Origin of the sequence: Bartonella sp. AA81SXKL (genome assembly GCF_042196945.1) — a bacterium.
GTDB lineage: Bacteria > Pseudomonadota > Alphaproteobacteria > Rhizobiales > Rhizobiaceae > Bartonella.
This window is the reverse complement of sequence record NZ_JBHIRH010000016.1, coordinates 1-41529: the sequence shown is the minus strand read 5'-3', so window position 1 is coordinate 41529 and position 41529 is coordinate 1. Positions and strand designations below refer to the sequence as shown.

Sequence of the window (41529 nt, the reverse complement as noted above, 5' to 3'; positions counted from 1 at the left end):
GCTTCAAAAAGATGAGGGATAGAGGCAAAAAAACTCAATAGAATCAAGATTCACCTATTCCCTTATATTAGACATAAATATTTTATTTTACTTGCTTTTTATTTGCCTAATGAATACACTAACAACTTCATAACATTGGTAAAATTATCCGGCGGGCTATTATTAAAAGAATCAGAAAGTTTTTTGTAAAATTCTTTCCACAAACATTTATTTTCAATAAAGCCACCTAATTCATCAGCCTTAACTTTAGCAAAGATATAACCAAAGTCTTCTAAAGCTTTAATGCAATAAAGAGTGAGATTATAAAATACATGCGTTTCATTTATTAAAGCAAATTCTTTTCTTTAAAAAGGTTATAGCCTTCTATCTAACAGCGTTTTTGCTGTAAAATTCAAATTATCAATCTGCTCAACTAAAGAACTTTCATTGTTTAGCTTTTGTGCTTTTTTCAAAGAGATGTGGGCTTTCAAGAATAAGCTTTTCTCGTGCTTTTTGTAACTGTTTAATGACTTCATCAATCTTTGATGGAGAACAAAAAGATTCTTGGCTATTCAACAAATGCAGCCTCTCCTTTCCCTCATACAAACATTGCATCTGAGACTGAAGTATTCTAACTTCTTGAAAAAAAAGACGTCCTGTTTCCTTAAAACCATTATTAAGTGCAAAAAGTTGATCGGAAATGGATAGCAGAATTTGTTTTAAAAAACGCTCATTTTCTTGGCGTTTACGATATTCTAAAATAAGAGCATGGCTTATCTCATCTAACTGTTTTTTTGTAGAATCAATTTGACGCAATAAATTTGGTTTTTCCCCCATATCACCTTTTCTCACCTTCACAAGCATAGCATGAATGTCTAATAACTTAATTGCGGAATGAGATAAATAATCAACAACTGTAGGCGTATTAACATAGCGTTTCCGTGCAATCATCACAAACTCACCTAATGACTGTTTTTTACATTCATCCCGCCATTTATTTTTCATTTTACAAGACCATTCTAAAGAAAGTGCTAAAAAATATTACCTCCAATACATTATTCGATGGAGCCTCTTCTCTCTTTTCACGATCAACGTGGAATCCGTGGAGAGAGAAAACGTACAGGTGTATAAAGGATAAGATGTGTTGTTTTTTCCAACACACTACTACCATCAGCAAGAAGGGCTTGACTAGGTGACAATTCTGTACCTTGCATAATTGTGGAAGCCAAAGAACCTTCTCGAGAAAGAGCCATCAATGTTGGCGAAGATGCAAAGACATTGTGTGCCCCCCCATCCACATGAGAGAAATCAAGAACAGCTATTCCATTTTTACGCAACATTTCAATATCTGAGCCATCGCCCACACGATGATGTCCACCCGTAAGACGTCCTGAAACCGCAAGAGCTTTATCCGCTCTGGATACTAAAATAGCGGTTGGCTGCGGGAGTTTTTTTATATCATTAAGTTGGCGCTCAAATACATCAACATCAATATCTGGTGCAGCCATTAATAAACTTGTAATACGACGAATAGGCCTATATTTTCCCTGTAACGCTAACGTTCTAAATGCTTCCATTATAACAAAATTGCCCATAGAATGTGCAATAACCGAAATTTGATCAGCATTGGTTTCACTAATAAGTGTTAAAAGCTCTATCAATCCGTCACGGGCAAAATTAGCACTGTCACGATCATAAATATAAAGAGGAACTGATCCGGCCGAAGGCCAAGAATAATGCACAGCGACAACATTTAAAGAATAATCGTGTGTAAACTGTGCTGTACGAAATGTACCATCTGCAAAATTATTATTATACCCATGGATAAAAAGAAAAATTTCTCTTTTTCCTTTTGGCTTTTTTGCTAAAGCAGCATTTAATCGCTGTTTAAACTGTTCTTTATTATCGTATTTTTGCAATGCTACTGCTGCAAAATACTTATCATGCGTAGGTTTATAGGCATTTATTTCAACAACTCCCTTTACATGTTGCTGAGGAATTCCTACGTCAACACGATTATAATGAACTTTATTTGATCGCTCTGCACCATAAGGTTGAGCGTAATTATTTTGCATCATACGACTCGTTGCAACATACACTGGAACGATGGCTTTTGGAGAAACTGGTTTCCCTTCAACTTCCCTTTCTACGGCAGTCATAGAAGGTGTTGCATGCACCCCATGCCAAAGTACAGCACGTGAATCACTACACGCTGATAATAAAGAAATACAAATAAGAAGTGTTAAATATCTCAGAATCATTATACTTCTCACTGCAACTTCACCCCACCTTATAAAAATATAACATTTCAAATGCATAGATAAAGTAATAAAAACGAAACATTATTGGCAACACACCAACAAATAACATACAAAAAAGATTTTTCTATAATGCCTATAAATCCCCTCTCTCTAACATAACTTCATCTCATTATGGAGAGACTCACTGCTAACTGGTGCGGTCGAGAAGACTCGAACTTCCACGGGTTGCCCCACAGCGACCTCAACGCTGCGCGTCTACCAATTCCGCCACGACCGCACGTGGAAAGAAAAAATCTTGGTTTTTAGCCTTTAACAAATCATAAAGAAAGGTACAAGCCAATTTTCTTTTTCTCATAATTTATTTTATCCGGATGCTTTATAACTTAATAAAGATTACGAGAAATATGGGCTTTACTATGACCTTTGAACCATCATCATAAAATGTGCTTGTGCCGCTTGATCTTTTTCATAATAACCATGAAAGTTTTTTGTAATTGTTGTAGAGCCCTGTTTTTGGATTCCTCTCATAGCCATACACATGTGCTCAGCCTCAATCAATACTGCTACACCATGAGGCTTCAGATACGTTTTTAACGCGTGAGCCACTTGCGCTGTCATAGCTTCTTGAGTTTGTAAACGACGAGAAAAAATATCTACAACACGTACAATTTTTGAAAGACCAACAATTTTTGCATTAGGAAGATATGCTATATGTGCTTTCCCAATAATTGGGATCATGTGATGCTCACAGTGTGAATAAAAAGGTATATTCTTTACGATTACGGCTTCATTGTATCCTGAAACCTCTTCAAAAACTGTACCTAAGGTTTCTTTAATCGATTGACTATAACCATTAAAAAGCTCGCGATATGCCTTGGCTATACGTTTTGGAGTATCTAAAAGCCCTTCTCTATTTGGATTTTCCCCTATCCATAAGAGTAATGTACGAATCGCCTCTTCCACCTCTTCAATACTCGGACGCTTTTCTTCAGATAAATTTGTGTCTTCTTTAACAACATTACGCATTCAAAAACTCCAAGCTTACTCTATACAAAGCATTTGCTCCATACCTATCTCATTTTGTATAATCTCTATATAAGCGAATTAAAAGTTTAAACAATCACGACTCTCAAAATTTCAGGCAATAGCGCATGATTGATAATATCTATAATGATAAAATACTTAAATATGCTGCACATATAGGCAAAATTGGGCGTCTTAATAATCCTGATGCAACATCAAGAAAACATGCACACCTTTGTGGTTCGACAATCACTGTAGATTTAAAAGTGGAAAATGGTATTATTACCGATTTTGCTCACGAAATACATGCATGTGTGCTAGGGCAAGCTTCAGCTTCACTTTTAGCATCTCATATCATCGGACAAACAACTCAAGATCTTAAAATATTGCGTGAAGTTATCTACCAAATGCTAACGCAAAATGGTCCTTCTCCTCAAGCTCCATTTGAGGATTTTTCTTGCTTACAGCCCATTAAAGACTATAAAGTGCGCCATGCAGCAACACTACTACCCTTTGATGCAACGATAGACTGCATTCAAAAAATTGAAGAAAAATAAATGTTCAAATCACAATCTAGACAAAAAAAGTTGACTCGGAATTACACAGGCACTTGGCAAAAAACACCCGGACGATTATTGGGTGTTTTCTTAATACGTTTCTATCAAATAACACTTTCGAGCCTTATAGGTAATCAGTGCCGCCATGCCCCGACTTGTTCAGAATATACATATGAAGCGATTGCACGCCATGGGCTTTGGGCTGGTGCATGGATGGGACTCTTTCGTATCATGCGTTGTGGACCCTTTGGAACAGATGGCTTTGATCCAGTCCCTCCATCGCTTGGAAATTCTTGCTGTTTTTATAAACCTTGGTGTTACTGGAAAATTTCTGACAAACACAACAAATAATCCTTTTCTTTTTTCACATGTATTGATAAAAAAATTAGTCTATAAGCTTTTTACTCAATTTTCACGAAACCATCCGCAATCGTTAGCGGAATTGGATTAAAAGGGTGTTTTTATGTCTTGCTCTATTTCTCTTTTTTTTCCCGATGGTTCAAAACGTAATTACCCCGCCGAAATGACAGGCTTGGAATTAGCAGAATCTATTTCTAAATCACTTGCAAAAAAAGCAGTCGCCTATAGTCTTGATGGTATCACGCGAGACTTATCGGATCCATTGGGACAATCTGGTCAAGTAGAGATTATTACCCGAGAAGATTCACGCGCTCTTGAGCTCATAAGGCATGATTGCGCCCATGTCCTTGCTGAAGCAGTGCAAGAGCTCTTTCCTGAAACGCAAGTAACAATAGGTCCTGTCATTGAGAATGGATTCTATTATGATTTTGCACGCCAACAACCTTTTACATTAGATGATCTCACCGTCATTGAACAGAAAATGCGTGAAATTATCCAACGCAATAAACCTTTTAGAAAAGAAATTTGGTCTCGTGAAAAAGCAAGAAAAGTTTTTTCTGAGAAAAAAGAATTTTATAAAGTTGAACTTATTGATAGCATTCCTGAAAATCAAGATTTAAAAATCTATTATCAAGGGGAGTGGTTTGATCTTTGTCGCGGACCGCACATGCAATCTACAGGGCAAATTGGGAATGCTTTCAAATTAATGAAAGTTGCAGGAGCTTATTGGCGTGGCGATGCCAATAATCCAATGCTCACGAGAATTTATGGAACAGCATTTGCAAATGAAAATGACTTAAAAGCCTACCTCCATATGCTAGAAGAAGCTGAAAAACGTGATCATCGCCGCTTGGGACGTGAAATGGACTTATTTCACTTTCAAGAAGAAGGGCCAGGAATGATTTTTTGGCACAAAAAAGGTTGGAAAATGTTCCAAAATTTGATCAGCTATATGCGTAGACGCCTTGATGATCATCAATATGCTGAAGTTAATGCACCACAAGTTCTCGATAGGTCACTCTGGGAAATATCTGGCCATTGGGGTTGGTATAAGGAGAATATGTTCAAAGTAATTTCAGCAGCAGAAGATTCAGATCATGGGAATGTTTATGCCCTTAAACCAATGAATTGCCCTGGTCATGTGCAAATTTTTAAACATGGTTTAAAATCTTATCGTGATTTGCCTATTAGACTTGCTGAATTTGGACTTGTTCATCGTTATGAGCCTTCAGGCTCTTTACATGGTCTTATGCGTGTGCGTGGTTTTACACAAGATGATGCGCATATTTTTTGTACTGATGAACAATTAGCCGATGAATGTCTCAGTATTAATGATCTTATTTTATCAACTTATGCTGATTTTGGTTTTAAAGAAATTAGTCTTAAGCTTTCAACACGTCCAGAAAAACGAGTTGGATCTGATGCATTATGGGATCATGCAGAAAGTATCATGGAATCTGTCCTTAAAACGATTGAAACAAAATTTGCAGGACAAATCAAAACAAGCATCCTTCCAGGTGAAGGAGCATTTTATGGTCCAAAATTTGAATATACATTAAAGGATGCTATCGGTCGTGAATGGCAATGTGGAACAACACAAATAGACTTTAATCTCCCTGAACGTTTTGGTGCATTCTATATTGATAAAGATTCAGAAAAACGTCAACCTGTTATGATCCACCGTGCTATTTTGGGATCAATGGAGCGTTTTCTTGGTATATTAATCGAAAATTTTGCTGGACATATGCCACTTTGGCTTGCTCCTGAACAAATTGTTGTTGTAACAATTACATCCGAAGCAAATGAATATGCCCAAAAAATAACAGCAAAACTTAAAGCTGTTGGGCTTTCCGCAACAATAGATCTCCGCAATGAAAAAATTAACTATAAAATACGAGAACATTCTTTACAAAAAGTCCCCGTAATTTTGGTATGTGGCAAACGTGAAGCTGAAACAAACAGCGTAAATATACGCCGCTTAGGAAGTACAAATCAAACCCTTTTATCTGTAGAAGATGTGATTAAACAACTCTCAAATGAAGCAACACCTCCAGATTTGCAACGTGTCATAAATGCATAATATCACAGAAGATGGTAATACGTTAATTTTTTACTATAAATCTTCAGTTTTTGTACAAAATGAAATAATTTGATATTGTAGTGTGTTTTTGTTTCATGCACAATGACCTATCATCAGAAAGAGTAACGTGCTCTCTCTCTACAAGGTGGATTGGTGAAAAAGTTGAATGTAAGCTATGAGCTGTTTAAATGCAAAAATCATAGACAATTGAATATTAATAATAACATTAATCTTTTACCTTTATAATGAAAAGATTCTGCTACTATCATGGATAGATCATTACAATAATTATAGAAACATCAAGCAAGAAAACTGAAAACAAGATTATATTTATTAATAAAAAATATGTAAAATTAGCTGAACAATGATATTTCTTATTCGTAAGATAAGCCCTTATAAAAAAGGACAAGATATTGATTTATAATGATAATATATCGTTATTCATATTAAATAAGGTTTCGAATATCATAGGCTTCTCTTATTTTTAATATGTTTATGTTGAATCTATCAAAATCATTTGCTTGCACGAAACAAGCGGAATGAGTGTATGGATAAAAATTATTGAGAAAGGACTTTTAAAATGCCTACAATGAACCGCCTAAAGTGCTAAGAATTGTTGCAGTCATTGAGAACAGGCTATAACTATAATGATGATGCCGACTTGAACCTTCATAAGTATAAAAATAGCGGTACTCAACGAGTTTACCATTAATCATTCACGAGGCATTATGATAAAATAAGATTAAGAAGCCTTAAGAAACATCTCTTTAAAACAAGCACATGAATTGGTAAGCTAATGGCATTCTACATCCCGCAATCTACACTGATGAGATATTGCCTTAATTTTTATAAAGCCAAATCAAAAAAAATGGCAAAACTCAGCGTTTATTCTTTCTCTTCTTCATGTTTTACCAAATGAAAAACTCTTATAAAAAACTCGTTAAATATACACATACGATATATGACTACTCGCTGAACGTATAAAATTCTGGGCACATCCATAAAACATCTAAATATCTACAAAACACATATAAAATAAAAAAATATTATTATCGTGCTCTATCAAGAACACGCTTACATTCAATGAGTTCAAACAGAATTTCTTGTAACAATGCTTTATCAGTTTTATCTTTGTAAAGATTCACAGAACCGACAGATGTTTCTCCCTCATTTCTCATGAAACTCAAAAGCCCAAAAGAAGATTTCTTAGGCTTATTGCTAGCATTTTCAGAAGTTTGTCCTGCATGTTTCTTCTCTATGACCACATTCATAGCATCAAGATCACCATTACCCAATGCAGTCACAAAAGCAACACCATTTTCTTTCAAAAGGCGTTGCACACCTTTTATCGTATAACCCTGATCATATAGTAACTGCTTAATACCATTGAGCAAATCAACATCGACCGGACGATAATAGCGCCTTCCTCCCCCACGTTTCATTGGTTTAATCTGCCTAAAACGTGTTTCCCAAAATCTTAAGACATGCTGCGGAAGCTCCAATAACTCCGCTACTTCGCTAATTGTGCGAAAAGCATCAGAGCTTTTATCCATTTTGTAACACCTTATTTAAAACAAAATAAATTACTTCACAATGACTCATTCTGTCTCAATTTCTCAACAAGATTAGTCAAAAATAAGACCATCATTGATACCTTACTCACCAGTCTTTTTCTAAAAAATAAAGACCCTTATTTTATACATTTCTTTAACAAATACCAAACATACCATGGCATTTATTTATGAGATATCATTTTTTCTGTTTTGCACGATGCGAATCTAAAATTCTCTGTTTAAGGACATTGGCAGCCTTAAACGTCACAACACGTCGCGGCGGAATCGGTGCTTCAACACCTGTTTTTGGATTGCGTCCAACACGTTCATTTTTACTGCGAACCTGAAAAGTTGCAAAAGAAGATAATTTAACCGCTTCACCTCTTATAAGTGAGTTGCAAATCTCATCCAAAACCAATTCGACTAAAGCTGCTGATTCAGTATGTGACAAGCCCACTCTTTTACAAACTACGCTCGCTAAATCTGCACGCGTTACTGTCTTACTTGTCATTATAACCACCTATTAAAATATTAAAAATTACAAAATGACTTATACGTTTTCTTGAAATATGGTCAAGTAGCCATAATTTACCAACGAATAAGAATTGCTCCCCATGTAAATCCACCTCCCATGGCTTCTAACATGATAAGATCTCCTTCTTTTATTTTTCCATCGCAAACAGCTGTTGTTAAAGCCAACGGAACTGATGCAGCAGACGTATTACCATGTTGATCAACGGTAATCACAACTTTATCTAGTGAAATTCCCAGCTTTTTAGCAGATGCTTCAATAATGCGCTTATTAGCCTGATGAGGTACAAACCAATCTAGTTGTGAAGAATCCATACCTGCAGCTGCAAAACAATCATCAACCACATCCGTTATCATACCAACAGCATATTTAAAAACTTCTCGTCCTTCCATACGCAAATAGCCTGTCGTTTGTGTTGTTGAAGGTCCACCATCAACATATAGCTTATCTATATAAGCACCATTAGAACGCAATTTCGCAGACAATATACCACGCTCAAAAGCAATACCCCCCTCAGTTTCTAGTGCTTCCAAAATAACAGCACCAGCACCATCACCAAACAATACACATGTCGTACGATCTTCCCAATCTAAAATTCGAGAAAATGTATCGGATCCAATAACTAAAATTCTTTTAGCTCCCCCACACCGTAAATAAGAATCTCCTGTTGTTAAAGCAAAAATAAAACCAGAGCAAACAGCTTGAATATCAAAAGCAAATCCATGGCTCATTCCCAAAGCATGCTGAATTTCAACAGCAGAAGCAGGAAAAGTACGATTCGGGGTGGACGTTGCTAAAATAATACAATCGATGTCTTTTATTGTTAAACCAGCATTTGTAAGTGCTGCTTGCGCAGCCTCAACTCCTAAAGAAACAGTTGTTTCATTTTCACTGGCAATATAACGTTGGCGTATTCCTGTACGCTGAACAATCCATGAATCTGACGTTTCAACAAACTTTGCAATCTCTTCATTTGATAAACTTCTTTTCGGCAAAGCACTTCCTACACCACGTATAATTGACCGAATCATTCAGCTCTTACCTTTTCTTCAAATTTTTCATTTCTATTATAAGAGCTTATCATAAGGACTCTCCATTCATCACTGCTTCATCTTCTTGGTCAAAAAGTGTTTCTTTATTTTCATGAAATCGCCGTAAATCAGCCGTTATTTTTTGTAAAAGTCCGTTATTAACCATCTCATAACCAACGCGGATAGCAGAAGCAAAGCCATTAGCATTAGCACTGCCATGACTTTTTATAACAACACCATTCAAACCTAAAAGCACTCCTCCATTCACCCTATCAGGATCCATTTTATGTTTCAGTATACGAAAAGCACCCCGCGATAAAAAATAACCAAGAGATGTTAAAAAAGAACTGCGCATTGCAGAGTTTAAAATCTCTCCTATCTGTCGCGCGGTTCCTTCTGCGGTTTTTAAAGCAATATTACCAGAAAACCCCTCTGTTACAACAACATCGACTGTTCCTTTTCCAATGTCATTGCCCTCAACAAATCCTTTATATTCCAATCCTTCTAATTGCACTTCACGCAATATCATTCCTGCTTTTTTTATTTCATAAAGTCCTTTAACCTCTTCTACCCCCACATTTAAAAGCCCAACACTTGGTCTTTCAGTGTGATATAAAGCGCGAAACATACCTGCTCCCATAACCGCCAAATCAACCAACTGACTAGCAGAGGCACCAATTGTTGCTCCAATATCTAAAACAATACTCTCACTGCGCAGTGTTGGCCAGATACCCGCAATACCAGGACGTTCAGCCTCTGCAAGCATTTTCAAACAAAAATAAGACATGGCCATGAGTGCACCCGTATTACCAGCAGAAATGCAAGCATCAGCTTCACCATTTTTTACCGCTTCAATGGCGTACCACATTGATGATTTACCACGTCCATTACGAAGTGCTTGGCTTGGCTTTTCATCCATGCGTGTATAACTTTCTGTAGGGCAAAAGCGCGATACAGAATCCAAACAGGGATATTTTTTTAAAACCGGACGAACAGCCTCCTCTACTCCATAAAATAGAAAATAAATATTTGATAAATATTTTTGTACAATTGCTGCTCCTGCAATAGCTGCTTCTGGACCGTAATCACCGCCCATGACATCCACAGAAATTCTAATCACGCTTGCATATCCCACATCTTTTCATTTACATCTTTAAATACATATTATGATTTTTGGCTCCTGAATACTCACACAGCACATCTTGCGAAAATCGCTCCGCAGAAAATACCGTTTAGCATACAATAGATATTTTTTGTATGTTTCTACAATCACTTCCAATTTTTCAAAACAGAAAATGGAGAGAATTTTCGCTCTGCTTCTTCTAAATTTTCATCCATATTCATCTTTATCCCTTCTTTACGTGGATAATGATTAATAGACAACTCAAAAAACTCTTCCATGATTGCGCCAATATCAATTTTATCATCATAAAACACTTCAGGAGTATCAAGCCCCCCCACATCTAAAAACAATTCCCCTGTATCCTCTGATATTTGGGGCTTCATCAAATTTGAATCTTCAGGAACAAAAACAACCTCAATATTTTCACAAAGGATATTTTCTAATGGTTCCAATGTAACAACACATAACTGTAGTATACGCGCTTGCAACAGACCTTTTATACGCACTCCGCGTTTTTTCCACGGGAAAATATGGAATTTTCCCTCACAAGATTTTACTTCAATTAAATCATGGTTCTGGGCTAAATGTGTACATTCTTTTTTGTTTGCACAAAAATGAACCCTTATACCTTTAGCAGGTAGAGAACGTACAGATACTGGATAAGCCAAAGCAAATGTCATTTGAGGAACATTTTGAACATTCATTGACAACTCCCAAACATAAAAACGCGTAAAGCACTATGTTTTTATTTATCTCAAGTATTTATGCATTTTTTTCTTTTCTAAAGAAATTCTATATGGCATAATTTGCTTTATAACAGGGAAACTCAGTGTAAGCTACGGTAGATTAAGTTAAAATTAGAAAAAACTTGAGGTTGCCTTCTTGTCCTACATCTCAGTATAAAAAGGAGATACCATTGTTTCAAATGCCTCACATAATAGCCTTAATCAAACGTAAATTATTGATTGGTCTATCAACAGCAAGCATAGGAATGCTTGCTGGGTGTAGCCTTCTTGATTCTTCAGGTTCGAGCCAAATTTATAGAGAGGGCTATGTTCTTGATAAAAATGCTCTAAGTTCTATCTCTATTGGCTCAAGTCAAGAGCAAGTTCTTTTAACTTTAGGAACCCCTTCATTAAAAACAAAATATGATAATGAAGTTTTTTATTACATCTCACAGACACGTTATCGTGGGATGCAGTTTATGAAAACAAAGATTATTGATCGCAAAGTTTTAGCCATTTACTTCAGTAAAAATAATCAGGTTACAAAAGTTGCAAATTACGGATTACAAGACGGTCAAGTATTTGATTTTATTACACAAACAACGCCAACTGTAACGAAAGAACATCCTTTCTTAATTCAAATTATAAAAGGCCCTGCGAATTTGCCACCCCATAACTAAATTATATAGTCTGCATACCGTTTCAATATTATAGGTCTGATAATATCAGATCTATAATAGGGGGGGGGTGTAACTCTTAGAGGCGAACTTTTTTTGCCATACTGTCAAGAACTGCATTAACAAGTTTTGGCTCATCACCTTCAAAAAACGCCTTTGCTATGTCAACATACTCATTCATGACAACCGCAACGGGAACATCTTTACGGTTGATCAACTCCCATAAACCTGCTCGTAAAATTGCTCGCAATATAGAATCAAGACGTGAAAGAGACCACTCTGCAGAAAGCTGTTGATGAAGCAGCGGATCAAGCTGCTTTTGATCTTTTACAACACCCGTTATAATAGCCAAAAACCACTGAAAATCAGCTTCAAGATATTGATCTCCATCAATATCTTTTCCCAAACGATAAGCCTCATACTCAGCTGCCGTTTCCATCACCCCCGAACCCACGATATCCATTTGATAGAGTGCTTGAACTGCAGCGAGTCTTGCTGCTCCACGTTTATTGGCTGAACGCGGAAAATGTCTGCTTTTTATATCAGCCATATTTAACGATTATCTCCAAATCTCTTTTTTAGAGCGATCATACATAAAGCAGCTTCAGCCGCAAAACCACCTTTATTTTTGTCATCTAATTTTGCACGCACCCATGCTTGTTCTTCGTTTTCAACAGTCAAAATACCATTTCCAATAGCCAAGTGCTGATGAACAGTTAAATCCATCAATGCACGACAAGAATCATTAGCAACAATTTCAAAGTGATATGTTTCACCTCGAATAACACAACCAAGAGCAACATAACCATCATACGATATCTTGTTTTGTTCAGCAAAAGCTATTGCACTTGGTATTTCTAATGCTCCAGGAACCGTTACAACATCATAACTTGCTTCAGCTTTTTGCAAAGTATTCACTGCACCTCTCAAAAGTGCATCAGAAATCCCCTCATAAAAACGTGCCTCAACAATCAATACGTGAGGCTTTTTACCTATCTCTTTCATCATAATGGAATTCCACAAAAAACGAATCAAAAAAATCAAAGTTATAAAGCATAAAATTCTGAAAACGATCAATAGAGTGTTGGCTTATTCATCTTCTCTTTTTAAAGCAAAAAGTTTTGCAGCATAACGAGCAAGTTGATCAATTTCCAAATTGACCCGATCTCCAATTTTAGCTTGTCCCCACGTTGTCATTTCAAGTGTATGGCGAATAATAAGAACATCAAAAACACAATCCTCAACACCATTAACAGTCAAAGATGTCCCATTAAGTGCAATAGATCCCTTATTAACAATGAAAGGCATAAATTGTCTTGAAACTTTTAAATAAAAACGAATTGCATCCCCTTCATTTTTTTGATCAATGATTTCAGCCAAACCATCAATATGACCAGAAACTAAATGTCCTCCCATTTCATCACCCAATCGAAGCGAACGTTCCAAATTAACAAAAGTTCCTTTTATCCATTGTGCAAGATTCGTTAAACGTAATGTTTCTTCCCACGCCTCAACAACAAACCAATTGGTATCTTCTTGCTTTAATCCTCGCTCTACAATTGTCAGACAAATTCCTGAACAAGCAATTGACGCGCCAATTGCTAAGCTTTCTATAGCATAGCGGGTAGAAATCTTTAAACGCATCCCCTGCTTTAAAGGTTGAACATCTTCAACACAACCAATATCCGTTATAATTCCTGTGAACATAATGTCTTACGTCTCCACTTATAAAAACGGTCATTTCCAAACATTCTTGTCTCAATCTCATGAAACTGCGAGAGATAATTTCCAAAATGAGGGGCTTCAATACGATTTTTGCCTAAAACAATAGGGGTATGAAAACATATCAAATGATCAACACAACCAGCATTCAAAAATTTTTCCCCTGTCTTGACGCCCCCTTCCAATAAAACACTATTAATCCCATGTTTATAAAGCATCTGTAAAAGAGCAAAGGGTTCTACACAACCATTGTTCATCTCGACCGAATAAACAGACACACCATATTGCTCCAATGCATTTTTTTTGCTTTTCTTTGAAAGATCCACATCACAAATAACCCATGTAGGAATTTTTATGGCTGTTTGGACAACTTTTGCATCAAGGGGGATAGATAAATCTGCATCCAAAATAATACGAATTGGTGAGCGCATTTCCATCCCTGGCAAGCGGCAATTGAGTTGTGGATCATCTGCTAATATAGTACCAATACCAACGAGGATAGCATTATTTTGAGCACGTAGAATATGCGTATGAGCATGAGAAAGTGTTCCACTAATTTTTACGCTGCCCTTCTCTCTTTTTCCAACACCATTATCGGCAGAAATTGCCATTTTAAAAGTGACCGCACAGCGTTGTATCTTCCTTATGCACCAATGCGTCCATAAGGATTCAAAAGCCTCTTCAGCTAAAATGCCCTCAACCACTTCAATACCCGCTGCTCGCAAAAGAGCAATACCATGACCATCAACACGCTTGTCACAATCAGTCAGCGCAACAACAACTCGAGAAACACCTGAATCAATAAGCGCATTCACACACGGCGAAGTTTTTCCATAATGCGCACAAGGTTCTAAAGTAACATAAGCAGTCGCTCCTTGAGCCAAAGAACCTGCCATGTGTAAAGCTTGCACTTCCGCATGAGGACTCCCATGAATAGCTGTTACGCCATAGCCAACAATAAAAGCCCCCACAGCACCATTATCGTTTCGCACAATTAACGTACCAACGGAAGGATTCTCACCTGTAAGACCGACATGACGTTCTGCTAAACGAATAGCTGCAGCCATAAACCGTTCATCTTGCACTTTTTTATTCATCAAAACGAGATTCTGTATCCGCGATACCCTTTGACAATTCATCTATAACATCGTGAAAATCGCTTGCATTACGAAAATCTCGATACACAGAAGCAAAACGAATATAAGCAATATCATCAATTCTTTTCAATGCTTCCATCACAAGATGCCCAATTTTTTCTGAAGCAATCTCTGGTTCTCCCAAACTTTCAAGCTGGCGTACAATGCCAGAAATTGCTCGTTCAATATGATCAGAATCAATATTGCGCTTACGTACAGCCACATCAACTGATCGCATTAACTTATCACGATCGAAGAGTTCACATCGTCCACTTTTTTTAGCAACCAAGAGCTCACGCAACTGAACACGTTCAAAAGTTGTAAAACGACCACCACAAACGGAACACACACGGCGGCGGCGAATCACTGCCCCCTCTTCTGCTGGACGTGAGTCTTTGACCTGTGTATCCTCATATTGGCAGTAAGGACAGCGCATCCTTTGTATCCTTAACGAGTGGTAAGATAAGAGTAAAGAGGAAATTGATTCGTTATATCTTTTACCTTTTTCTCAACAGCCATTTCAACGACATGATTATCTTCATCACTTTTTGCACTCCGAAGACCATCAAGAACTTCTGAAATCAGATGACCAACTTGAATAAACTCTTTTTCTAAAAAACCACGCGTCGTGGCAGCAGGTGATCCCAAACGAATTCCTGATGTTATAGATGGCGTTTCAGAATCAAAAGGAATGCCATTTTTATTGCAGGTAATATGAGCGCGTCCCAAAGCCAATTCAGCACGTTTACCTGTTAGATTTTTGGAACGTAAATCAACCAACAACAAATGATTATCTGTACCACCAGAAACAATATTAAAACCATTACCCTGTAATGTTTTTGCTAAAGTTTTCGCATTAGCGACAACATTAGCACTATAACTCTTGAAAGAGGGACGCAAAGCCTCCTCAAACGCAACAGCCTTTGCGGCAATCACATGCATTAAAGGACCACCTTGAAGACCAGGAAAAATTGCAGAATTAATTTTTCTGGATAAAGCCTCATCATTTGTCAATATTAAACCACCACGTGGACCTCGAAGCGATTTATGTGTTGTTGTTGTTACAATATGCGCATGTGGAACAGGTGAAGGATGCACGCCACCAGCAACAAGACCAGCAATATGAGACATATCAACGAGTAAATGAGCACCGATTTCATCTGCAATTTCACGGAATCTTTCCCAATCCCATAGCCGTGGATAAGATGAGCCCCCTGCTATAATAAGTTTTGGCTTACGTTCTTTTGCAAGCTGCTCAACCTCATCCATATCAATAATCTGATCTTCTTGACGCACACCATAGGAAACAACATCAAACCATTTTCCTGACATATTAACAGGTGAACCATGCGTAAGGTGACCACCAGCATTTAAATCCAACCCCATAAATGTATCACCAGGCTGAAGTAAAGCTAAAAAGACAGCTTGATTCATTTGGCTACCAGAATTAGGCTGTACATTCGCAAACGCAGCACCGAAAAGCTGTTTTGCCCTTTCAATAGCTAAATCTTCAACGACATCAACAAATTGACACCCACCATAGTAGCGCTTTCTTGGATAACCTTCTGCATACTTATTGGTTAAAACAGACCCCTGCGCTTCAAGGACCGCTCTTGAAACAATATTCTCTGAAGCAATCAGCTCAATTTCATGTTGTTGACGCTCAAACTCCCCTCTAATTGCGTCAAAAATTGCACCATCAACAGTTTGTAAATTATCATTAAAAAAGCGCTTTTGTGCGTCATTTTCTTGCTGAGTCATAAAACACATTCCTAACATAAAAAAATAAAGTCAAGGAACGATAACACAGCAAACCATGCAAACCAAACATTTTAAACTACTTACACTCAAAAATAATGAGGTAAATATTTATCTTAGTTCTTTGTTATAAAAACAACGAAAAACTTCCCTCTCGAGAATGGTAAAAAATGAGATTACATTTCTTTTTTTACACTCTTATTTGTTTACACCTTTTACAAAAGGTATCTATAATCTAAAGAAATTCAATAATTTAATGATTAAAAATAATTTATAATGTGAAAAGCTGAATATAATAGGCAAAGTTAATACGAAGGCAAATAAGAATGCTAACCAAAGTTTTTATTGATGGTGAACATGGCACAACCGGACTACAAATACAAAAACGCTTAGAAAGGCGTACAGATTTAAAACTACTCTCTCTTGCTCATAAAGATCGCCATAATGTTCATCTGCGACAAGACTATCTTAATCAAGCCGATATTGCTATTTTGTGTCTTCCAGATGATACTGCACGCGAAACAGTTCATTGGCTTAAAAAAAATAAAAACATTAGGATTATTGATAGCTCGACAGCCCACCGTGTTGCACCAGACTGGGTTTACGGTTTTCCTGAAATGACAGCAGGACAAAGAAAGCGCATCCAAGCAGCACATTATATAACCAATCCCGGATGCTATCCTACCGGTGCCATTAGTTTGATTCGCCCACTCCGTGAAGCAGGACTGCTAGACGCCGATTATCCCATCTCGATTAATGCAATCTCCGGCTATACCGGTGGTGGAAAACAGTTGATTTTACAAATGGAAAATCAATCTCAACAAAATATTCAGGACAATTATTTTATCTATGGTCTTAATCTTGAACACAAACATGTGCCAGAAATTAAAATCTATGGACAAATCAATCAAACCCCAGTTTTTATACCAAGTGTGAGTCGTTTTCCCCAAGGAATGATTGTGAATCTTCCTCTGCATCGCCATTTATTCACAAAATCAGCAAACTGTTCTGATTTGCGCGAAATTCTCGCAAACCATTACGAAGGACAAAATACCATTTTAGTCGCATCACAAGAAGAAACTGTTTCACTTGAAAGACTTAATCCAGAGTATTTAGCCAATAAAGATGGTATGAAACTGTTCGTATTTGGAAATGATCGTGAAGGTATTTTCAATCTCAGCGCCCTATTCGATAATTTAGGAAAAGGCGCATCAGCTGCAGCTATCCAAAACCTCGATTTAATGCTTTCAGGCAACTAAACCTCCCTACTCACAAACTTTTATTCAACAACGGGATAAGCCCCTTTTGTTGCTCGCCAATGCGCAACAACAAAACACAACACGACTAATGCCATACTTTGATGAATGAGCCCCAAACTTATCGGAACCTCATGTAACAGTGTCAAAATACCTAAAAGTGCTTGGATAATAATCATACCACAGATAAGAAATGCACGACGAGAGTGGGTTGAACGGGGAACATTTTTTTGTACATAGAAAGCATGAATAGCCGAGGCAATCAATAAAAAATAAGCAAAAAATCTATGAATAAACTGAACCGTTAAGGGATTTTCGAATAAATTGAGCCAAACAGGACGATGCTGTAACAATCCATCAGGAATAATCTGACCATCCATAAGGGGCCATGTATTATAGACTTTTCCTGCATGAAGCCCTGCAACCAAAGCACCCCAATAAATCTCTATCAAGACGAGAATAACAAGCCAAGCCGCAAAATATTGCACCTTTTGATTTGCTGGCTTTTCTGAATATTCTGCAAGCCCTCGAGATAAATAAGTAACAAAAACAATAACAAAACATGCCGTTATAAGATGAAATGCCAAACGATATTGGCTCACACTTGTTAAACTACTTTGCCCAATCCCTGAAGCAACCATCCACCAACCAATAAAGCCTTGAAAGGCGATAAGAATAGGTACAACAATAAGCGGGAGTAAGATATTTTTTTCAACACGCTTAGTCGCCCAAAACCAAATGAGCCCCAATAAAGCGACAAGACCAACAAGACGCCCAAGAACACGATGCGCCCATTCCCACCAAAAAATGACCTTAAAAGCACTTAAGGTCATATCAGGATTAAGCAGCTTATATTGTGCTATCTGTTGATATTTTAAAAATTCCTCTTGCCATTGATCCACACCAATCGGTGGAATAACGCCGTGTATTGGCTTCCATTCCGTTATAGATAATCCTGATCCCGTCAAACGAGTAGCGCCACCCACTAAGACAATTGCCAAACACAGCAATAAAATAGAGTAAAGCCACACCTGTATATGTTTTCTATTTTCCTTTTGCACAGGCGTTAAAATGCTATTGTTTAATCTCTTTACTACCATCTCTGATTGCCCCACGCTTCTCTCCAACTAAAATGCATTTTAAAATTTAAACATTAACTCTTTGTCTATTTTAGTATGTACTACAACTTTAGCAAAAAACAAGCGTACCACTATAACATGCGATACATATTTCTTTTTTACTTTACGAAGCTTATGATGCTACAATGCGATAAACAGTCTTTGGAAAGCTGTCTACCATCCGCATCATCCATTCTTGTTCATTAAGAACAGTATTACAAATATAATAGTCTGTTAGCTCTGCAAATTGCTCAAACCCATATTTTGGTTCGCTTGCCATCTCTAGGATGATAAAATCATATTCTTTTTTAAATTCTTGTAATATATGAAAAATATCATTTGAAAAATCTTGTGCTGAAATGGCACTTGTTACCCCCTGAGGAAGAATATCAACCCCCGTATCATAATCACGGTAAATAACATCATGCAACTTGGCATTGCCCGTTAAAATATCACTCAGTCCGCGATGTGGACCAATGACTTTCTCTATTTGTTGACCAGAAATATCGACCAACAAAATTGTTTTGTTCTCTTTTGTGAGATGAAGTGAAAGCTTTGCCGCTGTCCGTGCAGCCTCTGGTCCAATGATTGAAATAATGGTTGAAGCACGCCATTTCAAAACATCAGATAATCCCTCTATCGTAATAAAAGCTTCAAAATTTTTCATTTCTTGAGAGACTAAAATATTCTCATTCTTCTTAAGAGAATTTTCTTTTGATCTCAAATCCTCTTCTGAGATTTGGTCTTTTTTCCTTTTAAAGCACGGATAGAATAACAAGATTCCTAGCAAAAGAGTAAGGAAGCTGGCCAATGCACTCACAAGAATATTTTTTCCATAAAGAGCCATAAAAGAAATTGGTGCTAACGTTATTGGCATAACCACGTGGATATTTGTATTTTGTAAGAGAAGAGGATTATCACTCAATCCCCAATATGAACCAATGACTTTTTCTCTTCGTTGAACAGACTTGCTCATCGCTTTATTTTGGACATCGATCGCTGCTTTTATTTTATTTTCAAATTCATTAAATATTTCATTCAAAGATTGGGATTGATCTCTTATAAAAAAACTCACCCTTTTTTGAAGCTGTTTTTCCAATTCCGTTGCAATAACCTCATCTGAATGAACTTGATAAACAATCTGTAAAATTTTATTTTTTAATTGATGAGAAACTGTCTCTAATTCTGCAGTCATCGCTTTAATTTGAGGATGTGTCCACCCTAATTGTGCAGCCATATGTGCTCTTTGCGTTTCCAAGAGATCACGTTTAGATTCCAGAGAAACAATTGCTGAATTGCCTGCAATAAACGATAAAGACAGTAAAGACTGCCCATTTTCACGCATCATGTTAATCGTTGAATTCAAACTTGTTAAATGAATACGCTTTAAAGTTGCTTGCGTTAATTGCATCGAAAGATTATGAAGTTCTGTTTGTTTTACACCACGCTGAATAAAAGAATCAATAGATTTACGAAATTCCTGCACGATATTAAGGATTGCAATATTATCATATTGTTTGTCTTCTAATTTATCATTTAACAAGAATTGTTTCTGTTTTATGATTGCTTGTGAAAATGCGGAAAACCAAGTTTCCAACCCACGTTGAGCTGCTTCAAGTGTCTCGGCTTCAAAAATAAGATCGATAAAATCACCATGACGCGATAAACGGATATTTTCATGATTTTTTTTCTTATAAGAAGCACTTAAAGAAAAATTCGAATCATTGAAGAACATAGGCTGTGAAAACAAAAAAGCGATAACATTGTCTTGCTTTTTAATTGGTAATGGCTTTCCTACAGAATCAGATAATGAAAATGTTAAAGTTGCTTGGTAACCACGGGGCTGGACAAAATAATACAACCAAATCAAAGATACACATAGAATTTGTAATAGCAAAACAATCAAAATGCTTCGCCATACGGTACGTACGAATAGTCTTTTATTACATGTAAGACTCATCTTTATTTTAACCAGCAAAATACTTCTTCATATTGTTTTATTAAGAGAAAGTAGTAACTATCCTCTTAACTTGCTGTCATATTATTTTGAGATAATAAAAATATAAAATTTAAGCACAAATGTTCAAAAATATTTTTAAAGAACTTAATTCATATTTTTTTGAGGCTCTCTAGTTGTTTTTTTGCTTCAGAAGTAACAACCGCTCTAATGGTAATAGACCCATCATCATGCCCTTCTTGCACTATTTCCGCAGAGTTTTCATAAAACCAATCAATAAGCGACATTTCATGAGGTTGTAAAAGATATTCAATGCTTTGCACCTCTCCAAAAATTAGCTTTTCAATGGCTCTTAATAATTGATCGAGTCCATCCCCTTTAAGTGCTGATACCATGAGAGCAGGATTTAATCGCGTCTTTGCGCTTGTTTGTAAAACATTCAATGCTTGCTCATCTAACATATCAATCTTATTCCAAACTTCTATGATGTGCTCCATATCATCAATATCGATATCAAGACTTGAAAGCACTTCTAAAACATCTTGGGCATGTGCTCGATGATCAAGATCTGACATATCTCTTACATGAAGAATGAGATCCGCTTCAACCACTTCTTCAAGGGTTGCTCTAAAAGCTGCAATCAAATTCGTTGGCAAGTTAGAAATAAACCCTACAGTATCAGACAAAAGAACAGTTTTTCCATGGGGAAGAACAACTTTGCGCAAAGTCGGATCAAGCGTTGCAAATAACATATTCTTTGCTAAAACATCTGCACCGCTTAAACGGTTAAAGAGAGTTGACTTTCCTGTATTCGTATATCCTACCAGTGCCACAACAGGATAAGATGTTTTTTTCCTTTTTGCTCTATGAAGTGCACGCGTTTTAATAACCGTTTGCAATTCGCGGCGAATACGAATAATTTTTTCTTGTAAAAGACGCCTATCTGCTTCAATTTGCGTCTCACCAGGTCCACCTAGGAAGCCACGCCCCCCCCGTTGCCTTTCCAAGTGCGTCCAACTCCGCACAAGCCTCCCTTTTTGATAGGACAAACGCGCTAACTCTACTTGCAAAACTCCTTCTTTTGTTCGTGCACGGTCCCCAAAAATTTCAAGAATCAAAGCCGTTCTATCGATAACTTTGCAATTCCACAATTTTTCTAAATTACGCTGCTGTACTGGCGTTAAAAAGTGATCTACAATCACAAGCTCAATAGAATATTCATCTATATAACAGGTTAACGCATCTACTTTACCTTTTCCAAAGAGAGTCGCAGAGCGCGGCGTTGCAATATTTATCGTTTCATAATTAACAACTTCTAACCTTATAGCACGTGCTAACCCCAATGATTCTTTAACACGAGAAGATATAGAACACTCTCTCAAAGAGCTTTCACTTCTATTTTCTTGAAAAATCGGTATCAAAACAAGTGCGCGCACCTGTCCTGTATTCTGCGAAAATACCCCTCCTAATCTCTCATTTTCATTTATCATAGCAATCTAAGTACTTTTAAATGGGATAAGAGGTCTATCTTAAAATGATATGTTTACTCAGGACTTTCACCCTCAAACATCTGTACAGGCTGTCCAGGCATAATCGTAGAAATAGCATGCTTATAAACTAATTGCGCGTGTCCATCTCGGCGCAAAAGAACACAAAAATTATCAAATGAAGTTACAATACCCGTGAGTTTAACGCCATTGACAAGAAAAATTGTAAGGGAAATTTTTTGCTTACGCACCGTATTTAAAAACACATCTTGCAGGTGTTGTGATCGCTCTGCCATTATTCTTACACCTTTATCTAGATTGCATAAAATATTCGTGCATGCATATCGACTGAAAAATATCCAATTGTCAACGTAGAAGCTTAAAAATTCAGCAACAAACAACTGAAATTAGAGAAAAAACGGCTCTTTAAGACAATAATAAAGTACAACTTACGAAAAGCTATATTAAATTAAAAATTTTTCCACGTTTACTTTTTTATGAGCTTACAATTCAAAGGCATACTTTTATACATCCTAAGCTATTACAGACTATATGTGATGATGAATCTGCTTCGTTTAGAATCAATAAAAGTAAGCGGACAACAACATTTATTAACGATTATCGATATTAAAGAGAGGCATTTGCACCTTACTGTATATATAACCGCTATTAAAGTCCTTATTTCAAAGACTGCCGGCTTATAAAGCTTTCTATAAACACAAGTTGTAAACAGTATTTTTGTTTTAGTTAGATTTAAATAATAAATTGTTTTCACTATATTTTATAACATTTTTAAACAGGGTATAAGAAACCGCGTTAACTTTATCTTGATAAGTTTTTAAAATTTTTCCCTAAGCATATTCCTTTCTAAATAATTAACAGCTAGTATGTAGAAATTATGTGGAAGAGGACGTATCCCTTTTCCGGCTGTAAGAGTACGAGGCGAGTATGGCACGCAGAACAAAATTGCAAACATTTGAAGTTGAAGTTGAAGAAGCCCTCACAAAAGCTATGAACTTTGATTTCGATGACACAGGATTTGAAACGATATCATCCAATAATTCTGAAAATGTTGTTAATGTCGATGATCTGATTCAAAAAATTGCAATGGCAGAAGAAGAATTTTTTGCTGAAAACGGTACGTCAACTTTTGTTTCTAATATTCATGATGAAGCTGTTATTGATAAATCCGTTGTTGAACAGCTTTTTGCTCCAAAACCTTCACCTGATATTTCAGGTGGAACTGTTCATAATACATTATTGCCTACAAAACTTCTTCCCGCAAATGATGATATAACAACCCCTGTAAATTTTGGACCATTCAAGCAGCGTTCTTCCTCTCGAGTCTACTGGTATACAACAGCGCTTAGTGCTTTATGGGCAACGGGAGGAGCTTTTATTGCGCATAAGCTCGCACCTACCGGACTCAGCTCCTTATCCAATATCAGCACTTTTGTTACATCCCCAACAGGACTTGCTGTAGCAGCCGGAACAGCAATTCCTATCCTTATATCTTGGGGCGTTGCTCAATTAACAAAACGTTCAAACGACTTGCATAATATTGCGCTTCTTATGACCAATGCTGCACAGCGCCTTAGTGAACCACAACATCTATCTGAAAAACAAGCTATTGCTATAGGGCAAACCATTCGTGAAGAAGTAGCAGCAATGAACGAAGGTATTGAACGTACCCTCGGACGTGCTGTTGAACTTGAAGCAATCATACAAGGTGAAGTTCATAATCTAGAACAAGCCTATGCTGAAAATGAATCACGCATTCACACATTAATCAAAGAATTGAGTAATGAACGCATAGCCATTTTGAATCATGCAGATCGCGTACAATCAACAATTAAAGGAACCCAAGAACAACTGAGTGATGAATTTGGTTTGGTTACCTCTAACATTGTAACCAATGTTGAAAAGCTTGCACAAACCCTTTCTCAAACTTTACAAAAACAAGGCGAAGACCTCGTTGAAAAACTTTCCTATGCTGGTGATGGCGTAACAAATCAGCTTGTTGAAAAATTTAACAAAACAACAACACAAATTCAGCAGAAAAACACGGAATTTTTTCATGAATTAGGAAAAAACTTCGATGGCTTTGCAAAACGATTTGATCATAATGAAAAACAAATAGAAAAAACTTTTAATGAAACAGCTGAAAAAGCAGAAGTACATGTTGCTAAAATTGCAACACATATACAAGCAGTAACAGATCAAACTTTGCACGCTGTCGATGAAAAGTTTAAAGCCTTGGATAAAGCTCTTATTGATCGTAATAATCAATCTCTACAGAATTTTGATGAGAAGATCTTAAAGCTCGACGACCAAGCACATAAACTCTCTTCTAAATTTGATAACGTAACCTCGCAAGCAATTGGAGCCTTTGAACAACGTTTAGCAACGGTTGATCTTTCTCTTAAAGAACATAGTGATTCCATCATTGATTCCTTTATAGAACGCAGTCAGGCTTTAGAGGATAATGCTGAAAAACTTGGTAACTTCTTGGAAGCTCATGTCTTGAAAATAAATGAGAACCTCCAAGAAAAAACAGCAGACATTACCCATGCATTTACAAATGGACGTGAAGCTATTCTTTCTGCAATTGATAAAAGTAAAGAAAGTCTGAGAGAAGAAATTCAATATGTCGACAATGCCATTGTTGATATCATACAAGAACGTTCACAAGATTTTAAAGTACAACTTTCTGATCAACGAGCTCTTATGGCAGACATGCTCGATAACGAGAAGAATAAAATTGCGGATACATTAAGAAATCAAATTGATGTTTTATCCCAAAATACTTCTCATATTGAAAAAGTTTTGGCTGACAATGTTCAAGTCGTTGATAAACAAGCTGAAAATCATATTACAAACATCATTCAATGCACTGAAAAGTTACAAGATGTCATTGTACAAAGTTGTAATACAACCCAAGATGCTTTAGAAGCACAAGCGAGAAATATTGATATCCGTGCCGATGCTCTGCGCGACTCTTTAGCGATTAATAGTTTTTCTCTCAATGAAGTTCTTGCCGATCAAGCACGCACACTTGAACAACGCATGGAAACAATCCATAATCTCATTGCAAAAAGTGATATACGTGTCGATGTTGCATTGAAACAACAAATAGATTTAGTTGAGAGTGCAATTGTCGCCAATAATAAAAACATTACTGAAACGGTTCAAGATCATATCAAAAACCTTGAAAGCCATGCCGAAATTTTAAAGAATACGCTCTCTCAATCGAGTGGTGTTTTCTTTGAAACCCTTGAAACACGTATGGAATCATTCGATACAGATCTAGAAGATCGTGCACACAAAATTTTTGAACGGACAACAACGCTAGAGGAAACATTATCTGAAAAATTTAGCCAAATCTGTGAAGCCATTGATATGCAAACATCTGTTATTGAGGAACGTTCTGACACATTAAAAACGTCTCTCATGATTAATAATGAGCAAAGTCAGATAATTCAACAAGCGCTGGAAAGCAGTGTTGACAATATGCGTGTAACCTTAGAAGACTCTGTTAATACAGTGACAGATAACCTGCATAATAAGATTATAAAAGCTTCTGATATTCTTTCTTCTACGAGTGAACAAATTCTTTCATCTGTTACAAATGTTACTGCACAAGCAGAAAATATTCTCTCAGAATCAGGCAATCGCATTGTATCAAATGTCAAAAAAACTGTTTATGATACCAGTGAAAAAGTTCTGTCAGTTCTGTCTGAACAAACAGCGCATACTGTCGAAGCTTTCGCAACAGCCAGTCATAATGCACAAGCATTATTGAATGAAACTATTCACACATCAACAACAGCAATAGAACAAGTTCTTAATGAACGCTGTGATGTTCTTCATCACTCTATGCAAAATCTTAAAAATAATTTAGGATATCAACTCTCTGATGTAACGAGCCGTCTGGAAGATGCTGGAAATCAAACAACAACACAAATTTCAGAACATGTTGGAAAAATAACAGAGCTTACAAATCACTTAAATCAAGCAGCGCAAAATACGACAGAATCAATTGATTCTTTAACACAGCATATCGGTGAACAACTCTCTCTTTCCACACAAAATGCTGAACAAAGAATTTATGCACATAATGAATCTTTAGTGAATAGCTTAACCAAAGCTAACTCTGAAACACTTCAAACAATAACGATTATGAAGGAAGAGCTTGTTAATAATGTCTCATCCATCTTAACACAGTTGAATCAATCAATTTACAATTTTCAGGAAAATAGTAATGTTTTATTATCGGCTGTTCAAAATATTGATGGGCAGTTTAATGAGAGTACGAATAATTTTTTCCGCAACACGGACCAAGTAGCAGAGCGTTTGTCAGCCTCAAATCAAGCGCTCAATACTAATGTTGAAATTCTGCAAGGACTTTCAAAGAGTACCTTTGAACAAATTAATCATATAACGAGTAGTTTTGGTGAACATGCAAAGACACTTTCCCAAACTATTCATGTTCTTGAACAGTCTGAAAATTCACTTAGTGCAACACTTGAAGAAAAACATAATACGCTTTCTGTATTAAGCGATGCTCTTGTTTCAAAGTCTCATGAAATTAATCAAATGATTGGGCATTATGAAAAAATCTTCAACTTAGCACTTGAACGCTCTGATAAGAATGCGCGTAACTCCACAAATTCATTCCAACAATCACTTAATAAGCTTGTTAGTGAAGCATCAACGCGTTTTTCAGAAGCAGCAGAAGATATACGTCGCTCCGCTGATGAAGTTCGTTTAGAGCTTTCAAAGATTAATAATGATATCAATGAAAATGTAAAAAAACTTCCAGAAAAAACAAAAGAAACAACGCAAACAATTCGCACAGCTTTGAATGAACAGATTACAGCGTTACAAGATTTAGTCAGTGTTATACAAAATGATCAAAAGAGCGCACAAAAACAGCTAATATCAGCATTTCCTACATCATCAATGTTTAATCAAAAAAGTGACAGTTCCACTGAGTCTGTTAAAAAGATTGTGCCACCTAAGCCTATTTTGCAACAAGATCAAAGCAAAAAAAGACCAAATAAATGGGTATCAAATCTCTTAGAAAGAGCTTCACGTGAAGAAACATTTTATGATGCTCCCCCTAGTGATGATGTTTTAACATCAGTGCAAACAAAACCATCTCCTGCAAACTGCTCTCTTAATTCATTAGCTTCTGGTATAGTGCAAGCTATTAATCACAATGCCATTGTTGAGCTATGGGATCATTATCAACGTGGACAAAAAAACATCGTAACAGAACGCCTTTATACCTTAAATGGACAAAAAATATTTGAAATGATTAAGAAAAAATATATGAGCGATTTTGGGTTTAAACGTTCAGTGAATCAATATGTTACGGATTTCGAAAAGCTCTTACGTGATATATCGCGCAGTTCTGGCTCTTCCAACTCAGTTCGCAAGTACTTGATATCAGATACCGGAAAAGTTTATACTATGCTTGCTCATGCAAGTGGTCGAATCCAATAACAAATAAGAAAGTGGAAAAAGATATTTTTCCACTTTCTCTCTCCAGTTGTTTTAATGGCTCATCATAGAATGCTTTTTTTTCAACTGTAGCTTTGTACTTCAAAGGTTGGGATAATTGGCATGCGGTTTTCTTTGACATCCTAAGCAATAACCCTAAAGAAGCGTAATGGCTTATCAAACAACGTATCATTCTAAGAATGATAAAGCATGTCTTCTATTTCCTTATCTTTTTCTTAACTCCTTTATTTTTCATAGTTTCATAAAGGTACAAAATCGGTAATAATTATTTTTATTAATTGTGAAAAAAATTCATGCTTTTGTATTAAAATAGCTCATAGAAACACTTCTATTTATTTTTTTTAATGTTTTTTATCCACATATTACTCTCGTTGAATTATCTAAGTAAATATTTTTTATTATATTAGGTGAATTTGAGCTAAAAGAATCTTATTGTATTCAAATTTCTCATTCAACATACGAGATGATTCATTATAAATTATAAAGTTCGCATTATTAAGAGTTCAATTGAATAATAAATAAAACAACTCCCATTTTTAAAGTTCCAATTTCCTTTTAAATAGCTGCAAAAATAATTTATAAATTGCAAATTGTTATTTAAAATTTCTTCTACCTCCCTATAGAAATTTAAATAAAGAAGATGAAGTTAATAGAAAGCACTCTTCTTTTCTTTCCTTAAGTTGTAAGCATTGCAAAAAAAATAATGGCTTGGTAATGTAATTATTAGTAATATTTTATTCGTTTGTAGACTAATCAATTTTTACGGGTTTTATTAAGGAAAGAAAAAACTAATCGTGCTGCTATCAATGAAATTATTCATGCACACAAACAAAAAGAATTATCAAACTGGTTTTACGATCCAGAAGAGTTTTCTCATACTCATACATTTTGATATTCAGAGAAATGAGGATTTATTAGTGGACAAAACCTTATCGTAGATGGAACATCTCATATACACATACGCTAACTTGGATATCATAAAAATGTCTAGAGAACAAAATAGTGATTTCAGTTCACCAAAAGCTGAACTTGACAGTGCCGCACTTTTTTATCACCAACACCCAAAACCTGGAAAATTGGAAATACAAGCAACAAAACCTCTTGATAATCAACGTGATTTAGCTCTTGCTTATTCTCCAGGCGTTGCAGCACCATGTCTTGCGATTCATGAAGATCCCAATCTTGCTGCTCAATATACCTCCCGTGCTAATTTAGTCGCTGTTATATCCAATGGAACTGCTGTTCTTGGTTTAGGGAACATTGGTCCACTCGCTTCCAAGCCAGTTATGGAAGGCAAGGCCGTTTTATTTAAAAAATTTGCGAATATTGATGTTTTTGATATTGAAATTGATGCATCCGATATAGAACAAATGGTACAAACAATATCGACCTTAGAACCTACATTTGGTGGTATTAATCTTGAAGACATTAAGGCTCCTGAATGTTTTGACATCGAAGAAAAACTTCGTGCTAAAATGAAAATTCCAGTTTTTCATGATGACCAACATGGAACTGCCATTATCGTTTCTGCGGCTGTATTAAATGCCTTAAATCTTTCAGGAAAAAAAATTGAAAATGCAAAAATAGTTACCTCAGGTGCAGGTGCTGCTGCCCTCGCTTGCCTTAATCTTTTGGTTCGTCTTGGGGCAAAAGTTGAAAATATTTGGCTTAGTGACTTAGAGGGAGTTGTTTATGAAGGTCGCAAGACCCTTATGGATCGTTGGAAAATCAATTACGCACAAAAAACGGACGCACGAACTTTATCTGATATTATTGATGATGCGGATATTTTTCTAGGCCTATCTGCGGGTGGTGTTTTAAAGCCTGAATATCTTAAAAGAATGGCTCAAAATCCACTCATTTTAGCACTGGCTAATCCAGTACCAGAAATTATGCCTGAAGAAGCACGCTCTATACGACCAGATGCAATGATCTGCACAGGACGCTCTGATTATCCCAATCAAGTTAATAATGTCCTTTGTTTTCCCTATATCTTCCGTGGTGCATTAGACGTAGGTGCTAGTGCAATTAATGAAGAAATGAAAATGGCCGCTGTTCATGCGATTGCTGCCCTTGCACGTGAAGAAACTTCAGATGTTGTAGCACGTGCATACTCGAAAGAACCACCCAATTTTGGACCAGACTATCTGATCCCCTCTCCTTTTGATCCGCGTTTAATACTGCGTATTGCTCCCGCTGTTGCTAAAGCAGCAATGACAACTGGTGTCGCCATTCGTCCCATTGAAGATATGGAGGCCTACTATGATATCCTCAATCGATTTGTCTTTCTTTCTGGTTTAACAATGAAACCTGTTTTTGCTGCAGCAAAAACAGCAAAACGTAAACGCGTCATCTATGCCAATGGTGAAGATGAACGCGTCCTTCGTGCAGCACAAGTTGTCATTGAAGAACAAACAGCAACGCCCCTCCTTATCGGCCGTCCACATGTCGTAGAAGCAAGATTAAAACGCTTTGGTTTAAGAATTCGTCCTGGTATAGATTTTGAATTAACAAACCCTGAAGATGATCCACGTTTTCGTGATTATGTTAATTTATTTTTTCATTATACAGGGAGGCGTGGTGTTACGCCTGAAATGGCAAAAACAGTAGTGAGAACATCAACAACGGCTATTGCTGCCCTTGCCGTTATGCGTGAAGAAGCAGATGCAATGATTTGCGGCTTAGAAGGACGCTTTGAACGTCAACTTGAATTGATTGAACAAATTATCGGTCTTGATCCTCATGTTCACCGTTTTTCTGCTATGAGTTTGCTTATCTCTCAACAACGTACTCTTTTCCTCACAGATACTTACGTCAATGAAAATCCTTCTGCAGAAGAAATCGCTGAAATGACTGTGTTGGCAGCTCAAGAAGTTGAAGCATTTGGAATAACACCAAAAGCAGCCTTATTATCACACTCAAACTTTGGTTCTAAAAACACAGAAAGTGCGCGTAAAATGCGACGTGCAACAGAAATTCTTGCCAAATTACACCCTGATTTAGAAGCAGATGGTGAAATGCATGCTGATGCTGCCCTTTCCAAAGTTTTTCGTGATCGTGTTTTTCCTAATTCTCGTCTTAAAAGTGAAGCTAATTTGCTTGTCTTTCCAACACTTGATTCAGCCAATATCACGCTCAACACTGTTAAAAGCCTCACAAATGCACTCCATGTTGGTCCTATTCTAATCGGGGCAGCACGTCCCGCCCATATCTTAACGCCTTCAGTAACTTCCCGGGGAGTTGTTAATATAACAGCCCTTGCTGTCCTTGCTGCCAATAGAAAAAATAGTCTTGTAAAATAAATGCGCAATAAAATTTCAAAGTTTTTTAAATATTGAGATATAGTATTTCATGTACTGTAAACCTCTTTTCTCTATAGATAAAGACAGCTATATTCTGGATTAAGTCTTTTTTTTAAAGAGAAAAAAGGCTAGAAGAACAATATTAAATGTATTTTGAATTTACTAACTCTATAATAAGGAATCCGTACATTGCCTTCCACGTTTGATAAAGTTGCTGATATCATTGCAGAAATCAGTGAAATTGATCGCAATACAATTACACCTGAGAGTCATACAATTGACGATTTAGGAATCGACAGTCTTGATTTTCTTGATATTGTTTTCGCTATTGATAAAGCTTTCGGAATAAAAGTCCCTCTAGAACAATGGACACAAGAAGTCAACGAAGGTACCGTTGCAACAGAAGAATACTTTGTTCTTAAAAACCTTTGTGCAAAAATTGATGATCTCGTTGCCTTAAAACAGGCGGAGTAGTTTTTTCGCCATGCTTGATCAATCTGTATTCATTACTGGTATAGGTCTCATAAGCTCTCTGGGGGCAGGAACTGATCAACATTGGAATCTCTTAAATGATCCAATCCGTACACCAAACCTAGATTATACAACTTTTTCACCTTACACGGTTCATAAATTGCCCGAAATTGATTGGAGTTTACAAATTCCTAAAAAAAGTGATCAACGGCAAATGGGAACATGGCAGCGTCTTGGTACCTATGCGGCTGGTCTTGCTCTTGATGATGCCGGCATAAAAAATAATGAACAACTCACTTCAACAATGGATATGATCGTAGCGGCAAGTGGGGGAGAACGTGATATTACTGTTGATACACAGATTCTTTCTAAAGCGCGCGCAGTTGCCGATCATGCTTCTATGTTAAATGTTGCTCTTTCAACTGAACTTCGTCCAACATTATTTTTGGCACAACTTTCAAACCTTTTGGCAGGAAACATTTCAATTGTTCATAAAGTCACTGGATCATCTCGTACATTTATGGGAGAAGAAGGCAGTGGTCTTTCTGCACTTCAAATTGCTGTAGCTCGTATTAAATCAGGTCAAAGTACCCATGCTCTTGTAGGAAGTTCCTATAATGCACAAAGTTATGATATGTTGTTGGCGCATGAGCTTGGTGGTCTTTTAACCCATAATGGATGGAGCCCAGTGTGGGATCGTGGAATCTATCCAGGCGGCGGTGTCATAGCAGGTTCTGGTGGGATCTTCCTAGTTATTGAAAGTGGAGAACATGCCAAAAAACGCAACGCACGTGCTTATGCTGAAATTAGCCAAATTATTACAGACCAAACAGATAGAACCAAAATTCCACTTAGAGATTCAATTGCAACAATGTTAAAAACTGCGGGCGCTAAATCTGCCTTAGCCATTTCAGCAGCCTCAGGAGCTCACGAAGCAACAAAAGCAGAACAAAATGCTCTTGATAATGCTGATCTATTTTACCGTGGCATTACAACATTATTTGGTTATATGCGGGAAGCACAATTTCCTCTAGCTCTAGCTCTTGCAGCACTTTCAATTGAAAAAAAACGCGGTTTTCCAGTGTTAAGTCCTCATGAAAAACCTTTTTCTAAAGAAGTACGTGAAATATTTGTTACAACGATTGGTATAAAAAGAGCTGAAGGTATTGTGCGTCTTACTGCTGTTTGAAGGGGAATTTCTATAGTGAAATATCATGATCATTTTGGGCGTCCACTTGTAGCAATAACTGGTGCAGGCATTGTCACATCACTGGGACAAGGGAAACATGAAAATTGGCAAAAATTAACTAGCGGTGTAAGTGGTATCCACAAAATAACACGTTTTCCCGTTGAGGGATTAAATACATATATTGCTGGAACAATTGATTTTCTTAAAGAAAGTACACTTGGTGCTTCAGCTCTCTCTGAGAAGCTTGCACATCTTTCTGCTGAAGAAGCTTTAGAACAAGCTACTATTGATAAAAAAAATTTTAATGGACCACTCTTTCTAGCTGCTCCTCCTGTTGAACTTGAATGGAAAGCACGTTTTAGTCTTGATCAAGAGGAAGAATTCAATAATGAGCCTTCTTATGCACATCTTCTTAAAGTCTGTAAAGATAAACTCCATGAGACGCTTTTTGAATCCACACAATTTGGTGCAATTGCAGAAAAACTTCAAAAAACATTTGGCACAAAAGGACTTCCTGTTACACTTTCCACTGCCTGTGCATCTGGTGCAACAGCAATTCAATTAGGTGTTGAGTCTATTAGACGGAGAGAGACAAATAGAGCTCTCATAATTGCGACAGATGGATCAGTTTCAGCAGAATCTCTTATTCGTTTTTCGCTACTATCTGCTCTTTCAACTCAGAATGAGCCTCCAGAAAAAGCAGCAAAACCCTTTAGCCGTGATCGAGATGGTTTTGTTATGGCAGAAGGCTCAGGCGCTCTTGTTCTTGAATCTCTTCAAAGCGCATTAAACCGTAATGCTACAGTTTTAGGAATTTTAGCTGGCTGTGGAGAAACCGCCGATGACTTTCACCGTACACGTTCAAAACCCGATGCATCACCAGCAATTGAATCCGTTCGCAAAGCTTTAGACGATGCAAAAATAACCATCAATGAAATTGACTATATTAATGCCCACGGAACTTCAACACCTGAAAATGAGAAAATGGAATATCTTGCATTATCAACAGTATTCGGTGATCTTTTAGAGCATATTCCTGTCTCTTCTAATAAATCAATGATTGGGCATACATTAACTGCAGCTGGTGCAATAGAAGCGGTTTTTTCGCTTTTAACCATTCAATCGGGAATACTTCCACCGACAATAAATTATGATAATCCTGACCCTACTATCCCTTTAGATGTTGTTCCTCATCATAGCCGTAAGTCCTGTGTCAATGCGGTTTTGTCAAACTCATTTGGATTTGGTGGTCAAAATATGAGTCTTGTTATCACTGCATATAAAGGATAATCCTTTAATAATAAAATTTTATAACGCTAACCAATAATATATTTAAGGGGGATGATAATGCGTGCACTGCAACTCTTCGATGATCGTCGGCTTGAAATCAGCAATATTTCCCCGCCATTTTCACCTAGTATAGGTGAAGTAACTGTGCGGATAAAAGCCGTTGCTCTTAATCATATTGATGTATGGGGATGGCGTGGCATGGCTTTTGCGAAAAGAAAAATGCCACTCATCATTGGTGCAGAAGCCTCTGGTGAGGTTATACAAATAGGAGATGGCGTTGAACATCTCCAACTTGGACAGATTGTCTCAATTTATGGTGCACAAACCTGCGGAGTATGCCAAGCTTGTCATGAAGGGCGGGATAATCTTTGCAGTAATGTAAAGGGAGTCTATGGTTTTCACCTTGATGGATTTGCGTGTGAGCTTGTCAATTTGCCAGCACGTTTATTAGTTCCATCACCTCCCCAATGTGATGAATTGCAAGCAGCAGTTGCTCCAATTACTTTTGGTACCGTAGAACATATGCTTTTCGATAACGCAAAACTACAAGCAGGAGAAACAATCCTGGTACAGGCTGGTGGCTCAGGTATTGGTTCTGCAGCCATTCAACTTGCAAAACACATGGGCTGTACAGTTATCACAACTGTAGGTTCAGATGAAAAAATTGCAAAAGCGCACTCTCTTGGGGCAGATCATGTGATTAATTATCGTAAAGATCGTTTTGAAGGTGTAGTGCGTAAATTAACCCAAAAAAAAGGTGTTGACGTTGTTTTTGAGCATGTTGGTGTCGATACATGGAACGGTTCTCTGTTATGTATGAAAAAAGGAGCACGCTTAGTGACTTGCGGTTCTACCTCTGGTGTTTCAGCACCAATAAATCTCATGCAATTATTCCAGCAACAGCTTAAGATATTCGGTTCATTTGGCTGCCGTATGGAAAATATGAAAAATGCCATGCAAAAAATGGCACAAAAAGCCGTACACCCTGTCATTGATACAATTGTTGGGCTGGATGAAATTGATACAGCTTTAAAACGAATGGAGAGTCGTGATGTTTTTGGTAAAATTATCCTTAAAATCGATTAAATCATGATGAAGCTTTCTCTTAAAAATCTCATATATCATATTAAAATTATAGCTAAAAAAATATCCTACTTGTTATGGGCATATCTACTCTTTGGTTCTTTATTTATTCTAAAATGTTTTCCAGCCAAAATGGGAATTTCTTTTTTTGCTTGGTTAGCAAAAAAAATTGGTCCCCTTGTACATCGTCATCAAATCACACTTGCAAACCTTAGGAGTGCATATCCAGAAAAAACAGAGCAAGAACTCCGTGCGATTGCAATAGAAATGTGGGAAAATATAGGACGTTTCCTAGCTGAATATATTTTTCTTGATAAAATTTTTGATTTTGATCCTCATGCAGACGAGCCAGGTTTCATTGAGGTTAAAGGCATTGAAATATTTGAGCGATTAAAAAATGAAAAAAAACCACATATTTTTTTCACCGCACATACTGGCAATTTTGAACTTCTGCCTATTTGTGCACAAAGTTTTGATCTTAATGTTACGGTATTATTTAGACCACCCAATAATCCCTATGTTGCCAAACGAATCCTTAAAGCACGACAAACTTCTATGGGACATCTTGTTCCCTCCAAGGCCGGTGCAGCATGGGCATTAGCAGCCAAATTAGAAGAAGGTGAAAATGTTGGTATGCTCGTTGATCAAAAATTTCGCCGCGGTATCATGGGAACATTTTTTAACAGACCTCTTAAAACAAACCCCTTAATTATAAAACTTGCTCGACAATATGACTGTGATATTTATCCAGCACGTTGTATTCGTTTGCCTAGTGGACGTCATCGTTTAGAGTTATATGAACATGTAGAACTTCCACGTGATGAAAAAAATGATATCGATATAGCTGCTTCTACGCAAAAATTAAATGATATTGTTGAATCTTGGGTCCGTGAATATCCTGGACAATGGATGTGGTTACATAGACGTTGGGACATCTAACATAAACTCTATTGCTTACAAAGGAAGTGCAAAATGTTAGCCTCAAAAGATATCAGAGATCTCACTACAATTATCACTGCATTACGAAACTCTGATAATGGTTGTATCTGGCATAAAAAACAAACTTTTGAATCTCTCATACCCTATATGCTCGAAGAAGTTTACGAAGTCATCGATGCCATTGAACGAAAAAATCGAAAGGATCTCTGTGAAGAACTTGGGGATCTTCTTTTACAAGTTGTCTATCATGCTACCATAGCACAAGAAGAAGGCAGCTTTACTTTTGAAGATGTTGTTTATGCAATCACGGAAAAAATGATTCGACGCCATCCTCATGTTTTTGGAAATGCCGTGCAAAAAAAACGAGGATTTATAAAAGAGGAGTGGGAATATATAAAAAAAAGAGAACAGGTTGAACAAAAAAGAATGTGCGAAGAAAAAAACAACAATTCCTCCACAAGCATACTCGCAACAGTAAAACAAATCCAGCCAGCAAACCAAGAGGCACTTGCTTTACAAGAAGCAGCAGCTAAAGTAGGTTTTGATTGGCAAAAAAGTGATAAAGTTTTTGAAAAAATAGAAGAAGAACTGGAAGAGCTCAAAGAAGCCATCAAAAGTAAACAAAACTCAGAAATAGAAGCAGAGTTTGGAGATCTCTACTTTATACTTCTTAATCTCGCGCGCCACTTAGCGATTGATTCACAAAAAGCATTAAAAAAAACGAATATAAAATTTCGAAATCGTTTCGCCTATATTGAAGAAAAGCTATCCACTCAATCTAAAACACTCACTGACGCATCCTTGAATGAAATGGAAGCACTTTGGAAACAAGCTAAAAATGAACGATAAAAAATAGTAGATTTCTTCTACCTAAAAGAACAAGCCCCTCTAAAATTACTAAATTATAATTTAGCTCAGCTCAATTTGTTTTATATTGATCCTGCGTAGCAGGACGAAGTTCCACCGATTCGCCACACCCGCATGCTGAAACTTGATTAGGATTTTTAAAAACAAAACCAGACCGCAACATTGTCACTTCATAATCCATCTGCGTCCCTAATAAAAATAATACCGCATCATGTGCTACAAAAACACGGGCACCATTCACTTCAACAACATCCGCATCTATCCCCTTTTCTTTGACAAGAGTAATTGTATACTCCATCCCTGCACAACCACCTTTTTTGATACCAACAAGAATACCCTGTGCATCTTTTGCATCCATAATCGCTTTAACACGATCCACTGCTGCTTGCGTCAAATTTATTACCGAAAAACGGCTCATAGTTTACTCTTTTCTTAGTTCAATAGACACTTTGAAAGTTTTTCCTCTATAATATTTTATCTGATCTTTTAGAAAAAAACGAAACATAAATTAAAGCATTCTGACCTTGTTTATTTGGATAAAAATACATACCCGTAAAACGAGATTTGTAATTATACAATCCAGAACTTACAATTTTTTATCCACATAAAATGCAAAATACCTCATCTATAAAACTCTAAAAAACGAAACTTTTCAAAACCATACATTCACTCCTTCTTCTTTTGAAAATCCTTATCTTTTTAGAAAAGTAACGATTAGGTAAGAAAACAATATACCTTCCGCACTCATTTGCTCCAATTCATACCCCTAAAATCACCAATCTTACCCCCCTCCTCACAATCTCAAAAGTAATTAAATGCATACATCTATTAACTATAAAGCTAAAAATTTAATGATCACAAAGAATTTTACAAATTCGTTATTTATCTTGAATTAACAACAAAATATTGATGTCCAAAATTTTTACTTTCAAAAGCTCTAAGTGCAAAAGCATTTTAGATTTTATTCTGTTTATTTTTTCTCTTGCCTTTAAAGAAACAGTCATTTAATCGTTTTACACGAATTCGGAGCGTAGCGCAGCTTGGTAGCGCACTTGACTGGGGGTCAAGGGGTCGTGGGTTCAAATCCCGCCGCTCCGACCATTTTTAAAATGCTATAAAACAAGCTTACTTAAAAAGTGAATTATTATGCATTTCAATTGCACACACATGAACTTTTTCTTCAACGTAGAATAATGTGCAATGATATTTTATCATAAATTCGAGATAAGCTGTTTTATTAAAATGCGCTTCGTTCTTAGGAAAACACATACGAAACGCGAGACCTTTTGCCTCGCGTTTTTTATTCTTCAGAAAAATTTATAATTATTCGATCTCATATTTTCTAAATTTTCTTTACACGATAATGTCGCTGTTATCATTTTTTGTAATGGATGGTGACATCTGTACGGTTATCTTTTTGGGTTTTAATTCAGCTGGCATTTCCCTTTTAAGCTGAATATGAAGAAGCCCATCTCCAAGTTCTGCCCCAATAACCTTAACATGATCAGCCAAATGAAAACGCCGTTCAAAAGCACGCGAAGCAATACCTCGATAAAGGAATTCTCGCTCTTCATCATCATTTTTAGACTTTCTGTCTCCCTTAACGATCAGCTGGTTACAATGCGTTTCAATATCAATTTCATCTTGAGAAAAACCAGCAACAGCCATAGAAATTCTATAAGAATCTTCAGTTAAACGCTCGATATTATAAGGGGGATAAGAAGAAACTTCGTCTGGTTGTGTTCTAGAATCAAACCAGTTAAAAAGATGATCAAAACCTACTGTGGAACGATAAAATGGTGAAAAATCTACTTGACGCATAATATTGCCCTCCTCTAGAGCGACTATAATTTATAATTAATTCACAAAGTTCCCACATGGCAAACTTACTTGTGAACCTGCGGCCCCATCATGGCAACCGCACTATATTATCTAGTAATCGTTTTTCTTTATTTCAACTCTTTGGGACCTAAATTGATAAAAACTATCTAAAAAGCAATATACCCCTTTTTTAATCCTCTTTCTTCATTACATAAATATCAAAGCACTAAACGGCAAATACACTGTAAAAAGGATTTCAATTGGAAACACCTCTTTATCCCATAGACTGGGGTTCCACTTCTCTTAATATCCATCATGATACTCTTAAAATAGCAATAGATCACGAAATTCGTTTTGCTATAACATATCCTGAGGTGAAAAAATCTAAGGGAACAATTGTTATTCTCAAAAGCTACGCAAATACTTTAGAAAAATATTTTTTATTAATAAATGAAATTTCTAAACGCGGTTTTCATACAGCAATATTTGACTGCTTTGATCAAAAAAAAATATCCTTCAAGATAAGAAAACAAAGACGATATCATTGTTTTGATATAAATAATGATATTAATGACTTATATAAATTTCTTAAAAATATTGTTTATCCTAATTGTCCGCCGCCTTACTCTATGCTCACCTATGGCATAGGTGGATTGATAGCACTTAGCGGATTAGATCTCATTAATCATCAGTTTAATAGATTGCTCTGTGTTTCTCCTCTTTTTGCTCCATTCGGCAATAAAACGAATAGTTTTCAACATAAATTAACACAATTTCTTTCTGATATAGGTCTTGGCTTTATATCAGTGAACGATGGGAAAAAATTAAACAAGACAAAACAAAAAAATATACAATTGGGACACATACATAAAGTGCCGCTCCCTTCCATTAAGCCCCCAACATCCCAATGGATGGCTTCAGTATTTAATGCGATTGATTCTATGAAGAGAAATGTACTTCATGGAAATTTACGAATCCCAACACTCTTTATTCTTGCCAATCAAAACAATATTGCAAACAACATTGAAGTGCGGCAATTATGCCAACACACACGTCTAACAGAAAGTATTACTATTACAGGCGCTGAACTGGATACAATTATGGTTAACGAAGATTATAAAAAACAATTTTGGGCTGCATTTGATGCCTTTATTCCCGATAATGTATCTGTAAAATAACACTAAACCTTAATTTCCGCTCCACCCCATCAAAAAAGAAAATTTCTACGAGCATTGGATCTACAAACACTTTATAAATATAATAGATTTTTCTTTCCAACCACTCATATGATTCGTTTTCTAGCCTTTACAGGCAAGCCATGACCTAAATATTCACCACGCATTCTAATAAAAAACTAATATACAAAGTATATCATTACATTAAATAATATTATTTTACATCATAAAAAATAACTTAATAAAAAAACTATTTATATAAATAAAAATAATAAATATATCTTAATATAACATGATACATATTTACAAATAAAGCATCAAAATAATATTTTTGATCTTTTATTAAGTGATAATTTAATATTATATCTAGGAAAACAATAGTTTTCATCTATTTAAGAAAAAAATGGAAATAAAGCGCATTTATAATATTTATTACAAATCTCTATAAAAACAAATAACTATAAAATTTCTATTTCTTAGGAGAACTTTTTAAAAACAATAAATTAACATAATATTCTTCTAATTTCTCGATATATGAAAACCCTACAATAACGGTTTTCATAAGTTTTTTAATGGAATTCTGATAATAATCAGTAACTTTAAAAGAAAAGATAGTAATGAATCATCTTAGTAGTTTTAGAGAACCCCTTCTTTTTTCAAAATCACATATATTTCGAATTTAACCAACTCACAACGAATATGCTGTATTTTGAATCAGAATGTAAGAATTAACCATTTTGCCATTCATTTCAATTATGAGCATTTTACCATCTTTTTTATAAATACTCTATATTGTATAATTGATGCGGCAAAACTCTGACAAATGGAGCCATTGGAATATAATCATGAAACGAATCCTGCTCGCAGAAGATGATAACGATATGCGTCGCTTTCTCGTAAAAGCCCTAGAACGTGCAGGCTACGAAGTCGCCGATTTCGATAATGGTATTAGCGCATATGAACGTTTACAAGAAGAGCCATTTTCCCTTCTCCTGACTGATATTGTGATGCCAGAGATGGACGGAATCGAACTTGCACGACGTGCGACTGAGATTGACCCCGATTTACGAGTAATGTTCATTACGGGTTTTGCAGCGGTAGCACTCAATTCAAATAGTGATGCCCCTCCTGATGCAAAGGTTCTCTCTAAGCCATTTCACTTACGTGAACTCGTCAATGAAGTTGAAAAGATCCTTATCGCTGCTTAAAAAGTATTTTTTAAAGTTATTTGCATCTGTTGAAAGAGAAAATAAAATTAGGCATTGACGTTTGGCATTCTATATGGTGTATGCAACATCAATGAATGGGCGTGTAGCTCAGCGGGAGAGCACTACGTTGACATCGTAGGGGTCACAGGTTCAATCCCTGTCACGCCCACCATTGCATTTTATATCAACAATAATTTATTGATTTTACATATGTTTTTTTAAGTGAGGGATACCTTAATAAAGTTAAGGGAATAGGATTTTTAACATTTCTCTATAAAGCACGCTTCGCACAATGTTTCTAATGTTTCTTTGAAGTCTGCTAA

The 41529-nt window shown here is 36.3% G+C and carries 35 protein-coding genes and 3 tRNA genes; 17 read left to right on the top strand and 21 right to left on the bottom strand.

Annotation, left to right across the window (positions count from 1 at the left end; all coding sequences use genetic code 11):
• Window positions 1–423: 423 nt before the first annotated feature.
• The 4 genes from ACFINZ_RS07675 to folE all read right to left on the bottom strand — a co-directional run bounded on the left by ACFINZ_RS07675 (window position 424) and on the right by folE (window position 3266).
• On the bottom strand, window positions 424–930 hold the full coding sequence (locus ACFINZ_RS07675; protein ID WP_015856440.1) for a hypothetical protein: 507 nt from the start codon (window positions 928–930) through the stop codon (window positions 424–426).
• A 137-nt stretch (window positions 931–1067) separates the two neighbouring features.
• Window positions 1068–2240, bottom strand: a complete 1173-nt coding sequence (locus tag ACFINZ_RS07670; RefSeq protein ID WP_375618498.1) for an alpha/beta hydrolase — start codon at window positions 2238–2240, stop codon at window positions 1068–1070.
• A gap of 192 nt (window positions 2241–2432) precedes the next feature.
• A tRNA-Leu gene (locus ACFINZ_RS07665) sits at window positions 2433–2517 on the bottom strand.
• Between the two features lie 137 nt (window positions 2518–2654).
• Window positions 2655–3266, bottom strand: a complete 612-nt coding sequence (folE, locus tag ACFINZ_RS07660; protein ID WP_375680591.1) for a GTP cyclohydrolase I FolE — start codon at window positions 3264–3266, stop codon at window positions 2655–2657.
• Between the two features lie 125 nt (window positions 3267–3391).
• Here folE and ACFINZ_RS07655 point away from each other — a divergent pair, with 125 nt between their 5' ends.
• The 3 genes from ACFINZ_RS07655 (at window position 3392) to thrS (ending at window position 6260) form a co-directional block, all read left to right on the top strand.
• Window positions 3392–3820 (top strand): iron-sulfur cluster assembly scaffold protein, encoded by a 429-nt coding sequence (locus tag ACFINZ_RS07655; RefSeq protein WP_375679302.1) that lies wholly within the window; start codon window positions 3392–3394, stop codon window positions 3818–3820.
• Window positions 3821–4171, top strand: a complete 351-nt coding sequence (gene yidD, locus ACFINZ_RS07650) for a membrane protein insertion efficiency factor YidD (RefSeq protein ID WP_375633141.1) — start codon at window positions 3821–3823, stop codon at window positions 4169–4171.
• A 112-nt stretch (window positions 4172–4283) separates the two neighbouring features.
• On the top strand, window positions 4284–6260 hold the full coding sequence (gene thrS, locus ACFINZ_RS07645) for a threonine--tRNA ligase (protein WP_375684144.1): 1977 nt from the start codon (window positions 4284–4286) through the stop codon (window positions 6258–6260).
• Between the two features lie 1049 nt (window positions 6261–7309).
• Here thrS and ACFINZ_RS07640 read toward each other — a convergent pair.
• From ACFINZ_RS07640 to ACFINZ_RS07620, 5 genes are all read right to left on the bottom strand, one after another.
• Window positions 7310–7813, bottom strand: coding sequence for a MerR family transcriptional regulator (locus ACFINZ_RS07640; RefSeq protein WP_375607116.1), 504 nt, complete (start codon window positions 7811–7813; stop codon window positions 7310–7312).
• Between the two features lie 196 nt (window positions 7814–8009).
• Complete coding sequence (locus ACFINZ_RS07635; protein ID WP_375611576.1) at window positions 8010–8324, bottom strand: integration host factor subunit alpha; 315 nt, start codon at window positions 8322–8324, stop codon at window positions 8010–8012.
• A 77-nt stretch (window positions 8325–8401) separates the two neighbouring features.
• Window positions 8402–9376, bottom strand: a complete 975-nt coding sequence (locus tag ACFINZ_RS07630) for a beta-ketoacyl-ACP synthase III (protein ID WP_375611575.1) — start codon at window positions 9374–9376, stop codon at window positions 8402–8404.
• Between the two features lie 49 nt (window positions 9377–9425).
• Window positions 9426–10496, bottom strand: coding sequence for a phosphate acyltransferase PlsX (gene plsX / locus ACFINZ_RS07625; RefSeq protein ID WP_375651249.1), 1071 nt, complete (start codon window positions 10494–10496; stop codon window positions 9426–9428).
• A gap of 149 nt (window positions 10497–10645) precedes the next feature.
• On the bottom strand, window positions 10646–11203 hold the full coding sequence (locus ACFINZ_RS07620; RefSeq protein WP_375672068.1) for a DUF177 domain-containing protein: 558 nt from the start codon (window positions 11201–11203) through the stop codon (window positions 10646–10648).
• Between the two features lie 221 nt (window positions 11204–11424).
• Between ACFINZ_RS07620 and ACFINZ_RS07615 the strand changes: the two genes are divergently transcribed.
• Window positions 11425–11904, top strand: coding sequence for an outer membrane protein assembly factor BamE (locus ACFINZ_RS07615; RefSeq protein ID WP_375672070.1), 480 nt, complete (start codon window positions 11425–11427; stop codon window positions 11902–11904).
• Between the two features lie 76 nt (window positions 11905–11980).
• On the opposite strand, the gene nusB is transcribed toward ACFINZ_RS07615, so the two are convergent.
• The 6 genes from nusB to glyA all read right to left on the bottom strand — a co-directional run bounded on the left by nusB (window position 11981) and on the right by glyA (window position 16520).
• Window positions 11981–12451, bottom strand: coding sequence for a transcription antitermination factor NusB (nusB, locus tag ACFINZ_RS07610; protein WP_015856452.1), 471 nt, complete (start codon window positions 12449–12451; stop codon window positions 11981–11983).
• A gap of 2 nt (window positions 12452–12453) precedes the next feature.
• On the bottom strand, window positions 12454–12909 hold the full coding sequence (locus tag ACFINZ_RS07605; RefSeq protein WP_375611572.1) for a 6,7-dimethyl-8-ribityllumazine synthase: 456 nt from the start codon (window positions 12907–12909) through the stop codon (window positions 12454–12456).
• 81 nt (window positions 12910–12990) lie between these two features.
• Complete coding sequence (locus ACFINZ_RS07600) at window positions 12991–13608, bottom strand: riboflavin synthase (RefSeq protein ID WP_375633147.1); 618 nt, start codon at window positions 13606–13608, stop codon at window positions 12991–12993.
• The gene (ribD, locus tag ACFINZ_RS07595) at window positions 13590–14720 is read right to left on the bottom strand and encodes a bifunctional diaminohydroxyphosphoribosylaminopyrimidine deaminase/5-amino-6-(5-phosphoribosylamino)uracil reductase RibD (RefSeq protein ID WP_375633148.1); all 1131 of its coding nucleotides are present in this window, start codon (window positions 14718–14720) and stop codon (window positions 13590–13592) included. Before ribD ends, ACFINZ_RS07600 begins: the two co-directional genes overlap by 19 nt.
• The gene (gene nrdR, locus ACFINZ_RS07590) at window positions 14713–15195 is read right to left on the bottom strand and encodes a transcriptional regulator NrdR (protein WP_375701288.1); all 483 of its coding nucleotides are present in this window, start codon (window positions 15193–15195) and stop codon (window positions 14713–14715) included. Before nrdR ends, ribD begins: the two co-directional genes overlap by 8 nt.
• 11 nt (window positions 15196–15206) lie before the next feature.
• Window positions 15207–16520 (bottom strand): serine hydroxymethyltransferase, encoded by a 1314-nt coding sequence (gene glyA / locus ACFINZ_RS07585; protein ID WP_375634485.1) that lies wholly within the window; start codon window positions 16518–16520, stop codon window positions 15207–15209.
• Between the two features lie 323 nt (window positions 16521–16843).
• Here glyA and argC point away from each other — a divergent pair, with 323 nt between their 5' ends.
• Window positions 16844–17776 carry an N-acetyl-gamma-glutamyl-phosphate reductase gene (gene argC, locus ACFINZ_RS07580; RefSeq protein WP_375633151.1) on the top strand — a complete coding sequence of 311 codons (933 nt, stop codon included), beginning with the start codon at window positions 16844–16846 and terminating at the stop codon, window positions 17774–17776.
• 20 nt (window positions 17777–17796) lie between these two features.
• Here the strand turns inward: argC and ACFINZ_RS07575 are convergent, their stop codons facing one another.
• The 4 genes from ACFINZ_RS07575 to hfq form a co-directional block, all read right to left on the bottom strand.
• Window positions 17797–18888 carry a COX15/CtaA family protein gene (locus ACFINZ_RS07575; protein WP_375633152.1) on the bottom strand — a complete coding sequence of 364 codons (1092 nt, stop codon included), beginning with the start codon at window positions 18886–18888 and terminating at the stop codon, window positions 17797–17799.
• A gap of 136 nt (window positions 18889–19024) precedes the next feature.
• The gene (locus ACFINZ_RS07570; protein WP_375636980.1) at window positions 19025–20851 is read right to left on the bottom strand and encodes a hypothetical protein; all 1827 of its coding nucleotides are present in this window, start codon (window positions 20849–20851) and stop codon (window positions 19025–19027) included.
• 149 nt (window positions 20852–21000) lie between these two features.
• Window positions 21001–22338, bottom strand: a complete 1338-nt coding sequence (gene hflX / locus ACFINZ_RS07565; RefSeq protein WP_375633154.1) for a GTPase HflX — start codon at window positions 22336–22338, stop codon at window positions 21001–21003.
• Window positions 22339–22391: 53 nt separating this feature from the next.
• Complete coding sequence (gene hfq / locus ACFINZ_RS07560) at window positions 22392–22631, bottom strand: RNA chaperone Hfq (RefSeq protein ID WP_005773461.1); 240 nt, start codon at window positions 22629–22631, stop codon at window positions 22392–22394.
• A 652-nt stretch (window positions 22632–23283) separates the two neighbouring features.
• Between hfq and ACFINZ_RS07555 the strand changes: the two genes are divergently transcribed.
• The 8 genes from ACFINZ_RS07555 to mazG all read left to right on the top strand — a co-directional run bounded on the left by ACFINZ_RS07555 (window position 23284) and on the right by mazG (window position 36984).
• Window positions 23284–27843, top strand: a complete 4560-nt coding sequence (locus ACFINZ_RS07555; protein ID WP_375633155.1) for a hypothetical protein — start codon at window positions 23284–23286, stop codon at window positions 27841–27843.
• 1001 nt (window positions 27844–28844) lie between these two features.
• Window positions 28845–31163 (top strand): NADP-dependent malic enzyme, encoded by a 2319-nt coding sequence (locus ACFINZ_RS07550; protein WP_375618513.1) that lies wholly within the window; start codon window positions 28845–28847, stop codon window positions 31161–31163.
• Between the two features lie 189 nt (window positions 31164–31352).
• Window positions 31353–31637, top strand: a complete 285-nt coding sequence (locus tag ACFINZ_RS07545) for an acyl carrier protein (RefSeq protein WP_005773457.1) — start codon at window positions 31353–31355, stop codon at window positions 31635–31637.
• Window positions 31638–31647: 10 nt separating this feature from the next.
• Window positions 31648–32823 carry a beta-ketoacyl-ACP synthase gene (locus ACFINZ_RS07540; protein WP_375634480.1) on the top strand — a complete coding sequence of 392 codons (1176 nt, stop codon included), beginning with the start codon at window positions 31648–31650 and terminating at the stop codon, window positions 32821–32823.
• A 15-nt stretch (window positions 32824–32838) separates the two neighbouring features.
• A complete protein-coding gene (locus ACFINZ_RS07535) occupies window positions 32839–34113 on the top strand; it encodes a beta-ketoacyl-ACP synthase (RefSeq protein WP_375633157.1) in 1275 nt (424 codons plus the stop codon).
• Window positions 34114–34170: 57 nt separating this feature from the next.
• Window positions 34171–35199 (top strand): zinc-binding dehydrogenase, encoded by a 1029-nt coding sequence (locus ACFINZ_RS07530; protein WP_375636976.1) that lies wholly within the window; start codon window positions 34171–34173, stop codon window positions 35197–35199.
• 6 nt (window positions 35200–35205) lie between these two features.
• Window positions 35206–36135, top strand: a complete 930-nt coding sequence (locus ACFINZ_RS07525) for a lipid A biosynthesis lauroyl acyltransferase (protein WP_375636986.1) — start codon at window positions 35206–35208, stop codon at window positions 36133–36135.
• A gap of 33 nt (window positions 36136–36168) precedes the next feature.
• Window positions 36169–36984 (top strand): nucleoside triphosphate pyrophosphohydrolase, encoded by an 816-nt coding sequence (gene mazG / locus ACFINZ_RS07520; protein ID WP_375684142.1) that lies wholly within the window; start codon window positions 36169–36171, stop codon window positions 36982–36984.
• A gap of 70 nt (window positions 36985–37054) precedes the next feature.
• Here the strand turns inward: mazG and ACFINZ_RS07515 are convergent, their stop codons facing one another.
• Window positions 37055–37420 carry an iron-sulfur cluster assembly accessory protein gene (locus ACFINZ_RS07515; RefSeq protein ID WP_375636975.1) on the bottom strand — a complete coding sequence of 122 codons (366 nt, stop codon included), beginning with the start codon at window positions 37418–37420 and terminating at the stop codon, window positions 37055–37057.
• A 606-nt stretch (window positions 37421–38026) separates the two neighbouring features.
• Here ACFINZ_RS07515 and ACFINZ_RS07510 point away from each other — a divergent pair.
• Window positions 38027–38103: transfer RNA gene (locus ACFINZ_RS07510), tRNA-Pro, on the top strand.
• Between the two features lie 252 nt (window positions 38104–38355).
• On the opposite strand, the gene ACFINZ_RS07505 is transcribed toward ACFINZ_RS07510, so the two are convergent.
• The gene (locus ACFINZ_RS07505; RefSeq protein ID WP_273791398.1) at window positions 38356–38823 is read right to left on the bottom strand and encodes an Hsp20 family protein; all 468 of its coding nucleotides are present in this window, start codon (window positions 38821–38823) and stop codon (window positions 38356–38358) included.
• Between the two features lie 260 nt (window positions 38824–39083).
• Here ACFINZ_RS07505 and ACFINZ_RS07500 point away from each other — a divergent pair, with 260 nt between their 5' ends.
• The 3 genes from ACFINZ_RS07500 to ACFINZ_RS07490 all read left to right on the top strand — a co-directional run bounded on the left by ACFINZ_RS07500 (window position 39084) and on the right by ACFINZ_RS07490 (window position 41378).
• Complete coding sequence (locus ACFINZ_RS07500; RefSeq protein WP_375633161.1) at window positions 39084–40001, top strand: serine aminopeptidase domain-containing protein; 918 nt, start codon at window positions 39084–39086, stop codon at window positions 39999–40001.
• Between the two features lie 842 nt (window positions 40002–40843).
• Window positions 40844–41206, top strand: a complete 363-nt coding sequence (gene cpdR / locus ACFINZ_RS07495; protein WP_005773448.1) for a cell cycle two-component system response regulator CpdR — start codon at window positions 40844–40846, stop codon at window positions 41204–41206.
• Between the two features lie 97 nt (window positions 41207–41303).
• Window positions 41304–41378, top strand: a tRNA-Val gene (locus tag ACFINZ_RS07490).
• Window positions 41379–41529: the final 151 nt, after the last annotated feature.

What these genes read in the sequence shown, in the direction of transcription:
- ACFINZ_RS07675 (WP_015856440.1), bottom strand. Translation starts at nt 930, where the DNA reads ATGATTGCACGGAAACGCTATGTTAATACGCCTACAGTTGTTGATTAT.
- ACFINZ_RS07670 (WP_375618498.1), bottom strand. Translation starts at nt 2,240, where the DNA reads ATGATTCTGAGATATTTAACACTTCTTATTTGTATTTCTTTATTATCA.
- folE (WP_375680591.1), bottom strand. Translation starts at nt 3,266, where the DNA reads ATGCGTAATGTTGTTAAAGAAGACACAAATTTATCTGAAGAAAAGCGT.
- ACFINZ_RS07655 (WP_375679302.1), top strand. Translation starts at nt 3,392, where the DNA reads ATGATTGATAATATCTATAATGATAAAATACTTAAATATGCTGCACAT.
- yidD (WP_375633141.1), top strand. Translation starts at nt 3,821, where the DNA reads ATGTTCAAATCACAATCTAGACAAAAAAAGTTGACTCGGAATTACACA.
- thrS (WP_375684144.1), top strand. Translation starts at nt 4,284, where the DNA reads ATGTCTTGCTCTATTTCTCTTTTTTTTCCCGATGGTTCAAAACGTAAT.
- ACFINZ_RS07640 (WP_375607116.1), bottom strand. Translation starts at nt 7,813, where the DNA reads ATGGATAAAAGCTCTGATGCTTTTCGCACAATTAGCGAAGTAGCGGAG.
- ACFINZ_RS07635 (WP_375611576.1), bottom strand. Translation starts at nt 8,324, where the DNA reads ATGACAAGTAAGACAGTAACGCGTGCAGATTTAGCGAGCGTAGTTTGT.
- ACFINZ_RS07630 (WP_375611575.1), bottom strand. Translation starts at nt 9,376, where the DNA reads ATGATTCGGTCAATTATACGTGGTGTAGGAAGTGCTTTGCCGAAAAGA.
- ACFINZ_RS07620 (WP_375672068.1), bottom strand. Translation starts at nt 11,203, where the DNA reads ATGAATGTTCAAAATGTTCCTCAAATGACATTTGCTTTGGCTTATCCA.
- ACFINZ_RS07615 (WP_375672070.1), top strand. Translation starts at nt 11,425, where the DNA reads ATGCCTCACATAATAGCCTTAATCAAACGTAAATTATTGATTGGTCTA.
- nusB (WP_015856452.1), bottom strand. Translation starts at nt 12,451, where the DNA reads ATGGCTGATATAAAAAGCAGACATTTTCCGCGTTCAGCCAATAAACGT.
- ACFINZ_RS07605 (WP_375611572.1), bottom strand. Translation starts at nt 12,909, where the DNA reads ATGATGAAAGAGATAGGTAAAAAGCCTCACGTATTGATTGTTGAGGCA.
- ACFINZ_RS07600 (WP_375633147.1), bottom strand. Translation starts at nt 13,608, where the DNA reads ATGTTCACAGGAATTATAACGGATATTGGTTGTGTTGAAGATGTTCAA.
- ribD (WP_375633148.1), bottom strand. Translation starts at nt 14,720, where the DNA reads ATGAATAAAAAAGTGCAAGATGAACGGTTTATGGCTGCAGCTATTCGT.
- nrdR (WP_375701288.1), bottom strand. Translation starts at nt 15,195, where the DNA reads ATGCGCTGTCCTTACTGCCAATATGAGGATACACAGGTCAAAGACTCA.
- glyA (WP_375634485.1), bottom strand. Translation starts at nt 16,520, where the DNA reads ATGACTCAGCAAGAAAATGACGCACAAAAGCGCTTTTTTAATGATAAT.
- argC (WP_375633151.1), top strand. Translation starts at nt 16,844, where the DNA reads ATGCTAACCAAAGTTTTTATTGATGGTGAACATGGCACAACCGGACTA.
- ACFINZ_RS07570 (WP_375636980.1), bottom strand. Translation starts at nt 20,851, where the DNA reads ATGAGTCTTACATGTAATAAAAGACTATTCGTACGTACCGTATGGCGA.
- hflX (WP_375633154.1), bottom strand. Translation starts at nt 22,338, where the DNA reads ATGATAAATGAAAATGAGAGATTAGGAGGGGTATTTTCGCAGAATACA.
- hfq (WP_005773461.1), bottom strand. Translation starts at nt 22,631, where the DNA reads ATGGCAGAGCGATCACAACACCTGCAAGATGTGTTTTTAAATACGGTG.
- ACFINZ_RS07555 (WP_375633155.1), top strand. Translation starts at nt 23,284, where the DNA reads ATGGCACGCAGAACAAAATTGCAAACATTTGAAGTTGAAGTTGAAGAA.
- ACFINZ_RS07550 (WP_375618513.1), top strand. Translation starts at nt 28,845, where the DNA reads ATGTCTAGAGAACAAAATAGTGATTTCAGTTCACCAAAAGCTGAACTT.
- ACFINZ_RS07540 (WP_375634480.1), top strand. Translation starts at nt 31,648, where the DNA reads ATGCTTGATCAATCTGTATTCATTACTGGTATAGGTCTCATAAGCTCT.
- ACFINZ_RS07530 (WP_375636976.1), top strand. Translation starts at nt 34,171, where the DNA reads ATGCGTGCACTGCAACTCTTCGATGATCGTCGGCTTGAAATCAGCAAT.
- ACFINZ_RS07525 (WP_375636986.1), top strand. Translation starts at nt 35,206, where the DNA reads ATGAAGCTTTCTCTTAAAAATCTCATATATCATATTAAAATTATAGCT.
- mazG (WP_375684142.1), top strand. Translation starts at nt 36,169, where the DNA reads ATGTTAGCCTCAAAAGATATCAGAGATCTCACTACAATTATCACTGCA.
- ACFINZ_RS07515 (WP_375636975.1), bottom strand. Translation starts at nt 37,420, where the DNA reads ATGAGCCGTTTTTCGGTAATAAATTTGACGCAAGCAGCAGTGGATCGT.
- ACFINZ_RS07505 (WP_273791398.1), bottom strand. Translation starts at nt 38,823, where the DNA reads ATGCGTCAAGTAGATTTTTCACCATTTTATCGTTCCACAGTAGGTTTT.
- cpdR (WP_005773448.1), top strand. Translation starts at nt 40,844, where the DNA reads ATGAAACGAATCCTGCTCGCAGAAGATGATAACGATATGCGTCGCTTT.